55 protein-coding genes, 1 tRNA gene, 1 pseudogene and 2 riboswitches (2 of these 59 only partly in view) are annotated in these 56,930 nt (G+C 71.9%); of the genes and pseudogenes, 24 read left to right on the forward strand and 33 right to left on the reverse strand.

Going from position 1 to position 56,930, the window contains the following annotated elements; all coding sequences use genetic code 11:
- The 4 genes in view from HDA43_RS36345 to HDA43_RS08035 are tightly spaced (each overlapping or abutting the next) and all read right to left on the reverse strand, a layout consistent with a single transcriptional unit that may run on beyond the window.
- On the reverse strand, positions 1–300 hold the 5' end (the start) of the coding sequence (locus tag HDA43_RS36345; protein ID WP_312873098.1) for a polyamine ABC transporter ATP-binding protein. It extends 1,170 nt beyond the left edge of the window; only the first 300 of its 1,470 coding nucleotides appear in the window; its start codon is at positions 298–300; its stop codon lies off the left edge, out of view.
- Positions 300–1,073 (reverse strand): ABC transporter permease, encoded by a 774-nt coding sequence (locus HDA43_RS08025; protein ID WP_179819108.1) that lies wholly within the window; start codon positions 1,071–1,073, stop codon positions 300–302. The genes HDA43_RS36345 and HDA43_RS08025 overlap by 1 nt, the downstream gene beginning before the upstream one ends.
- Positions 1,066–1,947, reverse strand: a complete 882-nt coding sequence (locus HDA43_RS08030) for an ABC transporter permease (protein ID WP_179819109.1) — start codon at positions 1,945–1,947, stop codon at positions 1,066–1,068. Before HDA43_RS08030 ends, HDA43_RS08025 begins: the two co-directional genes overlap by 8 nt.
- Positions 1,944–3,074: a polyamine ABC transporter substrate-binding protein gene (locus HDA43_RS08035; protein ID WP_312873099.1), complete on the reverse strand. Its 1,131-nt coding sequence runs from the start codon at positions 3,072–3,074 to the stop codon at positions 1,944–1,946. The genes HDA43_RS08030 and HDA43_RS08035 overlap by 4 nt, the downstream gene beginning before the upstream one ends.
- 130 nt (positions 3,075–3,204) lie before the next feature.
- Here HDA43_RS08035 and HDA43_RS08040 point away from each other — a divergent pair, with 130 nt between their 5' ends.
- A complete protein-coding gene (locus HDA43_RS08040; protein WP_179817688.1) occupies positions 3,205–4,353 on the forward strand; it encodes a phosphotransferase in 1,149 nt (382 codons plus the stop codon).
- Positions 4,354–4,896: 543 nt separating this feature from the next.
- Positions 4,897–5,850 carry an SIS domain-containing protein gene (locus HDA43_RS08045; RefSeq protein WP_179819111.1) on the forward strand — a complete coding sequence of 318 codons (954 nt, stop codon included), beginning with the start codon at positions 4,897–4,899 and terminating at the stop codon, positions 5,848–5,850.
- A gap of 115 nt (positions 5,851–5,965) precedes the next feature.
- Here HDA43_RS08045 and HDA43_RS08050 read toward each other — a convergent pair whose 3' ends face one another.
- The 7 genes from HDA43_RS08050 to HDA43_RS08080 form a co-directional block, all read right to left on the reverse strand.
- Positions 5,966–6,523, reverse strand: a complete 558-nt coding sequence (locus tag HDA43_RS08050; RefSeq protein ID WP_179822957.1) for a GTP-binding protein — start codon at positions 6,521–6,523, stop codon at positions 5,966–5,968.
- Positions 6,524–6,533: 10 nt separating this feature from the next.
- Positions 6,534–6,896 carry a DUF742 domain-containing protein gene (locus HDA43_RS08055; protein ID WP_179819112.1) on the reverse strand — a complete coding sequence of 121 codons (363 nt, stop codon included), beginning with the start codon at positions 6,894–6,896 and terminating at the stop codon, positions 6,534–6,536.
- A 27-nt stretch (positions 6,897–6,923) separates the two neighbouring features.
- Positions 6,924–7,346 (reverse strand): roadblock/LC7 domain-containing protein, encoded by a 423-nt coding sequence (locus HDA43_RS08060; RefSeq protein WP_179819113.1) that lies wholly within the window; start codon positions 7,344–7,346, stop codon positions 6,924–6,926.
- Positions 7,343–10,291, reverse strand: coding sequence for a sensor histidine kinase (locus HDA43_RS08065; RefSeq protein ID WP_179819114.1), 2,949 nt, complete (start codon positions 10,289–10,291; stop codon positions 7,343–7,345). The genes HDA43_RS08060 and HDA43_RS08065 overlap by 4 nt, the downstream gene beginning before the upstream one ends.
- A 129-nt stretch (positions 10,292–10,420) precedes the next feature.
- Entirely contained in the window at positions 10,421–12,745 is a 2,325-nt protein-coding gene (locus HDA43_RS08070) for a [protein-PII] uridylyltransferase (RefSeq protein WP_179819115.1), read from the reverse strand.
- A 3-nt stretch (positions 12,746–12,748) separates the two neighbouring features.
- A complete protein-coding gene (locus tag HDA43_RS08075; protein ID WP_179819116.1) occupies positions 12,749–13,087 on the reverse strand; it encodes a P-II family nitrogen regulator in 339 nt (112 codons plus the stop codon).
- Positions 13,084–14,397 (reverse strand): ammonium transporter, encoded by a 1,314-nt coding sequence (locus HDA43_RS08080; RefSeq protein ID WP_179819117.1) that lies wholly within the window; start codon positions 14,395–14,397, stop codon positions 13,084–13,086. Before HDA43_RS08080 ends, HDA43_RS08075 begins: the two co-directional genes overlap by 4 nt.
- 260 nt (positions 14,398–14,657) lie before the next feature.
- On the opposite strand from HDA43_RS08080, the gene HDA43_RS08085 reads away from it, so the two are divergent.
- Entirely contained in the window at positions 14,658–15,590 is a 933-nt protein-coding gene (locus HDA43_RS08085; protein WP_179819118.1) for an ABC transporter substrate-binding protein, read from the forward strand.
- Positions 15,591–16,019: 429 nt separating this feature from the next.
- Here HDA43_RS08085 and HDA43_RS08090 read toward each other — a convergent pair whose 3' ends face one another.
- From HDA43_RS08090 to HDA43_RS08105, 4 genes are all read right to left on the reverse strand, one after another.
- Entirely contained in the window at positions 16,020–16,442 is a 423-nt protein-coding gene (locus tag HDA43_RS08090) for an SgcJ/EcaC family oxidoreductase (protein ID WP_179819119.1), read from the reverse strand.
- A 106-nt stretch (positions 16,443–16,548) separates the two neighbouring features.
- Positions 16,549–16,785 (reverse strand): hypothetical protein, encoded by a 237-nt coding sequence (locus HDA43_RS08095; RefSeq protein ID WP_179819120.1) that lies wholly within the window; start codon positions 16,783–16,785, stop codon positions 16,549–16,551.
- Positions 16,782–17,012, reverse strand: a complete 231-nt coding sequence (locus HDA43_RS08100; RefSeq protein ID WP_179819121.1) for a hypothetical protein — start codon at positions 17,010–17,012, stop codon at positions 16,782–16,784. The genes HDA43_RS08095 and HDA43_RS08100 overlap by 4 nt, the downstream gene beginning before the upstream one ends.
- A 90-nt stretch (positions 17,013–17,102) precedes the next feature.
- Entirely contained in the window at positions 17,103–17,918 is an 816-nt protein-coding gene (locus HDA43_RS08105) for an alpha/beta fold hydrolase (RefSeq protein WP_218911651.1), read from the reverse strand.
- 170 nt (positions 17,919–18,088) lie between these two features.
- Here HDA43_RS08105 and HDA43_RS08110 point away from each other — a divergent pair, with 170 nt between their 5' ends.
- From HDA43_RS08110 to HDA43_RS08120, 3 genes are all read left to right on the forward strand, one after another.
- Positions 18,089–18,715 carry a PadR family transcriptional regulator gene (locus tag HDA43_RS08110; protein WP_179819123.1) on the forward strand — a complete coding sequence of 209 codons (627 nt, stop codon included), beginning with the start codon at positions 18,089–18,091 and terminating at the stop codon, positions 18,713–18,715.
- Positions 18,716–18,865: 150 nt separating this feature from the next.
- The gene (locus tag HDA43_RS08115) at positions 18,866–19,291 is read left to right on the forward strand and encodes an SgcJ/EcaC family oxidoreductase (protein ID WP_179819124.1); all 426 of its coding nucleotides are present in this window, start codon (positions 18,866–18,868) and stop codon (positions 19,289–19,291) included.
- Positions 19,292–19,317: 26 nt separating this feature from the next.
- Positions 19,318–19,728, forward strand: coding sequence for a hypothetical protein (locus HDA43_RS08120; protein ID WP_179819125.1), 411 nt, complete (start codon positions 19,318–19,320; stop codon positions 19,726–19,728).
- Positions 19,729–19,778: 50 nt separating this feature from the next.
- Here the strand turns inward: HDA43_RS08120 and HDA43_RS08125 are convergent, their stop codons facing one another.
- On the reverse strand, positions 19,779–20,390 hold the full coding sequence (locus HDA43_RS08125) for a TetR/AcrR family transcriptional regulator (RefSeq protein WP_179819126.1): 612 nt from the start codon (positions 20,388–20,390) through the stop codon (positions 19,779–19,781).
- Between the two features lie 141 nt (positions 20,391–20,531).
- Here HDA43_RS08125 and HDA43_RS08130 point away from each other — a divergent pair, with 141 nt between their 5' ends.
- Positions 20,532–21,710, forward strand: coding sequence for a cytochrome P450 (locus HDA43_RS08130; protein WP_179819127.1), 1,179 nt, complete (start codon positions 20,532–20,534; stop codon positions 21,708–21,710).
- A 608-nt stretch (positions 21,711–22,318) separates the two neighbouring features.
- Here the strand turns inward: HDA43_RS08130 and HDA43_RS08135 are convergent.
- The 6 genes from HDA43_RS08135 to HDA43_RS08160 form a co-directional block, all read right to left on the reverse strand.
- A complete protein-coding gene (locus HDA43_RS08135) occupies positions 22,319–23,257 on the reverse strand; it encodes a sigma-70 family RNA polymerase sigma factor (RefSeq protein ID WP_179819128.1) in 939 nt (312 codons plus the stop codon).
- A gap of 232 nt (positions 23,258–23,489) precedes the next feature.
- Complete coding sequence (gene hutI, locus HDA43_RS08140; RefSeq protein ID WP_179819129.1) at positions 23,490–24,662, reverse strand: imidazolonepropionase; 1,173 nt, start codon at positions 24,660–24,662, stop codon at positions 23,490–23,492.
- 110 nt (positions 24,663–24,772) lie between these two features.
- Positions 24,773–26,131, reverse strand: a complete 1,359-nt coding sequence (locus HDA43_RS08145; protein ID WP_179819130.1) for a formimidoylglutamate deiminase — start codon at positions 26,129–26,131, stop codon at positions 24,773–24,775.
- Positions 26,119–27,282: an allantoate amidohydrolase gene (locus HDA43_RS08150; protein ID WP_179822959.1), complete on the reverse strand. Its 1,164-nt coding sequence runs from the start codon at positions 27,280–27,282 to the stop codon at positions 26,119–26,121. The genes HDA43_RS08145 and HDA43_RS08150 overlap by 13 nt, the downstream gene beginning before the upstream one ends.
- Positions 27,283–27,383: 101 nt before the next feature.
- Complete coding sequence (locus HDA43_RS08155; protein ID WP_179819131.1) at positions 27,384–28,070, reverse strand: SDR family oxidoreductase; 687 nt, start codon at positions 28,068–28,070, stop codon at positions 27,384–27,386.
- A 112-nt stretch (positions 28,071–28,182) separates the two neighbouring features.
- Positions 28,183–28,512, reverse strand: a complete 330-nt coding sequence (locus HDA43_RS08160) for a hypothetical protein (RefSeq protein ID WP_179819132.1) — start codon at positions 28,510–28,512, stop codon at positions 28,183–28,185.
- Positions 28,513–28,550: 38 nt separating this feature from the next.
- On the opposite strand from HDA43_RS08160, the gene HDA43_RS08165 reads away from it, so the two are divergent.
- From HDA43_RS08165 to HDA43_RS08175, 3 genes are all read left to right on the forward strand, one after another.
- Positions 28,551–29,081 carry a PadR family transcriptional regulator gene (locus HDA43_RS08165; protein ID WP_179819133.1) on the forward strand — a complete coding sequence of 177 codons (531 nt, stop codon included), beginning with the start codon at positions 28,551–28,553 and terminating at the stop codon, positions 29,079–29,081.
- 201 nt (positions 29,082–29,282) lie between these two features.
- Positions 29,283–30,242: an efflux ABC transporter ATPase subunit, DrrA-related gene (locus tag HDA43_RS08170; protein WP_179819134.1), complete on the forward strand. Its 960-nt coding sequence runs from the start codon at positions 29,283–29,285 to the stop codon at positions 30,240–30,242.
- 35 nt (positions 30,243–30,277) lie between these two features.
- Complete coding sequence (locus tag HDA43_RS08175; RefSeq protein ID WP_179819135.1) at positions 30,278–31,027, forward strand: ABC transporter permease; 750 nt, start codon at positions 30,278–30,280, stop codon at positions 31,025–31,027.
- A 54-nt stretch (positions 31,028–31,081) separates the two neighbouring features.
- On the opposite strand, the gene HDA43_RS08180 is transcribed toward HDA43_RS08175, so the two are convergent.
- Together HDA43_RS08180 and hutU are read right to left on the reverse strand one after the other, a co-directional pair.
- Positions 31,082–31,897: a MurR/RpiR family transcriptional regulator gene (locus tag HDA43_RS08180; protein WP_312873103.1), complete on the reverse strand. Its 816-nt coding sequence runs from the start codon at positions 31,895–31,897 to the stop codon at positions 31,082–31,084.
- Between the two features lie 141 nt (positions 31,898–32,038).
- Positions 32,039–33,694 (reverse strand): urocanate hydratase, encoded by a 1,656-nt coding sequence (hutU, locus tag HDA43_RS08185; RefSeq protein ID WP_179819137.1) that lies wholly within the window; start codon positions 33,692–33,694, stop codon positions 32,039–32,041.
- A 460-nt stretch (positions 33,695–34,154) separates the two neighbouring features.
- Between hutU and HDA43_RS08190 the strand changes: the two genes are divergently transcribed.
- Positions 34,155–34,472 carry a hypothetical protein gene (locus HDA43_RS08190; RefSeq protein WP_179819138.1) on the forward strand — a complete coding sequence of 106 codons (318 nt, stop codon included), beginning with the start codon at positions 34,155–34,157 and terminating at the stop codon, positions 34,470–34,472.
- Between the two features lie 210 nt (positions 34,473–34,682).
- Here HDA43_RS08190 and HDA43_RS08195 read toward each other — a convergent pair whose 3' ends face one another.
- The 4 genes from HDA43_RS08195 to HDA43_RS08210 all read right to left on the reverse strand — a co-directional run bounded on the left by HDA43_RS08195 (position 34,683) and on the right by HDA43_RS08210 (position 36,876).
- On the reverse strand, positions 34,683–34,883 hold the full coding sequence (locus HDA43_RS08195; RefSeq protein ID WP_179819139.1) for a CsbD family protein: 201 nt from the start codon (positions 34,881–34,883) through the stop codon (positions 34,683–34,685).
- Between the two features lie 98 nt (positions 34,884–34,981).
- Entirely contained in the window at positions 34,982–35,689 is a 708-nt protein-coding gene (locus tag HDA43_RS08200) for a nucleotidyl transferase AbiEii/AbiGii toxin family protein (protein WP_312873104.1), read from the reverse strand.
- A 25-nt stretch (positions 35,690–35,714) separates the two neighbouring features.
- The gene (locus HDA43_RS08205) at positions 35,715–36,029 is read right to left on the reverse strand and encodes a hypothetical protein (RefSeq protein ID WP_179819140.1); all 315 of its coding nucleotides are present in this window, start codon (positions 36,027–36,029) and stop codon (positions 35,715–35,717) included.
- 7 nt (positions 36,030–36,036) lie between these two features.
- Positions 36,037–36,876 (reverse strand): hypothetical protein, encoded by an 840-nt coding sequence (locus HDA43_RS08210; protein WP_246423927.1) that lies wholly within the window; start codon positions 36,874–36,876, stop codon positions 36,037–36,039.
- Positions 36,877–37,008: 132 nt separating this feature from the next.
- A riboswitch (glycine riboswitch) is annotated at positions 37,009–37,107 on the forward strand.
- A riboswitch (glycine riboswitch) is annotated at positions 37,108–37,202 on the forward strand.
- A gap of 33 nt (positions 37,203–37,235) precedes the next feature.
- On the opposite strand from HDA43_RS08210, the gene gcvT reads away from it, so the two are divergent.
- From gcvT to HDA43_RS08230, 4 genes are all read left to right on the forward strand, one after another.
- Positions 37,236–38,327: a glycine cleavage system aminomethyltransferase GcvT gene (gene gcvT / locus HDA43_RS08215; protein ID WP_179819141.1), complete on the forward strand. Its 1,092-nt coding sequence runs from the start codon at positions 37,236–37,238 to the stop codon at positions 38,325–38,327.
- A complete protein-coding gene (gcvH, locus tag HDA43_RS08220) occupies positions 38,324–38,713 on the forward strand; it encodes a glycine cleavage system protein GcvH (RefSeq protein ID WP_179819142.1) in 390 nt (129 codons plus the stop codon). The genes gcvT and gcvH overlap by 4 nt, the downstream gene beginning before the upstream one ends.
- 77 nt (positions 38,714–38,790) lie before the next feature.
- Complete coding sequence (locus HDA43_RS08225; RefSeq protein WP_179819143.1) at positions 38,791–40,167, forward strand: L-serine ammonia-lyase; 1,377 nt, start codon at positions 38,791–38,793, stop codon at positions 40,165–40,167.
- Positions 40,168–40,504: 337 nt separating this feature from the next.
- Positions 40,505–42,424, forward strand: a complete 1,920-nt coding sequence (locus HDA43_RS08230) for a glycosyltransferase 87 family protein (protein WP_179819144.1) — start codon at positions 40,505–40,507, stop codon at positions 42,422–42,424.
- 227 nt (positions 42,425–42,651) lie between these two features.
- On the opposite strand, the gene HDA43_RS08235 is transcribed toward HDA43_RS08230, so the two are convergent.
- Positions 42,652–43,269, reverse strand: coding sequence for a DUF6286 domain-containing protein (locus HDA43_RS08235; protein WP_179819145.1), 618 nt, complete (start codon positions 43,267–43,269; stop codon positions 42,652–42,654).
- A gap of 148 nt (positions 43,270–43,417) precedes the next feature.
- On the opposite strand from HDA43_RS08235, the gene HDA43_RS08240 reads away from it, so the two are divergent.
- Positions 43,418–44,611 carry an amino acid deaminase/aldolase gene (locus tag HDA43_RS08240; RefSeq protein ID WP_179819146.1) on the forward strand — a complete coding sequence of 398 codons (1,194 nt, stop codon included), beginning with the start codon at positions 43,418–43,420 and terminating at the stop codon, positions 44,609–44,611.
- Positions 44,612–44,779: 168 nt separating this feature from the next.
- Here HDA43_RS08240 and HDA43_RS08245 read toward each other — a convergent pair whose 3' ends face one another.
- Positions 44,780–45,118 carry a DUF3618 domain-containing protein gene (locus HDA43_RS08245; protein ID WP_179819147.1) on the reverse strand — a complete coding sequence of 113 codons (339 nt, stop codon included), beginning with the start codon at positions 45,116–45,118 and terminating at the stop codon, positions 44,780–44,782.
- 111 nt (positions 45,119–45,229) lie between these two features.
- On the opposite strand from HDA43_RS08245, the gene bcp reads away from it, so the two are divergent.
- Entirely contained in the window at positions 45,230–45,697 is a 468-nt protein-coding gene (bcp, locus tag HDA43_RS08250) for a thioredoxin-dependent thiol peroxidase (protein ID WP_179819148.1), read from the forward strand.
- Positions 45,698–45,708: 11 nt separating this feature from the next.
- On the opposite strand, the gene HDA43_RS08255 is transcribed toward bcp, so the two are convergent.
- Positions 45,709–45,945, reverse strand: a complete 237-nt coding sequence (locus HDA43_RS08255; RefSeq protein ID WP_179819149.1) for a hypothetical protein — start codon at positions 45,943–45,945, stop codon at positions 45,709–45,711.
- A gap of 109 nt (positions 45,946–46,054) precedes the next feature.
- Here HDA43_RS08255 and HDA43_RS36640 point away from each other — a divergent pair.
- The 7 genes and pseudogenes from HDA43_RS36640 to HDA43_RS08290 form a co-directional block, all read left to right on the forward strand.
- Positions 46,055–46,183, forward strand: a pseudogene (locus HDA43_RS36640) (HNH endonuclease); the annotation flags it as partial.
- A gap of 46 nt (positions 46,184–46,229) precedes the next feature.
- Positions 46,230–46,302 (forward strand) — tRNA-Leu (locus HDA43_RS08265).
- A 610-nt stretch (positions 46,303–46,912) separates the two neighbouring features.
- A complete protein-coding gene (locus HDA43_RS08270; protein WP_312873105.1) occupies positions 46,913–49,270 on the forward strand; it encodes a M4 family metallopeptidase in 2,358 nt (785 codons plus the stop codon).
- A 379-nt stretch (positions 49,271–49,649) separates the two neighbouring features.
- Entirely contained in the window at positions 49,650–50,840 is a 1,191-nt protein-coding gene (locus HDA43_RS08275; RefSeq protein ID WP_312873107.1) for a sensor histidine kinase, read from the forward strand.
- 20 nt (positions 50,841–50,860) lie between these two features.
- Positions 50,861–51,526 (forward strand): response regulator, encoded by a 666-nt coding sequence (locus HDA43_RS08280; protein ID WP_312873108.1) that lies wholly within the window; start codon positions 50,861–50,863, stop codon positions 51,524–51,526.
- Positions 51,527–51,784: 258 nt separating this feature from the next.
- Positions 51,785–52,558, forward strand: a complete 774-nt coding sequence (locus tag HDA43_RS08285; protein WP_179819151.1) for an ABC transporter ATP-binding protein — start codon at positions 51,785–51,787, stop codon at positions 52,556–52,558.
- Positions 52,559–52,561: 3 nt separating this feature from the next.
- A complete protein-coding gene (locus HDA43_RS08290; protein ID WP_179819152.1) occupies positions 52,562–55,081 on the forward strand; it encodes an ABC transporter permease in 2,520 nt (839 codons plus the stop codon).
- Positions 55,082–55,184: 103 nt separating this feature from the next.
- On the opposite strand, the gene HDA43_RS08295 is transcribed toward HDA43_RS08290, so the two are convergent.
- Both HDA43_RS08295 and HDA43_RS08300 read right to left on the reverse strand, forming a co-directional pair.
- Positions 55,185–56,630: an ATP-binding protein gene (locus HDA43_RS08295; RefSeq protein ID WP_179819153.1), complete on the reverse strand. Its 1,446-nt coding sequence runs from the start codon at positions 56,628–56,630 to the stop codon at positions 55,185–55,187.
- An 80-nt stretch (positions 56,631–56,710) separates the two neighbouring features.
- On the reverse strand, positions 56,711–56,930 hold the 3' portion of the coding sequence (locus HDA43_RS08300; protein ID WP_179819154.1) for a PepSY domain-containing protein. It continues 50 nt past the right edge of the window; 220 of the gene's 270 nt are visible here — the last part of the coding sequence; its start codon lies off the right edge, out of view; its stop codon occupies positions 56,711–56,713.

Below are 56,930 nucleotides of genomic sequence, written 5' to 3' on the forward strand. Positions count from 1 at the left end.
CCGCTCCAGGCCGTAGGCGACGTTCTTCGCCACGGTCATGTGCGGGAACAGCGCGTACGACTGGAACATGAGGTTGATCGGGCGGCGGTGCGCGGGCAGCGAGAGCAGGTCGGCGCCGTCGAGGGTGACGGCGCCGGAGTCGGGGCTCTCGAACCCGGCGAGGATCCGCAGCAGCGTGGTCTTGCCGCAGCCGCTGGGGCCGAGCAGCGCGAAGAACTCACCCTGCCGGATGTCCAGGGAGACCTCCGACAGAGCCGTGACCTCGCCGAACCGGCGGCTGACACCTGTGATCTGCAGCATTACGACAGAGACTCCGTCAGTCGGGTCATCCGCTGGGCCACGATCACCACGGTGAAGCTCACCGCCAGCAGCAGGGTCGCCAGCGCGTTGATCTCCGGGGTGACCCCGAAGCGGACCATTGAGTAGATGACGATGGGCAGGGTCGGCGTGGTCGGCGCCGCGGTGAAGAACGCGATGACGAACTCGTCGACGGACAGCGTGAACGCCAGCAGCGCGCCCGCGGCCACACCGGGCGCGAGCTGCGGCAGCGTGACGCGGAAGAACGTGGCCAGCGGCGTGGCGCCGAGGTCCCGGGACGCCTCCTCCAGGGAGGTGTCGGCGTGGGTGAGCCGGGTGCGGACCACCGCGGTGACGAACGCCATGCCGAACACGGCGTGGGCCAGCAGCACCGAGTGCAGCCCGAGCGTCATCTTGACCGCGGCGTAGAACACCAGCAGGCCGATGCCCAGCACGAGGTCGGGCAGCACGGCCGGCAGCACACCCAGCGCGTCCAGCACCCGCGACCTGGTGTGGCGGGCCAGGCCCACCGCGAGCAGGGTGCCGAGGACGGTGGACAGCACCGTGGACCCGGCGGCCACGACGAGCGTGTTGACCAGGCCCTCGCGGATGGTCGCGTTGCCGGCGAGCTCGCCGTACCACTTCAGGCTGAACCCGGCGAAGACGTAGGGCGACTTCCCGGCGTTGAACGACATGGCGACGAGCACCACGATCGGCGTGTAGAGGAAGACGTAGGTCACCCAGAAGGGCACGTACAACAGGCGCGGTCTACGCACGACGGGAACTCCAGGCCTGCAGCAGCAGCAGGACGATCAGTACGGCGAGCAGCGCCAGCGACAGCGTGGCGCCGAACGGCCAGTCGCGCGCGTTGAGGAACTGGTCGCGGATCAGGTTGCCGACCATGATCGATCGCCCGCCGCCGAGCAGTTCGGGGATGACGAAGTTGCCGAAGCTCGGCACGAAGACGAACAGGCAGCCGGTGACGATGCCCGGAAGAGTCAGCGGCAACGTCACCGACACGAACGTGCGGGCCGGCCGGGCACCGAGGTTGGCCGACGCCTCGCGCAGCTGCGGGTCGAGCTTCTCGATCGCGGCGTACAGCGGGAGCACCATCAGCGGCAGGTAGGAGTAGACCAGGCCGGTGACGATGGTGCCCTCGTTGTACAGCAGCTCCAGCGGCTTGTCGACCAGGCCGAGCTTCACCAGCGTGGAGTTGACCAGGCCGGGGCCGCTCAGTAGAACGATCCAGGCGTAGATGCGGACCAGGAAGTTGGTCCAGAAGGGCAGCACGATCGCCACCAGCGCGATCGTCTTCCACTTCCGCGGCAGCTGCGCGATCAGGTAGGCCGTGGGGTAGCCGACGAGCAGGGCGACCAGCGTGGCGAGCCCGGCCAGTTTCAGCGAGCCGACGACCACGTCGAGGTAGAGCGGCTCGAGCAGGCGGGTGAAGTTCTCCCCGGTCGCCTCGTAGACGACACCGCCGAACCGTCCCCGGCGGAACAGCGTGTAGCTGAGCACCATCCCCAACGGGATCAGCAGGAAGACGATCAGGTAGGTGAGGCCGGGGCCGAGGAAGGCCAGTCGTCCGATCACACGCGACCGGTGCGACCGCGAGCCCGCGGCCGCGCCGGAGACGGTGGAAGATGTCACTTCGCTGCCTTGACCTCGGTCTGGAGGCGGCTGAACTTGGTCGAGTCCTCGCCCAGGTCGATGATCGACTCACCCTGCAGGAGCTGGGCGGGGGTCATCTGCAGCGGGGTGTTGTCGGCCTTGAGCTTGGCGTCCACCTGGTCCATGGCGGCCTTGTTGGGCACCTTGTACAGGATGTTCTCCGCGGCCCAGCCGTGGATCTCCGGGCTGAGGATGTAGTTGATCAGCGCGTGGGCGGCCTCCTTGTTCTTGGAGGACTTCAGGATCACCATGGTGTCCACCCAGAGGTCGCTGCCCTCCTTGGGCACCACGAACTTGATGTTCTTCTCGGTGGTGGGGCACCAGCCGTCCCACGCCTCGACCATCACGGCCTCGCCCGACTTGAGCTTGTCGCCGAAGGTGGTGTCGTCGTAGCCGAGCAGGTGTGGCTTGGCCGCCAGCAGCTTCTCCTTGACCTTGGCCAGTTCCTCGTCGCTGCGGGTGTTGACCGAGTAGCCGAGCGCCTTGACGGCGGGCAGGGCCAGCCAGCGCTCGGTGGTCATCATCGTGACCTTCTTCTCGGCGTCGGCGGGCGGGTTGAGGATGTCGTTCCAGCTCGCCGGCGGCGTCTTCACCAGGTCGGAGCGGTAGCAGATGCCGGTGGTGCCCCAGGTGTAGGGGACGGAGAAGACGTTGCCCTTGTCGTAGGCCAGTTCCTTGGCCTCGGGGTAGAGGTTGGCGAGGTTGGGGATGAGCTCGGGGTGGAGCGGCTCCAGCAGCCCGGCCTCGTTGAGCGCCTGGGCGTACTGGCCGGAGACGAACGCCACGTCGATGCCGGTGTCGGCGCCCGAGGTCAGCTTGGCCATGGCGACCTCGTTGGTGTCGTGCAGCGTCACCTTGAGGTCGAACTTGAGCTTCTCCTTGACCTTCTCGGGAAGCTCCTTGGGCGTGTAGTCGGCCCACACGGTGACGGTGACGCTTTGTTTCGTCAGGTCGGCGTTCGGGTTGAGCTGTGCGGCCGCGGCGGTGGCGCCGGAGTCCGCGGCGGTGGTATCTCCGGAGCCTCCGCCGCAGGCGGATACGGCGAGGGCCAGGCCGGTGACCAGCACGGCGGCGGGAAGGGAACGAGGGGACCGAGCACGGAACACGGCCGCTACTCCTTCGGAATTCAGGTTAAGTGGGGCAGCCCGGCCGTAACGGACACGGCAGACCAAAGCAGGAGTGTTGCAGGCAAGAATATCTTGAGCAAGACTTTGCCCGACAACGTCACAGGGAAGTTTGATCAGTTTGTTAAATCCACGTTCAGTCTGGGAGCGTCTCAACGACGCGCCGCGGGCTGGTGACGGGCGAAGCAGCGAACTCATCAGGGCTCTGAACTGCAAGATTCCAGCCCCGTTCGCTGTCAGACGCTTCCATCCGCTTCCCTCGGCGGGCCTCGATGACTTTTCTACAGATATTCAACTGGCATCGGTTCCCGAGCCGTCTCCGGCGGCCGAGCGCGGCTTCGACGTCGACCAGACCAACCACTCCGTGATCGTCTCCGAGAGCGTCGTGGTCAAGTGGCTCACCCCGCCCGCGCCGCTCCCCGCGCCGACACCCGATGTTTTCGCCCACCTAACCGCAGTAGGGTTCACCGCCACGGCTATGCCCTACGCGGCGGTGTCCCGGCATGACGACGAGGGTGAGGTGCTACTCGCCCTCGTCACCGCATACCTGCCCGGCGCCTCGGATGGCTGGGAGTGGTGCGTGGACGAGGCGGTGGCCGACAACGCTGGCTTCGCCACCGAGCTCGGCATCTTGACAGCGGACCTGCATGCCGCGATGGCCACCCCGTCAGAGACCTTCCCCGACCCAGTACAGTACGTCCCGGCACACCCAGAGCCACACGCCCGCGCCCTGAGGGCTCTGCGGGAGGCGCTCGCGCTCATCGATGGCGAAGACGGCGCCTGGCTAATGGCCCGCGCGCAGGACTTCTTGGCCGCGCTCGACCCGCTCGCCCGGATCAGCAACGTCCCGCTGATCCGCATCCACGGCGACCTGCACGTGGGCCAAATCTTGCGCTGGCGGAACGGCTACGCCGTCATCGACTTCGACGGCAATCCCACGGTCACCGACGCTAGCCCTTTCCAGCCCGCGGCTCGTGATCTCGCCCAGTTGACCACTAGCCTCGAACACGTCAGCCAGGTCGCCATACAGCGTTACGACATCAATCCTTCAACTGCAGAGGAATGGACGAGCACCGCCCGAGACAGGTTAAAGTCGGCATACTATGCCCGCCTAGGAGAGCATGGTCAGTCCACCTTGCTGGATTCCTCCTTGCTGCGCCCCTTTGAAATCGAGCAAGAGCTCCGAGAGCTCATCTACTCCGCCCGCCACCTTCCACGCTGGCGCTATGCGCCGATGGGCGTCCTAAGAAGTTGGTTCTAACATAAAAAGCCGGGGCCATGCGACCAAACATAGCTGTGGTCGCATGGCCCCGGCGCAGCTCGAGAGCTAGCTCACATTCCGCTGCCGAACTCCATCCTTGCAGCTAGAAGCTTTCCTGCCCCACCGCAATTTACCGAAGAAACATCGTTCGCATAAGCCACCCAGTTTCCATATCTTGTGTATGTTCCACCCAGGTCACAGTCGCCCACTACTCGCATTCGCTCTTTGCCGCTGTAACCCGTGCAATAGGCCTCTGCCGACCCAAACGCCCCAAGCCATTTCGTCAACTTACAACCGCTGGCGGCATACGAAGTAGACACGGAACCAGCGACCAGAGCAGTACTAAGCGAAACAGTAAGTGATGCTACAGCCAGGACTTTCTTGAGCATGAATTTCTCCCCTCCGCCTTTCGTGGCACGAACTCCAATTAGGATGCCATTCTCTCCAGGTGCAGTCAAGATCTCATTTTGCTAGACCCGAGAAGGAAAAATTCCTTCATTCCCATTTTTAATATATAGTAAACCTGGCAATTAAGGAGAGAACGTGAACCCCGAGCTGTACCTCGCCGACCTGGAGGCCAAGCCCGCCGCGCTGACCGGGCTGGCGGACGCCCTGGAGGCCGGCGACCCGTTCGGCGCCCTGCCGCCCGCCGTACGGCGGGTCCTCTTCCTCGGCATGGGCAGCTCCCGCTACGCCGCCGGGGTCGCCGCGGCTCGCCTGCGGGCGGCGGGGATCGACGCGGTCGCCGAGTACGCCTCCGCCGCCACCTCCTACCCGCCGGACCCCGGCACGCTCGTCGTGGCGATCTCCGCGACCGGCGGCAGCCGGGAGACCCTCGACGCGGTCGCCCGCCACCGGGGCCGGTCGTTCGTCCTGGCGATGACCAACCGGGACGGCTCGCCCGTCGCCGAGGGCGCCGACCTGACGGTCCCCATGGTCGCCGGTGAGGAGCGCGGCGGGGTGGCCTGCCGCACCTTCCAGCACACGATCGCACTGCTGCTGGCTCTGCACGGCCGCCTGACCGGCTCGGGCCCGGACGTGCCGGCCCTGCTGCGCCGCGCCGCCGAGGCCGCCGCCGACCTGCTGGATCGGCGCGGGGAGTGGCTGGAGCGGGCCGCGGAACTGCTCGACGGCCCGCACGGGGTCTACACGATCGCCCCCGCCGAGCGGCTGTCGTCCGCCGAGCAGTCGGCGCTGATGTTCCGCGAGGGCCCGCGCCGGGCGGCCGACGCCTGCGAGACGGGCGACTGGGCCCACGTGGACGTCTACCTGACCAAGACCCTCGACTACCGGGCGATCCTGTTCCCCGGCTCCGCCTACGACGAGCAGGCCATGGACTGGATCCGGCAGCGGGGCTCCACCGTGCTCACCGTCGGCGGCGAACTGCCCGGCGCCCGGGACGCCGTCCGATACCGGCACGACGACGACCCCGGCGTCGCCCTGCTCACCGAGACGCTGGTGGCCGAGCTGGTCGCCGCCCGGTGGTGGATCGGCTGAGGACCGCCCGCGCGGGCCCGCGGGACGCACCCGCGGGCCGGCGGGGCACCGGCCGCCCACGCCGTACGGACGGCCCACGCCGTACGACGTGTCCGGCTCCGGCCGCGGGAGCCGGTCAGGCCGACATGCCGTGGCCCGCGCGGACCCGCAGAACGTGCTCGACCAGCGTGATGAGCGTGCGCTTGACGGAGTCGCGCGAGCGCGCGTCGATGGTCACCACCGGGACGTACGGCGCCAGCGCCAGCGCCTCGCGCACCTGCTCCTGGGAGTGGGGGAACTGCCCGTCCCAGCCGTTGATGGCCACGACGAAGGGCAGCCCGGCCTCCTCGAAGTAGTCGATCGCGGGGAACCCGTCGGCCAGCCTGCGGGTGTCGACCAGCACGACCGCGCCGATGGCGCCCTTGACGAGGTCGTCCCACATGAACCAGAACCGGTGCTGACCCGGCGTGCCGAACAGGTACAGGATCAGGTCCTGGGCCAGCGACACCCGGCCGAAGTCCATCGCCACCGTGGTGGTGGTCTTGTTCGGGGTCAGCCCCAGATCGTCGATGCCGGCGCTGGCGTCGGTCATCACCGCCTCCGTGGTCAGCGGAAGGATCTCCGAGACCGACCCCACGAACGTGGTCTTCCCGACGCCGAACCCACCGGCGACGACGATCTTCGTCGAGGTCAGGCCGCCGGAGTTAGAGCCTGCGAAGTCCACTGAGCACCCTTTCGAGCATGTCGAGATCCGGCTGCCCCTTCTCCAGCTGCGGCTGGTGCAGGCGGACGAGGCCCTCGTCCGCCATGTCCGCGACGAGCACCCGGGCCACGCCCAGGGGGACCCGCAGCAGGGCGGAGATCTCGGCGACCGACCGGAAGGACCGGCACAGCCTCATGATGGCGTCCTGCTCGGGAGTGAGCAGGGCGAGTTCCTCGTCCGTGACGAACGAGGACGAGACCAGCGTCTCCAGCGCCAAGTGGTAGCGGGGCTCGGCGCGGCCGCCGGTCATCGCGTACGGACGGAACAGGGGCTCCTCGTCCCCGGTCCCGTCGTTACCGATCATGGCCCTCTCCCGTGACGCGCGCGTTCATCAACGCCCCCGGGTGGACTGCAGCTCGGCCCGCAGGGCGGGGGTGAGCACCTGGCCGGCCCGGTCGACGAGCAGGGTCATCTGGTAGGCCACCAGGCCCATGTCGCACTCGGCGGCGGCCAGCACCGCCAGGCAGGAGCCGTCGCTGATCGCCATGACCAGCAGCAGGCCGCGCTCCATCTCGACCACCGTCTGGGTGACGGATCCGCCGTCGAAGACGCGGGACGCGCCCACGGTGAGGCTGAGCAGCCCGGCCGCCACGGCGGAGAGCTGGTCGGCGCGGTCATCGGGGAACCCCTCGGAGCTGGCGAGCCGCAGTCCGTCGGCCGAGACGCACACCGCGTGCGCGACACCGGGGGTGCCGCGGACGAACTCGGTGATCAGCCAGTCGAACCTGCGTGCCTCATGGCTCAGGGTCGTCACGAACCCTCCTCCTTATCCGCCGTCTTTCCGGCGGTGTCCTCGTACAGTTCGGCGCGACCGCGCCGGATCCCCTGCTGGAAGCTCGACAGACGGCTGCGGACCCGCTCGGCCGAGATCGGCGCCATCGGAGCGGCCGGTGCGGGCGTGCTCGTCGCGGCGCCCGGCACCAGGTTGGCCTTGGGCGTCCGCTTGGGCAGGCCGGACGCGGTCGTCCCCCCGAGGGCCGGCTCGCTCGCGGCCCTGGCCGCCTGCCACCCGGCGTCGGCGGGACTGTGCCAGCTCCCGTCGGCGGCGACCGGCTCGGCGGCGACCGGCTCGGCGGCGGGCATCCCGGCCGGGGGCGTGGGCCCCGCGGTCAGGGGGTCGTACGGCGCGGGCCGGCCGGCCGGGGCTGCCCCGGCGGCCGGGTGCGGCTCCGGGGCGTCCGGCCTGCGGAACCAGGCGGACTCGACGGAGGCGAAGATCGGCAGGTACTCCTCCTGCTCGGGTTCGAGCGGGGAGACCTCCACGACCGGCATCGGGGTGTTCACCGGCTCCTCATAGGACGCCTGCCCCCAGGAGGGGGACGGCTGGTCCCACGAGGGGCTCGGCTGGTCGAAGGAGGGGTTCGGCTGGTCCCAGGAGGACGCCTGTCCCCAGGGCGCGTCGTCCGTCGGCGCCTGGGCGGCGGCCTGGGGCCGCCGCCGCGGCAGCGGATACTCGCCGGTCACCGCCGGGTTCCGCGGCGGAGCGGACCGCCCGGACGGCGGACGGTCGAGGGAGGACTGCCCGAACGACGACTGCCCGAACGACGGCTGCCCGAACGACGACTGGCCGAAGGACGACTGGCCGAACGACGACTGGGAGACCGGCGACTGCCCGAACGACGGCTGCGAGACCGGCGGCTGGGAGACCGGCGACTGGCCGAAGGGGGACTGGTCGAACGGGGAGTGCCGCCCGGTCCGCGACTCACCGCCCCACGAGGGGGTCTGGGCGGGCTGGACCTGCTGGACGATGAGCTCCGGCGGGAAGAGCACCATGGCGATCAGGCCGCCGCCGTCCTGCGGCCGGAGCTGGACGCGGATGCCGTGCCGCAGGGCCAGCCGGCCGACCACGAACAGGCCCATCCGCCGCGACACCGAGACGTCCACCACCGGCGGGTCGGCCAGGCGGCGGTTGGTCTCGACCAGTTCCTCGTTGGTCATGCCGATGCCCGCGTCGCTGACCGCGAGCAGCGCGGCGCCGCCCTCGACCATGCTGCTGGACACCACGACCTGACTGGCCCGGGGGGAGAACTGGATGGCGTTCTCCACCAGCTCGGCGACCAGGTGGACGATGTCGTTGGCGGCGATCCCGGCCACCGAGATCGTCCGGTGCACCTTGACCTGCACCCGCTCGTAGTCCTCGACCTCCGACAGGGAGGCGCGCACGACGTCGACGAGCTTGGCCGGCTGGCTGCGCCGGCGGGCCGGCTCGTGGCCCGCGAGGACCAGGAGGTTCTCGGAGTTGCGGCGCATGCGGGTGGCCAGGTGGTCGAGCTTGAACAGGTCGCCCAGGCGCCCGCCGTCCTCCTCGCCCTTCTCCAGGCCGTCGATCAGCGAGATCTGCCGCTCCACCAGGGTCTGGGTGCGGCGCGAGAGGTTGACGAACATCGCGCTGATGTTGGAGCGCAGCTCCGACTCCTCCGCGGCCAGCCGTACGGCCTGGCGGTGGACCTCGTCGAAGGCCTTGGCGACCTCTCCGATCTCGTCCTTGGAGTCGACGGGGATGGGCTCCACCTCGGGGACCTGGCTGTCGCCGGAGACCCGCAGGTTGCGCACCACCTCGGGCAGCCGGTGTCCGGCGACGTCCAGGGCCTCGGCCCGCAGGCGGCGCAGCGGCTGGACCATCGACCGGGCGATGAGGACGGTGAGGCCGATGACCAGCGCCAGCAGGAGCAGGATGAGCGCGGAGGTGATGATCGCGTTGCGCTGCTCGGTGTCCTCCAGGTCGCGGGCGCGGGTGACCACGTCCCCGGCGACCTTGGACTCGACCTTGGCGATCTTGTCGATGACCGCGGCGTTGTCGGAGAACCACTGCTTGACGTCGTCGAAGTCGGTCAGCAGCCGGCCCTGGTGGCGCGGGTCGCTGGCCAGCACGATCGCCCTGGCCTTGGTCAGCTCGGCCCGGTGGACCCGCTCGTCGATCAGGGCGTTGGACAGGAGCTGGGCGTTGGCCGGGGTGGCCTCGACGGTGAAGTCCGCCTCGTACTCCTGCATGCGCGAGCGGGAGGCGATGAACTTCTCCAGCTCCTGGGCGTTGACCATCCAGGGCGCGTAGTAGCCGGACAGCAGCCGGGCGCGCTGCCTGGAGACCTCCTCCTTGGCGTAGGCCAGCGCGCTGAGCGCGCGCGTGTTGCCCACGATCTCGGGGTCGTCGCTGACCGCCGTGAGCTCCTCGTGGAGCTGCAGCAGCGGGGAGACCATGGTGCTGTACCGTTCCACCCGTATCGTCCCGGAGAGCCCGCGCAACTCCTTCAGCCCGGACAGCTGGTAGCGCACGTCCCTGGCGGCGTCGGCGGCCCGCCGGCCGTAGGAGTCGTCGATGTTGCCCAGGTCGGCCAGGACCTTTCCGACCTTGCCGTCCACGACCTCCATCTGCGCCTCGGCGCTCGACTTCAGCCCCTTGTTGCCGGGCTGGAACGAGGACCAGGCGAGCCGGTCGCGCTCCAGGCCGAGGGCCTGCGCGAGGTCGCGGATCCGGTTGCCGTACTCGGCGGCCGCGGCCGCCCGCTGGTAGCCGGCCACGCTCTCGACGGAGGCGTACACCCGGGTTCCGGCGAGCAGGACGCCCACCACGGTGGGCACCAGGATCAGGGCCGTAAGGCGTGACCGCACGCGCCAGTTGCGCAGGCTGAACCTCCCGCCGGCCCGCTTACCGCGGTCACGCGCCGAAGGACGGCCGCTGTCGGTTGTCGCCGTCGTCACGCTTTCGACACCTCTCACCTCACCGACGTACGTGGTCACAATGAGACCACAAGGTCACGGGACGCAACCGGCATAGCCGACAAACCGGGCTTAATCGTTACGAAGGTGACAAAAAACGGTCAGCTACGGTTACCGCAGCGCGGCGAGCACCTGGTCCCGCACCTGTGCTCGCTGAACCGCGTCGGTCAGTGGGCGTCCGGCCCTGTCGACGACGTAGAAGACGTCCACCGCCTCCGCGCCGAGAGTCTCCACACGCGCAGCGCGTACGTCAAGACCGCAATCTCCGAAAGCCCTGCCGATTCGCCACAATAACCCTGGGCGATCGTGGGCGCGCACTTCGATCACCGTGGCGGTGGCGGACGCGTCGTCCAGCAGCGTGACCCGGGGCGGAGCCACCGGAACCCGGGACGGCCGCATCGACCTGGCCCTCCTGGCCAGACGCTCCTCGATGTCGAGCCGCCCCGCCAGCACCAGCCGCAGATCGGCCTCCAGGGTCGCCGGGTCGGGCGGCGAGCCGTACTCGGGGACGACCGAGAACTCGATGACGGCCGTGCCGCCCGCCGAGGCCGCGGAGGCGGCGCGCACCACCATCCGGTGGGCGGCGAGCACCCCGGCCGCCCGCCACAGCAGCCCGGCACTGTGGCGGACGGCCGGAGCCACCACGGTGACCGCTCCCCCGCCGACCCGCACGGCGCAGCCGCCGTGCCGGGCCAGGGACGCCCGGTCCGCCGACAGCGTGGGCGCCGGGGGCGGCTGCGCGCCGGACAGCACCGAGCGCGTCCGGCGCACGAGGTCGGCCACCAGCGACGCCTTCCAGGCGTTCCAGGCGGCCGGGCCGGTGGCGGCGCCGTCGGCCACGGCGAGCGCGGCCAGCAGTTCCAGGACCTCCCGCGAGCCGACCGCCTCGGCCACCCGGGAGATCGTCACCGGGTCGTCCAGGTCGCGGCGGGTCGCGGTCTCCGGCAGCAGCAGATGGTGACGGACCACCCGCTCCAGGACGGCGACGTCGGCGGGCGGCAGGCCGATGCGGGTCCCGATGTCGCGGGCCACCACCGCGCCGGTGGCGGAGTGGTCTCCGGGCCAGCCCTTGCCGACGTCGTGCAGGAGGGCGGCGATGAGCAGCAGGTCGGGACGGGAGACGTCCCGGGTGTGCGCGGCCGCCGCGGCCGCGGTCTCGATGAGGTGCCGGTCCACGGTGTAGCGGTGCACCGGGTTGCGCTGCGGGCGGTGCCGTACCCGTTCCCAGTCCGGGAGGAGCCGGACCAGCACCCCCGCCTGGTCCAGCTCCTCCCAGACCGGGACCGCCGCGCGGCCCGCGCCGAGCAGCGCCACCAGCGCGTCGCGCGCCGCGGCCGGCCACGGGACCGGCATCGGCGGCGACTGGGCCGCCAGCGCGGTGACCGCGGCGGGGGCCAGCGGCAGCCCCGCCTGCGCCGCCGCGGCGGCGGCGCGGAGCACGAGCACGGGGTCGGTGCGGGGGCTCACCCCGCGGGCGAGCGCCACCTCGCCGCCGTGCTCGACGACGCCGTCGGCCAGCGGGCGGCGGCCCCGCGGGACGGGACCGCCGAGCAGCCGGTCGGCGGCGCGCCAGGTGGCGTCGAAGGCGTGCGCCACCGTCCGGCCCGCCTCGGCCAGCCGGCGCATCAGCGCCTCGGCGTCGAGCAGGCCCAGCGCCCCGGCCACCGCGTCCTGCTCCTGGAGCACCAGCCGGTCGGCCCCACGGGCGGTGACCAGGTGCAGGGCGTGCCGCACGTCGAGCAGCAGCTCGTACGCCTCGCGGGACCGGGGCCCCGGCGCCGGGGCCACCCAGGCGGCGGCCACGGCCTGCATCGCCTGCACGTCGCGGAGACCGCCGCGGGCGTCCCTCAGATCGGGTTCCAGGAGGAACGCCAGCTCCCCGCACGCCTCGGCCCGCCCCTCGGCGGCCTCCCGCAGCTCGCCCAGCCGCCGCCGGGCGTCGGCCCGCCAGCCGGCGAGCACGGTCCCGCGCGCCGCCCGGGTCAGCTCCGGGTCGCCGGCCACGTGCCGGGCCTGGATGAGGCCCAGCGCGGCCCTGAGGTCGTCCCGGGCGACGGCGGCGGCCTCCTCCACCGTGCGCACCGAGTGGTCCAGGCCCGCCCCCGCGTCCCAGATCGGGTACCAGAGGCGGTCGGCGACCCTCGCGACGTCCCGCCGGCCGTCGTGCAGCAGGACCAGGTCCAGGTCGCTGCCCGGGGCGAGTTCGCCGCGGCCCAGGCTGCCCACCGCGACCAGCGCGACGCCCTCGGGGACTCCACCGCCCGGCGCCCCGCGCGAGACCCCTCGCGGGGGGTCGCGCCGGGCGCCGCGCGCGACGCCTCCGAGGGCGCCGTGCGGCGTGCCGCAGGCCGACCGGAGCAGGTCCGCGAGCCAGCGGTCGATGTCCGCCGCCCGGTCCCTGCGGACCGCGGCGTAGGAGCGGGCGTCACCCCTCACGGGTCAGAGCGCCTCGGGGCCGCGCTCGCCGGTGCGCACCCGCACGACGGCGTCCACCGGGACCGACCAGACCTTGCCGTCGCCGATCTTCCCGGTCTGCGCGGCCTTGACGATCACGTCGATGACGTCCTCGGCGTCGTCCTCCTCGGCGAGCACCTCCAGTCGGACCTTGGGCACCAGGTCCACCTGGTACTCGGCGCCCCGGTAGACCTCGGTGTGGCCGCGCTGCCGGCCGTACCCGCTGGCCTCGCTGACCGTCATGCCCTGGACGCCGAACTGTTCGAGGGCGGCCTTCACGTCGTCGAGCTTGAAGGGCTTGATCACCGCGGTGATGAGTCTCATGCGTCCACCTTCCTGGACACCGGGGCGGTGGCCGGGCCGTTGGGGGAGGCCACGCCGGAGGAGTGGATGGTGCCGAGGTCGTACCCGGTCTCGGCGTGGGTGGTGATGTCGACGCCCGCGACCTCCTGCTCCCGCGTGACGCGGAAGCCCATCGTCCTGTCGATGACCTTGGCGAGGATCCACGAGACGACGAAGGAGTACAGGCCGACCGCGACCGGGCCCAGCACCTGGACACCGAGCTGGGAGATCGGCCCGCCCAGGAGGACGCCCTTCTCCTGGCCGTCGGCGAACGGGTAGGCCGCGACGAAACCGAGCGCCACGGCGCCGATGACACCGCCGACCAGGTGCACGCCGACCACGTCCAGGGAGTCGTCGTAGCCGAGCCTGTACTTCAGGCCGACCGCGTAGGCGCAGACCGCCCCGGCGATCGCGCCGATGACGAACGCCGCCCAGGGGTCGACGAACCCGCAGGCCGGGGTGATGGCGACCAGGCCCGCGACGGCGCCGGAGGCGATGCCCAGGCTGGTGGAGTGGCCGTCGCGGAGCTTCTCGGCCACGATCCAGGCGCCGGCGGCGGCCGCGGTGGCGATCTGGGTGTTGATGAACGCCAGACCGGTGGTGCCGTCCACGGCGAGCTCGGAGCCGGCGTTGAAGCCGAACCAGCCGAACCACAGCAGTCCGGCGCCGAGCAGGACGAGCGTGAGGTTGTGCGGCCGCATCGGATCCCTGCCCCAGCCGACCCGCTTGCCGATCACGAGCACCACCGCCAGGGCCGCGGCTCCGGCGTTGATGTGGACGACCGTGCCACCGGCGAAGTCCTCGATGCCGAGGTTGCTCAGCCAGCCGCCGCCCCACACCCAGTGGGCCACGGGGAAGTAGACGACGCTCACCCAGACGGCCGCGAAGACGACCCAGGCGCCGAACTTGACGCGGTCGGCGAGCCCACCGCTGATCAGGGCCACCGTGATGATCGCGAAGGTCATCTGGAACATGGAGAAGACGAGGCTCGGCATGCCGGTGCCGTCGTCCTTGGTGGCGGTGTCCGCCAGGCCGGACAGCCCGAGGTTGTCGAGACCGCCGACGATCATGTTGACGGCGCCGGAACCGGCCTCGTCGAAGGCCAGCGAGTGGCCGTAGAGGACCCAGGTGATCGTCGCGACGACGATGCTGACCCACGACATCATCATCATGTTGAGAACACTCTTGGCCCTGGTCATGCCCCCGTAGAAGAACGCGAGGCCCGGAGTCATCAGCAGCACCAGGGCGGCGGCTGTGAGCATCCAGGCAGTGGTGCCGCTATCGATCTTCATTCGACGCGACCCTCCCTTACACATGGCGTATGGCCGTCTCAGGTCGCAGTGAACGCTTCTGGGCTTCGTCGACCGGCCGCGCACTGACGTTGGCCCACAGCCTGGTGGCGCACCGTTTCAGTCCTCGTGCACGGGTGTTTCGGGCCCGTGAAACCCTGGCGCGCGGTGTTTCGGCCGCGTTTCGGGCAGGCAGGTTCTTGACCCGGCGATGACCGCATCTATATTTAGGCTTGCCTTACCTTATGAATCAAGGGGAACCCATGACCTTCCGCCTGGTCAGAGCCGCCGCCGCGGTTCTGCTCTCGACCGTCGCCCTCGCCGCCTGCGGCACCTCCGACGGCGGGGATCAGACCGCCGAGGGTCCCACCCGGACGATCAAGCACGCGATGGGCGAGACGAAGGTGCCCGAGACGCCCCGGCGGGTCGTCGTGCTCGACACCGACAAGCTGGACAGCATGGTCTCCCTCGGCCTCTCCCCGGTCGGCGCGGCCCAGGCGGCCCAGAACCAGGCGTGGCCGAAGTATCTCGGCTCGGCGCTGGACGCCACCAAGCCGGTCGGCACCCTCCAGGCTCCCAACCTGGAGGCCATCGCCGCGCTCAAGCCGGACCTGATCCTCGGCTCGAAGTTCCGCCAGGAGCAGTTCTACGACAAGCTCAACCGGATCGCGCCGACCGTGTTCACGGAGAAGGTCGGGACCACCTGGAAGGAGAACTTCCTCCTCGACGCCGAGTCCGTGGGCAAGAAGGCGCAGGCCGAGAAGCTCCTCGCCGACTACCAGTCGCGGGCGCGCTCGCTGGGCGGCTCCGAGGCGGTCAAGGTGAGCATCATCCGCTTCATGCCCGGCAAGATCCGGATGTATGGTCCCGAGTCGTTCAGCGGCATCGTGGTCGGCGACGCGGGCTTCGGCCGTCCCGAGCCCCAGCAGCTGAACGGCGCGGCGGACCGGCGCTTCGGCGAGCTGAGCCAGGAGAACCTCCCCCAGGCCGACGGCGACGTCCTCTTCTACACCGCCTATGGCGACCAGGCCGCCCAGGACCAGGCCGCCGTCACCGCGGGCCCGCTCTGGAAGAACCTGCCGGTGGTCAAGGACGACCGGGCGCACAACGTGGACGACGAGACCTGGATGACGGGGATCGGGGTCACCGCGGCCGGGAAGATCCTCGACGACCTGGAGAAGTACGCCAAGCCCTGATCCCGTACGGCGCGGCGGTCCTTGAACGGCGCTTCAACCCGAGACGGCCTTGAGCCCGAAACGGGGTTGGGCGGGTCGGTGGTCGCCGGGTGGTCGTCTGTGCGCGCCGCGGTGGGTGGGTGTTCCGGCCGGCGTTGTGGTTGCCGTCTGGTGGTCTCCGGCCTCCGGCTTGGCCTCGGGCGCGGTGCTTTCTGGCGTTTTGAAGCCGGCCGGAACACCCACCCACCTCCGCGCCATGACTTGCCCGGCCGTACGGCCCGCCCGCCGTAGTCGCTTCCTTTCCGCCCGGCCCATGGTTCCCGCCGCCGCTGAAGCGGTCCTGCTTCCCCGTTCGAGGCGGGCCGCCGTAGCCTTGCGGCCACCCCGACGGGGCGCAGGGCCGGGCGCCGTAGGCGAGCGGCCCCGTGAACCGGTGATATGCGGGGCGGGTCAGGCGGGAACGGCGGTGTTCTGGCCGGCCACGATCTTCCAGCCGTCCGGCTCCTTGGAGATCACGTAGAGCGTCGCACCCCGGGCACCCTCGACGGGTTCGCCCGCACGGTCCGTGGGCGTCTGCGCCACGTTCACCGCGATCACATCCGGGGCGATCTCCAGCAGCTTGACGACGTCGTACCGCGCGTAGGACTCACCCAGGAAACCCTTCATCGCCGGAACGCTGAACTCGACGATCGCCTCACGGTCGTCCAGGCGCTTGCCCATGGCGTTGGACCAGGACGTCCGCACGGCGAACTGCTCGCTCAACGCGATCGGGTCCTTGGTGTTGAACGCCTCCTCCAGCGCCTTGACCACACCGGTCACCGCCGCCCGGGTCTCCCGCGAGATCTCTCCCACCACGAGAACGTCATCGGTCATGGCCATACCTCTTTCATCAGGGAATCCCGTACGGAGAGCAGGATCATCGGCACCCATACAACAACCTCGACCTACCTTGAGGTCAACAAGGAGAGCGGTTCTCCGGCTACCAGAACCTCACCTCGGGGTAGCCGTCCGACGGTCCGTCCAGCAACGGCCGGCGCTTGCCCTTCAGGTGCAGGTCGAGGAAGGCGCCGACGTAAGCGCGGGTGATCGCTATGGAGCGCTCGCCGTCGATGGGGAAGGCCGGCAGTCCCAGCTGCGGCTGGAGCACCGCGTAGTCGACGAAGCTCATGTGCTCGGCGCCGGTGACGGTCAGCCAGCGCTTCCAGTCACCGGTCACGTGGGGCCAGAACAGGTCCCAGGACCCCTTCTCCCCGTCGCCGGCCGGTTCCAGCGCCTGTCCTTCTCCAGCGCGTCCAGCACGAACGCCGTGTCGGCGGCCCTGACCCGGGCGACCTTCTCCCCCGGTTCCGGGGTCTGTCCGCCCCTGCCCGCCTCGAACGTGACGGTCCTGCCGTCCGGGAACGTGGTGGCCACCGACTCATAGGTGTGCTCGATGCCCGCCACCAGATAGCCCCTGCCGGCGAACTCGTTCTCGGCGCCAGGCGATGCGGATCGGGCGGCCTGCGGCAAAGGACCGGCGACCGGGGAGAGGAGTCAGTGGGGCGAGGCGGCGGCGGAGAGGAAGTCGAGGAGAAGCGCGTTGACCCTGTCCGGGGCCTCCAGTTGCATCCAGTGGCCCACGCCGTCGATCCGCTCGTAGCGCCACGGCCCGGTGACGTGCTCCTGGGTGAGGAGCATCGCTCTTTCCGTGAGGAACCGGTCACCGCTGCTCCACACGCCCATGGTGGGCACCGGCGGCAGCTTGGCGGCCCCGCCGGACGGCAGGCGGCGGAGCCCCGTACGGTAGATCGCCAGCGAGGAGGTGAGCGCGCGGGGGTCTCGCATGCGCGCGATGACGTCCTCCACGTCGGGGTGCCCGCCCATCCACCGCCGCATGGTCGCGAAGTCGTCGCGGCTGAGCCACCACTCGGCCACACCCGGGAACTGGAACAGCAGCATGTACCAGGACCGTCTCCACTGCACGGGGCCCGCCGCCGCCAGCGTGGCGGGGTGGCCGACGGACATGCAGGTGAGGCTGAGTGCCCTCTGCGGCGCCGCGACGGCGGTCAGCTGCACGAGAGGCGACCCCCAGTCGTGGCCCACGAGATGGGCCCGCTCCACATCGAGGCGATCCATGATCCCGAGCAGGTCCCCCACGTAACGGGAGAGGTGGTAGTTCTCCAGCCCCTCCGGTTTGGCCGACGCGCCGAAACCCCGCAGGTCGGGGGCGATCGTGCGGTATCCGGCGGCGTTCAGCGCGGCCACCTGGTGCCGCCAGCAGGCGTGGGTGTCCGGGTAGCCGTGCAGCAGCACGACGTCCGGCCCCTCCCCGCTGACCTGGACTTCCAGCTCCACACCATTGACGTCCATGCGCATCACATGCCTCCGCAGGGGCTCCCGGGACCTGAATGTCCACGGTCGCACCTTTCCCCGCGTCGCGGAACCTACCGCGCGGCGGACCGCCTCGATTCCGTCTGGACCCGCCTGCCGTCATAGTGCAATATGCAATATAGGGAGTTGCATATCGAGGGTGGGTGGGGATGGCGGCGCGGCGGAGAGACGAGCGGGATCTGGTCGGGCTGACCGTGCTCGCGCTGCTGTCCGTACGGCCCAGCCATCCCTACGAGCTGCACCGCCTCATCGTCGAGACGCACAAGGACTACGTCACCGGCCTGCCCCGCAGCCTCTACCACGCGGTGGACCGGCTGGCGGCGGAGGAGCTGATCGCGCCCGCCGGGACGACGCGGGAGGGCCGCCGGCCCGAGCGCACGGTGTACGAGATCACCCCGGAGGGCGGGGCCGAGCTGCGCAGCCGGCTCCGGCGGCTCCTGGAGGAGGTCGGGTCCGACAGCGGCGCGTTCCTGGCGGCGATCTCCCTCATGGGCTGCCTGTCACCCGGGGACGCCGGCCGGTGCCTGCGGACCCGGGCCGCCACCCTCGAAGGCATGGTCGTGGCCGCCGACGCCCACATCGGCGGGCTGGCGGCCTCCGGGCTGCCCGCGATCCTGACGCTGGAGGTGGAGTGCGACCGGGCGCTGCGCGCCGCCGAACTCGACTGGGTGCGCGGGGTGGTCGCGCGCCTGGAGTCGGGCGAACTCGACTGGCCCGGCTCCGTCAGGAGCACCCTGATGGACGGCCTCCTCGCCGAGGAGTCGCCCCGGGAATGAGAGGCCGCCGGCCGGGTGCGCCAACACCCGGCCGGCGGATGAACCCGAACCGGATCCGCGAAGCGGCCGTCCAGGACTCGCAGTCTCCAAGGATAGGCCGCCTCGCGGGCCGGCCCAGAGCCCGTACGGGCCCGATCCGAGGAGAAGCACATGACCGAGGTCTCCCTGGCGACGCGCGAGATAGGCGCGGCGCTGGACCGGATGACGAACGCCTGGAACGACGGCGACGCCGCCGCCTACGCCGGGCAGTTCACCGAGGACGCCGACTACGTCACGTTCTTCGGCCTGCACATGACGGGCCGCCAGGCCATCGAGGACTCCCACCGCGCGCTCTTCGAGGGACCGCTGAAGGGGTCGAGACTGACCGGGGTGGCGTCCCCCTCGATCCGCTTCCTGCGGCCCGACGTCGCGGTCGTGGTCGCCGGTGGCGGTTCGTCCCTCGACGGGGTGCCCGACCCCGGGCGCGACTCCGTCATCACCCTGACCGCCGTACGGGAACCGGACGCCTGGCGGTTCGCCGCCTTCCAGAACACCCGGCGGACGAACCCGGGAGCACCGGGCGGGCAGGGCCGGTGAGGTCTCCGGTCTGTGAGGTGGCGGGGGTGGTCGAGGCCCCCGTCGCCGAGGTGGCCGGTCTGCTGCTCGCCGTACGGCCCGGCCCGGTCGGCCCGGACAACCTGTGGCTGCTGGACGGCTCGCACGCGGGGAGTCTGTCCGGCGGCCCGGAGCGGTTCACGCTCCACGCCCCCGGCCACACGATGACGGTCGAGGTGAGCCGGAACGCCCTCGCGCTGCAGGGCAACTGGTGGTACCGCGGCGAATACCTCCTCCGGCTCCATCCCCGGGGAACCCGACTCGTCCACCGCGTCCTCAACGTGGCACGGCGGAGCCGCTGGGCCGTGCCCATGGCCAACCGCTTCTTCGTGGGATTCGAGGACGGCACCCGGAAGGCGGTCGGCGACCTGCTCCGCAGGACGGGTGACCGCCTTGGTCGCCCCGCATATCCGGAATGAACCCGCAGGAGGCCCGGGTACCCGCCCGGGCCTCCGCGGGCGAGAACGGCTCAGGGAGTGCGCAGGCTCCGTAGAGCGAGGTCGAAGCCGCGGCGCATGGACGCCCAGAACCGCTCCTCCGGCTCGCCCAGGTCCATGCTGGCGAGCGCGGCCCCCTGGACGGCGCCTATCACGGAGCCGACCACCGCGGCGGCGCCGACCGGGTCGAGCTCGTCGGGATAGACCTTCACCAGGGTCTCGGCGATCTCCTTCTGCAGCTCGAACGACATGTACAGCGCCTTCGCCCGGAGAGCGGGCACGGTCATGACCAGGCGGGTGTAGGTCTTCATCAGCTCGGGGTCCTCCGCCTCGACACCCTCGGCCCGGTAGTCGGCCAGCAGCTTCTCGTACATCCGGGTCAGCAGGTCGGGGAGGCTCTCCCCCGGGCGACGGCCGGCGATCACCGCCAGCAGGACCGCGTTGCGCTCCCGCGTGCCGGTGAACAGCACGTCCTCCTTGCTGGGGAAGTGGTTGAAGAACGTCTTCGTGGCCACGTCGGCGGCGGCCGCGATCTCGGCGACGGTCGTCTGCTCGTATCCCCGCTCGCCGAACAGCCTGATCGCCGTCTCCGCGATCAGCCGCCTGGTCTGCCGCTTCTTGCGCTCACGCCGTGACTCGTCCACGCGCTCACCTTATATGAGAAGCATTATTACTCTCATTGCATTCTTGCACTTTGTGTAGTTTCATGAGGACGCGGGGCCGGAGTACGGAGGCCCCGAATGGACGGCGTGGGCGACCCCTGGCGCCCGGTGAGGACGGCGAAGATGCCGACAGAGCCCCTGACGTTCCCGATGACCGCCTCCGGTCCTTTCGACCCGGCCCGGGAGATCCTGGCGATGCGCGGTGAGCGGCCGATCGCCCGGGTCCGCTACCCGGACGGCAGGCTCGGCTGGGTGGTCACCCGGTACCCGACCATCCGCGCGGTGCTCGCCGACCACCGGTTCAGCGCCCGGCAGGAACTGCGCGGCAGCCCGTTCAGCGCCGCGGAGATCCCGCCCGCCCTGCCCGGCATGTTCATCGGGATGGACGACCCGGACCACGCCCGCTACCGGCGCCTGCTCACCGGGCAGTTCACCGTACGCCGGATGCGACGGCTCGCCGCCCGCGTCGAACGGATCGCCGAGGAACAGCTCGACCGGATGGAGGCGGCCGGCCCCCCGGCCGACCTGGTACGGGAGTACGCCGCGCCGGTTCCCGCGCTGGTGATCTGCGAGCTGCTGGGCGTGCCGTACGACTACCGCGAGCGGTTCCAGGCGGACGTCACGGAGATGATCCGCCAGAATGCCACCCAGGAGGACCGGCAGCGGGCGATGACCGACGTCGGCGGCCACCTCGGCGAGCTGGTACGGCGCAAGCGGGCCGAACCCGCCGACGACATACTCGGCGGGCTCGTCACGAACGGCGGGCTGACCGACGAGGAGCTGACCAACATCGCGTTCATGCTGCTGGGCGCGGGGTTCGACACCACGACGAACGTCCTGGGGCTCGGTGCCTTCGCGCTGCTGCTGAACCCCGGGCGGATCCCGGCGCTCACCGACCCGGAGACCGCCGACGGCGCCGTGGAGGAGCTCCTGCGCTACCTCCCGGTCGTCCCGGGGACGATCCGCGCCGCCCTGGAGGACGTCGAGGTCGAAGACGTCCTCGTCCGGGCGGGCGAGAGCGTCATGGTCTCGCTGCCCGGCGGCAACCGCGACCCCGAGCGCTTCCCCGACCCCGACACCCTCGACCTGACCAGGCCCGCCACCGGCCACCTCGCCTTCGGGCACGGCGTCCACCAGTGCCTCGGCCAGCAGCTCGCGCGGGTCGAGATCCGGGCCGGTTTCTCCGCGCTGTTCCGGCGCTTCCCGGACCTGAGGCTGGCCGTACCGCCGGAGAAGGTCCCCCTGCGCGACGACATGATCATCTACGGAGTCCACGAACTCCCCGTCACCTGGGGGAGATGACGGGGAGCATCCACGGCGCCCGGCCCTCCGCTCCTGCCCACCACCACGGCGGGGAAAGGCGCCTGTGACGAGGACCATCGAAAGCCGAAGCGGCGGGGACCGTGGGCGGTCCGAAAGGGAGCGGCTACGGCGCCCGGCCCTGCGCTCTCCCCTGCCAGGGTGGCCGCAAGGCTGCGGCGACCCGCCCTGAGCCGGGAGCAAGGGTGGCTTCAGCGTCGGCGGGAACCATGGGCCGAGCGGAAAGGGAGAAGCTACGGCGAGCAGGCCGTACGAATCGGTCAGTCATGGCGCGGAGGTGGGTGGGTGTTCCGGCCGGCTTCAAAACGCCAGAAACCACCGCGCCCGAGGCCAGGCCGAAGGCCGGAAACACCAGAGCCCGGCCACAACGCCGGCCGGAACACCCACCCACCGCAGCGCGCACCGACCCGACAACCACCGACCCGCTCAAACCACGGGAAAAGCCCCAGCCTGAGCGGCCCGGAACACCCACCCACCGCAGCGCGAACAAACGACCACCCCGGCAACCACCGACCCACCCAAGCCCGAGGAAACGCCCCGCATCGAAAAGGCCCGGTTCCGAAAGGAACCGGGCCTGGTGGAAAACAACGTCAAGCCGCCGTGGCCATCTTCCGCAGGCGGGCCAGGGCGTCGCGCTCGATGCGACGGGCGCGGTCGCGGCCGATGCCGTAGCGCTCGCCGACCTCGGTGAGGGTGTGCTCGCGGCCGTCCATCAGGCCGTACCGCCAGCGGAGCATCTCCCGGGTCTGCCCCTCCAGGCCGGTCAGCCACTGCTCCAGGCGCTCGCGCTCCAGGATGTCCATGGCCTGCTGCTCGGGGTCGGCCCACGTCTCGTCGGCGATCATGTCGCCCAGCTCGGTCTCGTCCTCGTCACCCACGCCGAGCTGCAGGGAAACCGGCTCGGAGGCCCAGCGGCGCAGCTCGCGGACGCGCTCGATCGGCAGTTCCAGCACGCTGGCCAGGTCGGCGTCGGTCGGCTCCTGGTCGAACTCGGCCAGCATGTCGCGCCGGACCCTCATCAGCCGGGTCATCTGCTCGCCCGCGTGGGTGGGCAGCCGTACCGGGCGGGCCTGCTCGTGGATGGCGCGTCCCACCGACTGGCGGATCCACCACGTGGCGTATGTGGAGAACTTGTAACCCCGGCGGTAGTCGAATTTCTCGACCGCCCGCACCAGGCCCAGGTTTCCTTCCTGCACCAAATCGATCAGCGGCATTCCCCGGCCGGAGTATTTGCGCGCGACCGCCACCACAAGACGTAGATTGGCCTGGATGAATTCGTCCTTGGCCCGCTGCCCGGAAACGGCGATCCGTTCCAGCTCCTCGTCGGCCGCGTCCCCGATCCGCGGTTCCGACAGCCCGCTGTCCAGCAACTGCTCCGCGAAGAGGCCCGCCTCGATGCGCTTGGCGAGCTCCACCTCCTCCTCCGCGGTGAGCAGGGGGACCCGCCCAATCTCAGCCAGGTAGGTTCCGAGCAGATCCCGGTCCGAGACCTGCTGCTCCTGCGTCCGATTCCCCGTCGGCCTTGCCATCCGATGGCACCTCGCTCCGCCTGCTTATGGCATGCCCACGCGTTCGCTCAACGCCCCGCGTGCGCGGACATACCGCTTGTCTGATCAACGCTCGGACCGGAGCAAAGATTCCCTAAAGAAGTACGCCAGGAGAATGGTTTTGGATTTCCTCCTCAAGGAGGAGGCCGTCCCCGAGAAGGACGTCCGCGCGCGTGGTGTCACAAGCCCCGTCGCTGCCCCCTTCCCACGGGTCTCAAACCAGGCGACGCCCCTCTTTCCAGACCTGTGCCACGAGGGGCACCCCGGGCCGGTAGGCGAGGTGGACGTAGGACGGGGCGTCCAGGATCACCAGGTCACCGGTGGCTCCCACCCGCAGGACGCCGACGTCGTCGCGGCGCAGGGCCCTGGCTCCGCCGTACGTGGCGGCCCGGACCGCCTCCAGCGGCGTCATCCGCATCTCCCGTACGGCCAGCGCGACGCAGAACGGCATGGAGGAGGTGAAGGAGGAGCCGGGGTTGCAGTCGGTGGCCAGGGCGACGGTCACCCCGGCTTCCAGCAGCCGCCGGGCGTCCGGGTACGGCGAGCGGGTGGAGAACTCCGCACCCGGCAGCAGGGTGGCGACGACCCCCGCCGAGGCCAGGGCGTCGACGTCCGCATCCGTCAGGTGGGTGCAGTGGTCGGCCGAGGCGGCGCCCACCTCGGCGGCGAGCCGCGCGCCGGGGCCCTCGCCGAGCTGGTTGGCGTGGACGCGCGGCAGCAGCCCGGACTTCGTCCCGGCCAGCAGGATCTCCCGGCTCTGGTCGGCGTCGAACGCGCCGCGCTCGCAGAACACGTCCACCCATCTGGCGTACGGCGCGCAGGCCGCGAGCATCTCCCCGGTGACGACGCGGACGTAGTCGTCGGCGGACGGGGCCTCCGGCGGCACGACGTGGGCGCCCAGGAAGGTGGTCTCGGCGGTGAACCGCCGGGCGATCTCCAGGGACCGGCGTTCGTCGCCGACCGTGAGGCCGTAGCCGCTCTTGATCTCGACGGTGGTGGTCCCCTGGGTGAGCATCTCGGTGACCAGGGCGGCCGTCCGCTCGGTCAGCGCGGCGTCCGTGGCCGCGCGGGTCGCCGCGACCGTGGTGCGGATTCCCCCGGCGGTGTAGCGCTCGCCCGACATGCGGGCGGCGAACTCGGCGGTGCGGTCCCCGGCGAAGACGAGGTGGGCGTGGCTGTCGACGAAGCCGGGGATGACGCAGCGCCCGCCGGCGTCCACGCGCTCGTCCGCGGCGGGCGCCTCGCCGGAGGTTCCGATCCACGCCACCCGGCCGTCCTCGACGACCAGCGCGGCGTCCGTGATCTCCTCCCGCTCCGGGTCGCCGGTGTAGAGCAGCCCGATCCGATGGAAAAGCGTGCTCCGCCTCTCCCCCTCCGCACGGCTCACCCGTTCGCTCCCCTCCGCACCGCCCAACCGTTCCGCTCCATCGGCCGCACCGGCCGCACCGCTCACCCACTCCGCTCCACCGGCCGTACCCGCCGCACCGCGCACGCCGCTCACGCCCCCTCCCCGCGGACCGCCGCGATCGCCTCGCCGAGCATCGCGCCGACGTCGCCCAGGACGTGCCGGCCGTCCTCGACGATGCGGCGGCCGCCCGACACCACCGAGTGCACGTCCGCGGCCGACGCGGCGAAGACCACGGTCTCCGCCAGGTCGCGGGCGGACGCGCCCGCCGTACGGACCGAGTCGAGCCGGACCGACACCAGGTCGGCCCACGCGCCCGGCACGAGCATGCCCGCGTCGGCGAAGCCGAGCGAGGAGTGGCCGTCGGCGGTGGCGGCGCACAGCAGCTCGGCGGCCGTCCAGTGGCCGCGCTGCTCGCTGATCAGCCGCTCGTTCAGCTCCACGGCACGCGCCTCCTCGAACAGGTCGATGACGGCGTGGCTGTCGGAGCCGAGGGTGATCGGCGATCCCGCGTCGCGCAGTTTCCGGGCGGGGCCGACGCCGTCGGCCAGGTCGCGTTCGGTGGTGGGGCACATGCAGACGTGGCTGCCGGACTGGCCGAGCAGCGCGATGTCCACGTCGGACAGGTGGGTGGCGTGCACGGCGGTCGAGCGGGGCCCGAGGATGTCGTGCTCGCACAGGACCTCGACCGGGGTGGCGGTGTAGGTCTCCACGCAGGCGGAGTTCTCGCCGCGCTGCTCGGAGACGTGGGCGTGGGCCGGGACCGCGTGGTGCGCCGAGAACCTGCCGATCACCGGCATCTGCTCGGCGGGGACGGCGCGCACCGAGTGGACGGCCACGCCGATCTCCACGTCCTTCTCACCGCGGTAGGCGGCGAGCAGGGCCTCGGCTCGTATCGCCCACCGCTCGGCGTCGCCGTCGCCGAACCGCTGCTGGACGCCGGTCAGCGGGGTGCCGATGCCGCCGGTCAGGTAGCAGGTGTCCAGCAGCGCGATGCGCAGTCCCGCCTCCCGCGCCGCCTGCACGAGGGCGTGCCCCATGACGTTGGGGTCGTCGTACGGCCTGCCGCCGGGCCCGTGGTGCAGGTAGTGGAACTCCCCGACGCAGGTGATCCCGGCCAGCGCCATCTCGGCGTACACCGCCCTGGCCAGGGCGAGGTAGGAGTCGGGGTCGAGCGTCGCGGCCAGGGTGTACATCTGCTCGCGCCAGGTCCAGAAGCTGCCCTTCTCCCGCTGGGTCACCCCGCGCAGGGCGCGGTGGAAGGCGTGGGAGTGGGCGTTGGCCAGGCCGGGGAGGGTCAGCCCGGCGAGGCGGACGGCTCCGGCGGGCGGCTCGGCCACGCCGGGGACGACATCGGAGATCATCGAGTCGGTGACGGTGACGAGCACGCCCTTCACTGCCTCTCCCGGGGGCAGCCAGGCCAGCTCGCACCAGTAGTTCAGCTCCGGCACAGGTCCTCCAGCGCGTCGGCGAGGGCGGCGACCCCCGCGTGGCAGTCGGACGTCTCGGCGTGTTCGTCCGGGGAGTGTGAGATTCCCGTTGGGTTGCGCACGAACACCATGGCGCTGGGAACGCCCGCGGCGGCGAGGATCCCGGCGTCGTGCCCGGCGCCGGTCGGCAGCGCCGGGGCGCCGCCGAGGACCGCGGCGAGGCGGTCGCGCAGGTCCGCGTCGAAGTCGACGACGGGCGTCCAGGACTCGGCGCTCACCTCGGCGCCGGAGGAGTCGGCCAGTTCGGCGACCAGCGCCCGGACGGCGTCCTCCCGGCCGCCGCGGGCGTCGAGCCAGGCGCTGACCAGGCCGGGGACGGCGTTGGCGTTGTTGGGCGAGACGCGCACCTTGCCGAAGGTGGCGAGCACCCCGGCGCGTTCGGCGGCCTCGCGGGCGCGCAGGACGGTGCGGGCGAAGGGCAGCATGGGGTCGTCGCGGTCGTCCAGGCGGGTGGTGCCGGCGTGGTTGGCCTGTCCGCGGAAGTCGAAGCGCCAGCGGCCGTGCGGCCAGATGGCCGAGGCCACGCCGACCGGGGCTCCGGCGTCGACCAGGCCGCGGCCCTGCTCGACGTGCAGCTCCAGGAAGACCCCGATGTGCCGGAGCGTCTCGTCGTCCCGGCCGAGGGCGCCGGGGTCGCGTCCGGCCCGGCGCAGCACCTCGGCGAGCGAGTCGCCCTCGTCGTCGGTCAGGCCGCGGGCGCGGTCCGGGCCGAGGACGCCGGTGAGCAGCCGGGACCCCACGCAGGGGACGCCGAACCTGGCGCCCTCCTCGTCGGTGAAGCAGGCGACGCCCAGCGGACGGGCGGGCTCGGCGCCCCTGGCGCGCAACGCGTCGAGGGCGGCGAAGGCGGAGACGACGCCGAGGGGGCCGTCGAAGGCGCCGCCCTGCCGTACCGAGTCCAGGTGGCTGCCGGTGACGACGCCGGGACGGCCGGACGGGTCGCCCCACCAGGCCCAGAGGTTGCCGTTGCGGTCCTCCCGCAGGTCGAGGCCGCGCCGTTCCGCCTCCTGGCGGAACCACTCGCGCAGTTCCCGGTCGGCGGGCGACCACGCGTCGCGGAGGTACCCGCCGGTCCGGCCGTCACGTCCGAGGTGCTCGATGGCACCCCACATCTCGTCGAACACCACTCCATTATGTGAATGAAGTCATTCATTTGCGAGCCCTCCACCCTCCGTCCTCAGCCTTTGGCATTCGGCGGGCGGCCCGCGGGACGTCAGGCGACGGGGCGGACCGCCGGGCGGAGGGTGATGTCGGTGAGGTGCGCGTCCGGCGAGGCGGTCACCGCCGCCAGCACCGCCCGGGCCACCGACTCCGGCGTCAGGTACCGCTCCGGCTCGTAGGCCCCGTTCTCCTGGGCCCGCACCCCGCGCTGCATGTCGGTGTCGATCCGCCCGGGATAGACGGTGGTCACCCGCAGGGCGGGCTCCTCCTGCCGGAGCACGTCGGCGAAGGCGCGCAGCGCGAACTTGCTGGCGGCGTAGGACCCCCAGGTGGGGTTGGCGTGCAGCCCGGACCCCGAGTTGATCGCCACCACCTGGCCGCGGGCGGCGCGCAGCGCGGGCAGCAGCAGCCGGGTCAGCTCGGCCACCGCGACGACGTTGACCTCCATCGTGCGGCGCCACACCTCGGCGGGCGTCTCCTCGATCCGGCCCAGGGTCACCACGCCCGCGCTGTGCACCAGCACGTCGAGCCGGTCGATCCCGGCGACGTCCGCCTCGGTGACGGCGGTGAGCTCCACCGGCCAGGGCCGCGCGCCGGGCAGCTCGGCGCACAGCTTGCCGAGCGCCTCGGCGTCGCGGCCGCCGAGCAGCAGATCGTGGGTGGGGGCGAGGGCGCGGGCGACGGCGGCCCCGACTCCCCGGGAGGCTCCTGTGACCAGTGCGGTCGGTCGTGCGGACATGCGGGCCACGTTACTCCGGGCCCGCCGGCCCGCCGTCACCCCCTCCCGGCCCTGAGCAGCCCGGTTTCGCGACGCCGCCCGGGCCGGCGCCCGTCCGCCCGCAACGGTGCGGCTACCGGTACGGGCGGAAGGTCGCGGGGCCGGGCCGTTCCAGGGTCAGTGCGTACCCGCCGTGCGGATAGCGGTGGTCGTCCGGACGGACCCGGACCTCCCCGGCGGCGGCCTCCAGGATCACGCACCGGTACCACTCGCCGTCCCGCAGGAACTCCCAGTGCCCCATGAGCACCTCCAGCCCGGACCGCCGCACCTCCTCGGCCGCCCGGTCCTCGGGTCCGGGTTCGCCGAGCGGGTAACCGAACACGGTCAGCGGCTCCCAGCCGTCGCCGGCCCGCCGCAGGTAGCCCAGGAGGGCGCCGTCGTCGTCGCGTCTGATCTCTCTCACGGTTGACACCTTATACAAACTTGAATACAAATTTGCATATGTCCTCCACCCGCGTTCTCCTGCTCGGCGTGCTGCTCGACGGCCCGCTCCACGGCTACGAGGTACGGCGCCGCCTCGAAATCATGGGCACCCACCACTGGGCCAACGTGGCCTACGGCTCGATCTACCACGGCCTGGCCAAGATGGCCGACGAGGGCCTGCTGGAGCGGGTGGAGGAGGGCAGGGGCGGCAAGACCGTCTACGCGATCACCGAGGACGGCCGGTCGGAGTTCAATCGCCTGCTGCTGTCGAACTGGTGGGAGATCAAGCCGATCGTCGACCCGTTCCAGGTGGCGCTCACCTTCATGGACCGGCTGTCACCGGCCGAGCTGACCTCGGCGCTGGAGGCCAGGGCCGCCCAGCTCCGGTTCTCCGTCGAGATGGTCCGGCGGGCGATGGGCGGCAAGCAGGCCTACGGCGCCCCCCCGCACATCGACGAGTGCCTGCGGCTGAACGTCCTCCAGCTCCAGGCCCAGCTCACCTGGGTGGAGGAGGCCGTCGAGAAGGTCCGGAACGGCGAGCTGCCGTGAAAACCGGTTGAGGCTCCTCCCACTGGAGGGTTCACTCTCTTCTTCGGACGCGCCGTGAAACATCCGGGTGCGTCTTCCGGATACGCCTTCCGAACCTTCCGGGCACATCCCCCGGAACGGGGTGTCCGGGCGCCCCCTGAACGCCCTTGCCGGGAAACCCCCGGTACTCCGCACGACCCCCCATCCCCCGAACGGAGAATCATGATCATTGAGGCGCAGGGACTGCGCAAGACCTTCACCGCCCGGCGCGGGCGCGGTAAGGCCGAGGAGGTCGAGGCCGTCCGGGGCATCGACCTGAGCGTCGGCGAAGGTGAGATCTTCGCCGCGCTCGGCCCCAACGGCGCGGGCAAGACCACCACCGTCCGGATGCTCGCCACCTTCACCGTCCCCACCGCCGGGACCGCTCGGGTCGCCGGGTACGACGTGGTCACCGACGCCGCCAAGGTCCGCGAGCGGATCGGCTACGTCAGCCAGGCCGGCGGCGTGGACGACAACGCCCCCGGCCTGGAGAGCCTGGTGCTGGCCGCCCGCCTCGCGGGGGCCTCCCGCAGGGACGCGCTGGCCCGCGCCGGTGAGCTGCTGGAGACCTTCAGCCTGACCGAGGTCGCGAACCGCCCGGCGCGGACGCTCTCCGGCGGGCAGAAGCGCCGCTTCGCCCTGGCCATCGGCCTGGTGAACCGGCCGCCGCTGGTCTTCCTGGACGAGCCCACCACCGGCCTGGACCCGCAGAACCGCGCCAACCTCTGGGAGGAGATCCGCGCCCTGCGCGACGCGGGCACCAGCGTGCTGCTGACCACCCACTACCTCGACGAGGCCGACGCCCTGTGCGACCGGCTGGTCATCATCGACCACGGCCTGATCGTCGCCGAGGGCACCCCCGGCGGGCTGAAGAAGGAGATCGCGGGCGACGTCGTCACGCTGCGGACCGATGACCCGGCCGCGGCCCGGGAACTGCTGGCCGCGCAGCCGTACATCGCCGAGACGCGCCTGGAGGGGGAGGTCCTGCGCGCCTACCTCGACGACGGCGAGCACAGCCTGCCCGCCCTGCTGCGCGCCCTGGAGTCCGGGGGCGTGTCGATCGGCTCCATCTCCCTCGACCGGGCCACGCTCGACGACGTCTTCCTCAAGCACACCGGCCGCTCCCTGCGCGACGCCGCCTGACGCCCGCCGCCCCCGACCGAAGAAGGAACCCCCCGATGCTCCGGCACACCATGCTCTTCCTGGGCTACGAACTCGGCAACCTCCGCCGCAACCCCGCCTGGCCGCTGCTCGGCATCATGCAGCCCGTCCTCTACCTCCTGCTGTTCGCCCCGCTGCTGACCAAACTGACCCCGGGCGGGACGCTCTCCGAGGCGCTGGTCGTGTTCACCCCCGCCGCGCTGGTGATGATCGCCCTGTTCGGCTCGATGTTCACCGGGTTCGGCATGATCAACGAGACCCGGAACGGGGTGCTGGAACGGCTGGCGGTCAGCCAGGCGTGGCGGCCCTCGATCGTCCTCGGCCGGGTCGCCAAGGACATGATCATGCTGGTCCTGCAGTCGCTCCTGGTCCTCGGCGTGGCCTCACTGATGGGCCTGCGGATCTCCCTGTCCGCGATGGGCCTCATGCTGCTGCTCATGGCCGTCACCGGCCTGTTCGCCGCGAACCTGTCGTACGGCCTGGCGCTGTCGATCCGCGACGAGAACGGCATGTCGCAGATCGTGCAGTTCTTCCTGCTGCCGCTGATGCTGCTGTCGGGCCTGATGCTGCCGATCTCCCTCGGCCCCGACTGGATGCAGGCGGTCGCGAAGTTCAACCCGCTGTACTACGCGGTCGAGGCGGGCCGGGCGCTGTTCGCCGGGGACTTCTCAAGCGGCACGATCCCGACGGCCTTCGCGCTGTTCCTGGTCCTGGGCGTGCTCACCCTGACCTGGTCGGTCCGCTCACTGCGGAAGCTGGCCGGCTGACCCGCGCCGCCCGCTCCCCTTCTCCGCCGGGCGGCGGGGGCGGGCCGGCGCCGTCTACTCGACGAAGACCCCGCCCTGGTCGGTCATCCGCTCGTACTCCTCCAGGCGGGCCTGGGTGCGCAGCGGCGCCGCGTCGGCCATGGCCTCCACCAGCACCATGGCCAGGGCGAGCGGCGCCGCGTGCGAGTCGAACACCAGCCGCTCGCCGACCGGCGCGTCCAGCAGGACGTCGGCCTCGAACGGCACGTCGCGCCGGTCGGTGATCACCGCGGTCCGCAGGCCCAGCTCGCGGGCCCGCCCCAGGGCGGCGACCGCCTCGGCGGGGTAGCGGGGCAGGACCACCGCGACCAGCCAGCCCGCCCCGGCGCGGCGCGCGGCGTGCAGACCGTCGGCCAGCTCGGAGCCGCCGTGGACCATCAGGCGGACGTCCGGGTGGATGCGGCGGGCGAAGTAGGCGAACGTGGTGGCCAGCCCGCTGGAGACGCGCAGCCCCAGCACCGGCAGCGGCTCGCACGCGGCGAGCGCGGCGCCCAGCTCGGCGACGGACGACGGGTCGGCCAGGCCCTCGCGCACGCTGCGCAGGTTGCCGATCTCGACGTCGATGGCGGTCTGCAGGTCGTTGGCGCGCGGCGGGACCTGGTCGCCCACCACGAGGGGCCGCAGCGCCTGCCGCAGCTCGGGGTAGCCGGCGAAGCCGAGCCCGACGGCGAACCTGGTCACCGACGGCTGACTCACCCCGACCCGGTCGGCCAGCTCCACGCTGGACAGGAAGATCGCCTCATCCAGGTGGTCGCCGAGATAGCGGGCGATCCGCCGCTGCACGGGCGACAGCCGCCGGCCCTCAAGAAGTCGATCGAGTCCGTCCCCCACGTCCCCTCCAACCGCCGGGCCGCGCGCGGGCATTCCCGCATCCACCGCGCGTCCGCCGCGTATCCGCCCGAGCCGGGCCCGTCCGCGCTTCGTCCGGTGGCGGGCCCGGCCGGTACGGTCCGGCGCGGGCCCGCGGGCCGGTCAGGACTCGCGCATCGGGACGCGGACGCCGCGCTCCTCCGCCACCGCGGCCGCCTCGTCGTAGCCGGCGTCGACGTGCCGCATCACGCCGGTCCCCGGGTCGTTGGTCAGGACCCGGTTCAGCTTCTCCGCGCCGAGCCGGGTGCCGTCGGCGACGGTGACCTGACCGGCGTGGATCGACCGGCCGATGCCGACGCCGCCGCCGTGGTGGATGGAGACCCACGCGGCGCCGGAGGCGACGTTGAGCATGGCGTTCAGCAGCGGCCAGTCGGCGATCGCGTCGGAGCCGTCGGCCATGCCCTCGGTCTCCCGGTACGGCGACGCCACCGACCCGCAGTCGAGGTGATCGCGGCCGATCACCAGCGGGGCCTCGATCTCGCCCGAGGCGACCATGTCGTTGAACCGCTCCCCGGCCAGGTGGCGCTCGCCGTACCCGAGCCAGCAGATCCGGGCGGGCAGCCCCTGGAAGTGGACCTTCTCCTCGGCCATCCTGATCCAGCGGGCCAGCGGCTCGTTGTCGGGGAACAGATCCAGGATCGCCCGGTCGGTCCGGGCGATGTCGGCGGGGTTGCCCGACAGCGCCGCCCAGCGGAACGGGCCCTTGCCCTCGCAGAACAGCGGCCGGATGTAGGCGGGCACGAAGCCGGGGAAGTCGAAGGCCCGCTCGAAGCCGCCCAGCTTCGCCTCACCCCGGATGGAGTTGCCGTAGTCGAAGACCTCGGCGCCGGCGTCCTGGAAGCCGACCATGGCCTCGACGTGCCGGGCCATGGACTCGCGGGCCCTGCGGGTGAAGCCCGCCGGGTCCTTGTCCCGCTCGGCGGTCATGTCCTCGAAGGCCATGCCGGACGGCAGGTACATCAGCGGGTCGTGCGCCGACGTCTGGTCGGTGACGATGTCGATCTCGGCGCCGCGGCGCAGCAGCTCGGGGAAGGCGTCGGCGGCGTTGGCCTCGACACCGATGCTGAGCGGCTCGCGCCGGTCGCGGGCGGCGTAGGCCAGGCGCAGCGCCTCGTCGAGGTCGGCGGCGCGGACGTCCAGGTAGCGGTGCTCGATGCGGCGGTCGATGGACCGGGGGTCGCAGTCGACACAGATCACCACGCCGCCGTTCATGGTCACGGCCAGCGGCTGGGCGCCGCCCATGCCGCCGAGTCCGGCCGTCAGCGTGATCGTCCCGGCGAGCGAGCCGCCGAACCGCTTGGCGGCGACGGCGGCGAAGGTCTCGTAGGTGCCCTGCAGGATGCCCTGGGTGCCGATGTAGATCCAGGAGCCGGCCGTCATCTGCCCGTACATGGTCAGGCCCGCGGCCTCCAGGCGGCGGAACTCCTCCCAGTTCGCCCAGTCGGGCACCAGGTTGGAGTTGGCGATGAGGACCCGCGGCGCCCACTCGTGGGTGCGGAACACCCCGACCGGACGGCCGGACTGCACGAGCAGCGTCTCGTCGCCCTCCAGCGTGGTCAGGGTACGGACGATCGCGTCGAAGGAACGCCAGTCGCGCGCGGCCCGGCCCGAACCGCCGTAGACGACGAGCTGCTCGGGATGCTCGGCCACCTCCGGGTCCAGGTTGTTCTGGATCATACGGAGTGCCGCCTCCTGCGGCCATCCCCTGGCGGTGAGCGTGGTGCCGCGCGGGGCGCGCACGGTCCGGCTGCCGGTCATGACCGAGCCTCCTCATCATCATGAATGAATGCATTCATATTTGTCACCCGGAGGCCACGGGTCAACCCGGGCCGGAAGGAGGCCCGACGCGGAAGGCCCCGACGCGAGAGGGCCGGCGCGGGAGGCCCGACGCGAGAGGGCGCCCCGGCCGCCGCCGGGACGCCCTCCGTTTCCGGCCGTCCTCCGCCCCCGCCATGACCCTCGTCCCGCACGGACTGGGCGAAGGGGGATGAGCCGGGAGCGCCCACTGGACGCTCCGATGCGAAGAAGAGGCTCCGCACAGGCCAGGTGCCCGGTTTCCGGAGCGGCGAATCAGCGGAGGGCGGGGTCTTCCGAAGTATCTCGCCACCCGCTACACAGATTTTTCGCAATCCCCTCCGAAGGCTTGAGGCGGTCACCTGGGGGGATGGTGACGGTCAGGGGATCTGCCGAATGCCGGAAGCGCCAGGAGGGGATCGGCATGACGGACGCGGACGACGCGAACCTGCCCGGCGGTTCGGATCTGACGGGGGTGTCGGGCGACGCGGCGGACATCGGCCCGTCCGTCGACGCGGACCTGACCACGGAGCAGGCGGCGGTCTTCCGGGCCGTCTCGGAGCTGGAGAGCTCCGTCGGGCCGGGGCACGTGGCGGAGATCGCGCGGGCGGCGGGGCTGGACCCCGGGCGCGTCGAGGAGGTGCTGGAGGAGCTGATCGGCGGGCCCGGCCTGGTCGTCGCCGCCACCGACCCCTGGCACCCCGAGCTCGGGCCCCGCTACCAGGTGCAGAGCCCGGACTAGCCGCGCCACCGGACACGGCGCCCGGACCGGCCGCCCGCTCACGGGAAGTCCCCTTGCGCGGGAGCCCGTCCGCGGAGAGGACGGCGCCGCCGCGGAGAGGACGACCGCGGAGGGAACGGCCGCGCCGGGCACCGGCGCCCCACGGCCCGGAGGGGGAGCACGAGCCGCGGAGCGCCGGCGCCCGGCGCGGCCGGGCGGAGGGTACGGACGTCAGCCGCGACGGGCGGCGCCGTACTCCCTGCGCATCTCGGCCACGGTGTCCAGGATCTCGTCCTGGGTCTTGAGAAGCCTGGCCTCGGCCTCCTCGGTCCGCCCCTCGGCGGCGAGCCGCCGGTCGCCGATCCGGCCGCCCAGCTTCCGCTTGGCCCTTGCCTTCATCTCACGCAGATTGAGCTTCTCGACGAGACCCACGATCCACACTCCTTCGGCAGGCAGGCCGTTCAGCTTCCCGCCGAGCGGCCGGATATGCCTCGCGCGGGGCCGGATGTGCCCGCGCGGGAAGGACACGGTCAGCCGACCTCGGGGAGGTCGTCGTGTTCGGCGCCGTACTCGGCGTCGCCGTCCTCCGGGCGGCGGAGTTTGATGTCCTCCACCCAGGCGGCGCAGTACCGGCGGATCCCGGCGATCTCCTCCGCCGTCAGGCCGTACGCCTCGAAGTCCTCGTCAGCGATCAGCTCGACGAACTCCAGGCGCATCACCAGCTCGGCGGGCGAGAACTCCTCGTTGTGCAGGCGGGCGAGGTGCTCCAGCTCGCGGAAGCCGTACAGGTGGGAGACCGAGACGACGTCGATGACGTCGCGGGCGAGGCTGCGCTCGTGCAGGGCGCGCATCTTCAGCCCGACCGCGTCGTCCAGGGAGACCACGGACACGTCGCCGACGACCACGGGCCCGCGCTGCAGCGCCTCCCTGAGCAGGTCGAACTCGCAGCTCTGCTCGGTCACCGGGTCGCTCGCCACCAGCCGCGCCATCCGGGGCCCGGACTCCACCACGGTGGCGTCCAGCCCGGCGTCCCGGAACGCCTCGGCGACGGCGTCGGCCACGTCGGGCAGCGGCGTCTCGGCGGCGGTGGCGAAGTCGAGGTCGTTGCTCGGGCGCTCGGTGAGGCCGTGGGCGTTCATGGCGTAGCCGCCGGCCAGCACGAGGCCGAACCGGTCGCAGACCGGCAGGACGGCCCGGAGCATCCGCTCCTGCAACGGGGGCAGTCGTATCGCGTCCACCCGGCTCGCTCCCCTCCGCTCGCGCTCATCCCAACGCGGAGATCTTGCCCTCCCAGGCCCTGCGGTAACTCGGCCCGAGCCCGCGGCGCAGCAGGGGCCAGTCGGCGAGGAGGATCCCGGCGTTGAGGTACGTCTCGGCGTCCTCGCGCCCTCCGCCGGTGATGATCGTCCGGTACAGGCTCATCCGCAGCAGCCGGTTGCCCAGGTCGAACTCGGTCAGGCCCGACCAGGCCAGGTGGACGGGCAGGCTGACCACCCCGGTGGCGGGGCCGCGCAGGTCGGCGAGGGAGTCGGGCACCCGGTGCGCCACGCCCTCCCAGCGGGAGGGAAGCCCGCTCACGGCCGGCTCATTCCCGGCCCGCGATGTGCTCGTGGCGGCCCCGGCCCGCGGCGTGCTCCTGGCGGTCCTGGAGCCTGGCCAGGCGGCGGGTGGAGGGCAGGTCGTGCCGGCCGGAGACGAACTCCTGGAAGGCGATCTTCGCGCGGATGACCGGGTGCCGCCAGCGCCTCTCCCGGTGCACCGCCCTGGCCATCTTCCGGGGCCGGGGCCGCCGGGAGCCGGGCGCCATGAACCAGTGCGCCCACGGCGAGCCCGGGCGGGCCAGCCGCACCGCCCCCACGATCAGCAGCGGCGGCAGGAACAGACCGGCCAAACCGGTCCAGATCTTCCCCTTGAGGAGGGTGACCACGGCCAGCACGAGGTTCGCCACGATCGCGCCGGCGGTGAGCCACGCCCCGCGCGGCGTGCCGTCGGAGTCCTCCCAGCCCAGCGGGCGCAGGCCGGTGAGGAGCAGACCGGTTATCGCGATCGCGGTGAACACCGCGTCCACCGACGCCCGTCCCTCCTCCTCCCAGTAGACGTCGCGGAGGTGCAGGATCAACGCGAACTCGTCCAGGATCAGGGCGGCCCCCACGCCGAAGACGGCGGCGGTCACGGCGTACCAGCCCTGGGAGATGCCCGAGACGACCAGCCCCGCCACCCCGCCCAGCAGGGTCAGCACCACACCGAACACCACGTGGTGGATGTGCATGTCGCCGACGCTGACGTCGCCGAACCAGCCGATCTTCGCCCGGATCAGCCGGACGTTGATCCGGGTCAGCACGAACGCCACGATCAGCGCGACGAAGAAGCAGAACAGCGGCAGCCGTCCCGTGTCCAGGATCCTCTCGCGGAAGAAGTCGTCCATCGATTCATCAGACTATGCAAGGAATCTCCACGGTACGGCTGCCCCGCCGTACGGCCGGACGAAGGCGCACGTTTCCCCCGGCAAGGGATTTCGCTCGGCGGGCACGGCCGGTTAGGCTGGCCACGGCACCGATGAACCCGTGCGGGAGAGCGTCCTGACATCCAGGCCAGGACCCCTGAAGGAGCAAGCCCTCCCCGCGAACCTCTCAAGGCAAAGGACCGTGCGGGTAGGTGATCTCTGGAAAGCAGGCCACGTGGCCTCGCCGAAGGTGAAAGTCCGGCAAAAACCGGGCGAAGCTCTCAGGCATCAATGACAGAGGGGGAGGATGCTCTCATCCGTCCCCTGCCTGAGGTGCGAACATGTCCCGACCCACGCCGCTGCGCGGCGTCCACGAGGCTCTCGGCGCCACCCTGACCGACTTCGCGGGCTGGCTGATGCCGCTGCGCTACGGCAGCGAGTCCGCCGAGCACAACGCGGTCCGCCAGGCGGCGGGCCTGTTCGACCTCTCCCACATGGGCGAGATCTTCGTGACCGGCCCGCAGGCCGGTGAGGCCCTCGACTACGCGCTGGTCGGCCACCTGTCGGCGCTGGAGCCGGGCCGCGCCCGCTACACCATGATCGTCGACCCGGACGGCGGCGTGCTGGACGACCTGATCGTCTACCGCCTGACCGCCGACGAGTTCATGGTCGTCGCCAACGCGTCCAACTACCCCCGGGTCGCCGCCGAGCTGACCGGCCGGGCCAAGGACTTCGACGCCGCGGTGGACGACCGCTCCGAGCAGTACGCGCTGGTCGCGGTGCAGGGCCCGAACTCGCGCGCCATCCTCGGCGGGCTCACCGACGCCGACCTCGACGGCCTGAAGTACTACGCCGGCCTGCCCGCGACCGTCGCCGGGATCCAGGTCCTCATCGCCCGCACCGGCTACACCGGCGAGGACGGCTTCGAGCTGTTCGCCGCCGCCGGTGACGCCGAGCCGCTGTGGGCGGCGCTGACCGAGGCGGGCGGCCCGCACGGCCTGGTCCCGGCGGGCCTGTCCGCCCGCGACACGCTCCGCCTGGAGGCGGGCATGCCGCTGTACGGCAACGAGCTGACCGCCGAGCTGACCCCGTTCGACGCCGGGCTCGGCCGTGTGGTGAGGTTTGACAAACCGGGCGACTTCGTCGGCCGGGCCGCCCTGGAGCCTCTCAGGGACGTCCCGCCCGCGCGCCGCCTGGTCGGACTGATCGCGACCGGCCGCAGGGTGCCCCGCCACGGCTACCCGGTGGTCGTCGCCGACGACGGCGCCGTCGTCGGCGAGGTGACCAGCGGAGCCCCGTCCCAGACCCTCGGCCGGCCCATCGCCATGGCCTACGTGGACAGTGACCGCTCCGAGGGTCTGGCCGTGAGCATCCGGGGTACCCATGAAGCGGTCGAGGTCGTCGACCTGCCTTTCTACAGGAGGAAAAAGTGAGCAGCATTCCCGGTGACCTGCAGTACACCAAGGAGCACGAGTGGGTCGCGGGCATCGACGACGGCCTGACCCTCACCGTGGGCGTCACGGCCTACGCCGCCGAGGCCCTCGGTGACGTGGTCTACGTGCAGGTCCCTGAGGTCGGTTCCACCGTCGCCGCGGGCGACGCGGTCGGCGAGGTCGAGTCGACCAAGTCGGTGAGCGACATCTTCGCCCCGGTGGGCGGCGAGATCACCGAGATCAACGAGTCGGTCGTGGACGACCCGTCGCTGGTCAACAGCGACCCCTACGGCGAAGGCTGGCTCTTCCGCATCCGCATGGAGGGCGAGCCCGAGGACCTCCTGTCCGCCGAGGAGTACGGCGTGCTCACCTCCGGTGAGTCCTGACCTCCTCTCACCAGAGCCGTGACCACGCGGGCCGCGGGGCGCGCGTGGTCACGGCGACGCAAGCAAGGACCAGATCAATGGCGATCAGCGTCTTCGATCTCTTCAAGATCGGTATCGGCCCGTCCAGTTCGCACACCGGCGGCCCGATGGCCGCGGCGCACAGGTTCGCCCGCGGCCTCGCCCAGGACGGGCTGCTGGAGAAGACCGCGCGGGTCGAGGCGATCCTGTACGGCTCGCTCGGGCTGACCGGCAAGGGCCACGGCAGCGACAAGGCCGTCCTGCTCGGCCTGTCGGGCGAGAAGCCCGAACTGGTGGACGTCGACACCGTCGACGAACGGCTGGCCGCCATGCGCGAGAGCGGGACCGTCCGGCTGTACGGCTCGCACGAGATCCCCTTCGTGGTCGGTGAGGACCTCGTCTTCGAGCGGAAGATCTCGCTGCCGCACCACCCCAACGGCATGCGCTTCACCGCCTTCTCCGAGGCGGGCGACACGCTCCGCGAGAAGGTCTACTACTCGGTGGGCGGCGGGTTCGTGGTGGACGAGAACGCCACCGGCGCCGACCGGATCAAGCCGGACGACACCGCGGTGCCGTACCCCTTCACGACCGGCGCCGAGCTGCTGGCGCACTGCGCCGAGACCGGCCTGTCGATCTCCGGGCTGATGATGGAGAACGAGAAGGCGTTCGGCCGCTCCGCGCAGGAGATCCGCGACGGCCTGCTGAACCTGTGGCGGGTCATGGGCGAGTGCGTGCGGCGCGGCATCGACAAGGAGGGCGTGCTGCCCGGCGGGCTGAAGGTCCGCCGCCGGGCCCACCAGCTCCACCGGCGGCTCAGTGGCGAGTCGCCCGAGCGGGACCCGCTGCAGGCGATGGACTGGGTCTCGCTGTACGCGCTGGCGGTGAACGAGGAGAACGCGGCCGGCGGCCGGATCGTCACCGCCCCGACGAACGGCGCCGCGGGCATCATCCCGGCCGTGCTCACCTACTACCATCGGTTCACGCCGACGCCCGGCGAGGACGGCGTGGTGCGCTTCCTGCTCACCGCCGGGGCGATCGGCGTGCTGTTCAAGGAGAACGCCTCCATCTCCGGCGCCGAGGTCGGCTGCCAGGGCGAGGTCGGCTCGGCCTGCTCGATGGCCGCGGCCGGGCTCACCGAGGCGCTGGGCGGCACCCCGGAGCAGGTGGAGAACGCCGCCGAGATCGGCATCGAGCACAACCTCGGCCTGACCTGCGATCCGATCGGCGGGCTGGTGCAGATCCCGTGCATCGAGCGCAACGCGGTGGCCTCGATCAAGGCGATCACCGCCGCCCGGATCGCGCTGCGCGGCGACGGCCGGCACTTCGTCTCGCTGGACAAGGCGATCAAGACGATGCGCGACACCGGCCGGGACATGCTCGACAAGTACAAGGAGACCAGCCGCGGCGGGCTCGCGGTGAACGTCATCGAGTGCTGACCCGCCACCGGCCCGGCAGGGGTCTCCCCCGCCGGGCCCGGTCCGGTCGCCGGTACGGCACGGCGGACGGGCCTCCACGCCGGATTCGATCCGGCGGCCGGGGCGGCACGGCGGACGGATCTCCCCCCCCCCCCCCCCCCCCGCCGGATTCGGCCCGGGTTCCCCGCCCTCCGGAGCGGCCGCCGCGCGGGAACGTCTCCGGTGCGAGACCACCGAATCGGCATAAAAGCCACCTTCTCGCACCTGATCTTCGTCGCGCGGCCTATGCTGGTTGGCTCGTCGCGGAGGTCCCGGCCGCAGGGGCCTCCCGCCCCAGACGAACCCGGGAGGTCGGAAGGTGTCAGCGGGAGTACGTCCGGACCGCCGTTCCCCGCGCATCCTCCGCCTCCTCGGCGCCCACCGGATATTCCTGGCCGCGCTGCTGGCCGGGGGCGCGCTGCGGGCCCTGGCCGTGCTCGGCTACCGCCCGGCCCTGTGGTTCTGGGCCGACTCCTTCGTCTACCTCAACGGCGGCCTCGACCCGCGGCCCATGGAGTCGCGGCCCGCGGGATACTCGCTGTTCCTGTGGCTGCTGCACCCGCTGTCCAGCGTGCCGGCCGTCGTCGTGGTCCAGCACCTGCTGGGCCTGGCCACGGCGGCCTGCGTCTACCTCGTGCTGCGCCGTCAGGGCGGCCTGCCCGGCTGGGGCGCCACGCTCGCCGCCCTGCCGGTCCTGCTGGACGTCCACCAGGTCCAGCTCGAACACCTCGTCATGGCCGACTCCCTGATGGAGTTCCTCGCGGTGCTGGCCGTCACGCTGCTGATGCGGCGGGAGCGGCCGGGCGTCCGGGCCGGTCTGCTCGCCGGGCTGCTGCTGGCCGCGGCGACCGCCACCCGGACGATCGGCCTGCCGCTGACCGCCGTCGTCCTCGTCTGCCTGGTGATCCGCCGGGCCGGCTGGCGGGCGGTCACCGCCACCGCCGTGGCCGCCGCGCTGGGCCTCGGCGCCTACGCCGCCTGGTTCCGCTCCGAGTACGGCACCTACGGGATGACCCGGGGCAACGCCTTCCTGTACGCGCGCACGCTCACCTTCGCCGACTGCGCGAAGATCAGGCCGGCCGGCCCGGAGGCCGCCCTGTGCCCCGACGAACCGGTCGGCGAGCGCAAGGCCCCGCCGGTCTACATCTGGGACGGTTCCTCCCCGCTGAACAAGGTCAAGGGGAGCTGGGCCGAGCGCGACCGGCTCGCCGGCGACTTCGCCGCCCAGGCCATCAGGGCACAGCCCCTCGACTTCCTGCGCACCGGTCTGGCCGACGTGGTCCACATCTTCGACTGGAACCGCCGCGTCTACCCCACCCCCGGCCCGCAGAGCGCCTACGTCTTCCCGGAGACGGCCAGGCCCTTCCCCAAGGGGACCGCCTCCCAGGGCCGGACGGCCGAGGAGATCACCGTCGCCTACCAGGGCGCCTCCGGCCGGCCCGTGCTGGCCGAGCCGTACGCCGGGCTGCTCCGCGACTACCAGCTGTACGGCTACCTGCGCGGCCCGTTCATCGCCGTGATCGCGCTGATCGGCCTGGCCGGCGTCCTGGCGCGCGTCCGGCGGCTCGGCGGCGTCGTGCTGCTGCCGTGGGCGGCCGGCGCGACGCTGCTGGCGCTGCCGCCGTTCATCGCGGCCTTCGACCACCGGTACGTGGTGCCCGCGCTGCCGTTCGCCTGCCTGGCGGCCGGGCTGGCCTTCTCCCGGGCCTCCCGGGAGGCCCGGGACGCGTCCGGCCCGGCGGTCCCGACGGCCGGGTTGAGCGACCTGCTCGTGCATCCGCTCCCGCCCGCGGCGGCGGGGTCGCCCATGACGGCCGGCGCCTTCCCCGGCGCCTTCCCCGGCGCCTTCCCGGATGCGGGTGACCGGGACCCGTGGGCGGACCGGCCGGCGGCGCCCGCCGCACCGGCCGGGTCCCGGGCCGGAGGGTCAGCGCCGTCCGACGTGCAGCCGGACGACCGCCCCGAGATCGTCGTCGCCGACCGTCCGGCGCACCTTGCCGACCGCGTCGCGGTTCAGCCGCGCGACGAGCTTCGCGAGATCCGACGACGGCCCGCAGGTCACCGAGATCCGCAGCCGGTCGCATTTGACCCACCGGACGCGGATCCGGCTGAGCCCTTCGATTTCTTTAAGCGCAACCCCCAGCATGGCGGTCGCGCTGCCGCTCCGGCTCCCCCATCGTCCCAGCCCCACGGCCCGGATCAGCCAGCGGATCGACAGCAGCGCCAGCGCCGTCAGTAGCAGCGCGGCCACCCACCCCGCCCACGGGTGCTCGGCCGCGTGGGCGGGCAGCCCGCGGGGCAGCAGGCGCTCCCCACGCGGCCAGGGGAGCCTGCCCTCCCCGCGCAGGAAGCCGTAGAGGCCAGCCGCGGCCAGCGCCAGCCCGACGACGGCGAGCCCGACGCGGTTTCCCCGGTACGGCCTCATCCGCGATCCCCGTCCATCCGTCTCCCCCGTCCACCGGCCATCTAGAGCCTCCGCCTGCGGAGCCGTACCACGATCTCCCCCTCGGAGATCGCGCCCAGGCCCGCCAGCCGGTCGCCCACCACCGTGCCGACCTGGCGGAGCAGGGGGCCGGTCCGCTCGGCGCCGCTGATGACCGTGATCTCGATGTCCCGCGCGCCGAGGCGCACCCGCGCGCCGGTCACCTCGTCCACCGACTCGGCCGCCGCCCGGAGCGTACGGCGCAGCGCGCTCCTGGTCAGGCCGATGTACAGCCGCGGGTCGGAGGTCTCCAGCGGCACCAGCCGGGTGCGTCCCGGCAGCAGCGCGAGGGTGAGCAGCGCGGCGCCGGCCACGATCGCGCCCAGCGAGACGAGGATCACGGCGGGGTCCGACCAGGCGGCGGCGCCGGGCCCGACGGCGATCCTCCGGTACGGCACCCGCCCCAGCGGGTGGTCCGTCACCATCCCGACCGTCACCCCGGCGGCGGCCGACAGCGCGGTGGACGTCATCAGGGCGACCACCACGCCGGCCGGGCTCCTGGCCGGGCGGAACAGCCGTACCGCCCGGCGGCGGGCGGCGTGCTGCTGCTCCTCGGCCGTCGTCCCCCCGACTCCCGCGGTCTCCTGAAGGCTACTCGTCACGCCCCCAGGCTTAACCGGCCGGAGGCCCTCGCGCGGGCCGCGACCTGCCATTTTCATGATCTTGGGATCGCCCTGGCGGGAGACTTTACCGCCGCCCACCGAACATGAATACTACTCATGTTCGGTGTCGCCGGGTTATCCTGCGGTCATGGACGACCGTCAGCGCTACGACCGGGCCACCGCGCACCTGGACCCCCCGTTCGCCGTCCTCGACCTGGCGGCCATGCGCTCCAACGCGGAGAGCATGGTCCGGCGGGCCGGCGGCAAGCCGATCAGGGTCGCCAGCAAGTCGATCCGCTCCCGCCCCGTCCTCGAACGGATCCTCGCCATGGACGGCTTCGCCGGCATCATGGCCTTCACCCTGCCCGAGGCCCTCTGGCTCGTCTCCACCGGGCTGCGTGACGTGCTCGTGGCCTACCCCACCGCCGACCGCGCCGCGCTCGCCGAACTGGCCGCCGACGGCCGTGCGGCCCGGGAGATCACGATCATGGTCGACCACCCCGACCACCTGGACCTCGTCGAGTCGGCCGTGGCCGGCGTCCGCGACCGCCACGAGATCCGGGTCTGCCTGGACATCGACGCGGGGTTCGTCGCGCTCGGCGGCCGGCTCCGGGTCGGCGCCCGCCGCTCCGCCGTGCGCGAGGCCGACCAGGCCGCCGACCTGGCGGCCGACATCGCCAAGCGGACCGGCTTCCGCCTCGTCGGGCTGATGGCCTACGAGGCCCAGATCGCCGGAGTCGGCGACGCCGCGCCGGGCAGCCCCGCCCGCACCCGGGCGATCCGGTGGATGCAGGCCAGGTCGCGGCGCGAGCTCGTCTCCCGCCGGGGCCGCATCGTCCACGCCGTCCGCCAGGTCGCCGACCTGGAGTTCGTCAACGGCGGCGGCACCGGCAGCATCGAGAAGACCGCCCGCGAGAAGGCCGTCACCGAGATCGCCGCCGGATCCGGCTTCTTCCATCCCCGCCTGTTCGACTTCTACCGCGGCTTCACCGGCCGGCCCGCCGCGCTGTTCGCCCTCCCGGTCGTCCGCCGCCCCGCCCCCGGCGTCGTCACCGTCCTCGGCGGCGGCTACCACGCCTCCGGCGCCCCCGGCCCGGACCGCCTCCCCCAGCCGTATCTCCCCTGCGGGCTGCGCTACGACCCCGACGAGGGCGCCGGGGAGGTCCAGACGCCCCTCCTCGGCCAGGCGGCCGAGGACCTGCGCGTCGGCGACCGCGTCTGGTTCCGCCACGCCAAGGCCGGCGAGCTGTCCGAACGCTTCGCGCGCCTGTACCTCGTCGACGGCGAGAAGATCGTGGAGGAGGCGCCCACCTACCGCGGTGAGGGCCGGACCTTCCTCTGAGACCGGACCCGCGGCCTTCGCGGCGCGGTCCGCGAGCCTTCGCGGACCGCGCCGTGAGCCTTCCGCGCGGCCCGGACGGCGAGCCCGTGGAGCGCCGACCGGCCGCGCCCCCGGGCCTGGCCGGGTCAGCGGGCCGGGTCGCCGACGCCGGCCGTACGGCCCGCCGGGTCAGCGGCGGCGGCGCCGCCAGAGCAGGACCGCCGCGCTGACCGCGAGCACCGCCCCCACACCCACCAGGATCGGCCCGAGCTCCGGCTGCTCCCCGGCCCAGAGGTCCTCCGGCTCCTCCCCCGGCCGCACCGGCCGCGGGTTGAGCCCGACCGCCTCACCGACCCGCTCGCCCACCGAGACCAGGAACCTCCTGGCGTCCGACTCGGCCTTGGCGACCGTCCGGCGCGCGACGTTCTTCGGGCTCACCCGGTCGGCGATGGCATCCACCGTCTGGGCCAACTCGGCACGGGTCCGCGCGATCCGCCGTTCCAGCTCCATGGGATCGGTGTCCGCCATGGCTCTCCTCTCATCGCCCTTGACATCGATCAGTCTGTCAGGTCCGTCCCCCCGACGACACTTCGGGCCGACCGGTAAGTTGACCCGGGAACGATTCCACGGAGGGACACAATGAAACTCGAGCCCGGCGACGCCGCCCCGGACTTCGCCCTTCCCGCCGCCGACGGCACGACCGTCTCCCTGGAGGGGCTGCGCGGCAGGCGGGTGATCCTGTACTTCTATCCCGCCGCGATGACCCCGGGCTGCACCAAGCAGGCCTGCGACTTCCGCGACAGCCTCGACTCGCTGGCCGCCGCCGGCTTCGCCGTACTCGGTGTGTCGAAGGACTCCCCCGCCAGGCTGACGAAGTTCGCCGAGCGCGACGCGCTGACCTTCCCGCTGCTGTCGGACCCGCAACTGGAGGTCCACAAGGCGTACGGCGCGCACGGCGAGAAGACGATGTACGGCAGGACCACCGTCGGGGTGCTGCGCTCCACCTTCGTCATCGACGCCGACGGCAAAATCGAAAAGGCCCTCTACAACGTGAAGGCGACCGGCCACGTGGCCCGTCTCCGCCGCGAGCTGGGCGTCGACCAGTAGCTCTTCCCCTTTTACAGCCATTCGAGCGCACCCCGGGGATTGTCGGTCGCACCGCCCGTCCTCGGGGCGTGCCCATCAAATATGAATACGCCCCCGAAATGCCGGCCGAGGCGGCGGCGGAATCCCTCGGCGTCACCGAGGTCCCCCGCCGCCTGGGCATGACCGTCGCCGGAGGCGACCACGCCCACATCAGCCGTCGGCCGAAACGCTTCGGGATCGTCACGTCCCATTTCCTCGGCCAGGCTCACCACGGGGAGGTTGCTCGTCCCGGCGTCTGTCACCGGGCCGGATTCTCCGCGCGCTCCCACCCGGCTCCCACCGGATCAGGCCCCCGTGCCGCGCCGGGCGCCGCGGGAAGTGGGCGCGCCCTACCGGTGCGAGGGCTGTAAGATCGGGGGAGCCTGGCCGGGCCGGGCCCTGACCCCGCACGTCGGCCACATCAACGGCGACCGGCTCGACAACAGAATAAAAAACTTGCGATTTCTCTGCCCGAACCGCCATTCTCAGACAGAGAATCTCGCAGGAAAAAGCAGGGGCCGTAGCCCAACGGTAGAGGCGGCAGTCTTAGGAACTGTACAGAGCGGGTTCGAATCCCGTCGGCCCCACAAAGAATCGAAAGCGATTCGACGGTCCTCAGGCCCGTGAACCCCGCCGTGACCGTCTCGCCGCAGGACGCGTTCTTCATCGAGCACCCCCGGAGGGAGAAGGGCGCGAGGTCGCGGTCCGCGGTCATCCGTGAGGCGCCGCGACCGCCGCGTGAGGCGCCCCTCGGGGAGGAGCGCGCCGCCGCCTTCCCGAACGTCTCCCTGCGCTCCGCCCGCCGCGCCGTACCGCGCCGGGTCGGCAATGGGCCCCATCCGTACCCGCCGAAACCCGGCCGTGAACGACGGGTGGGGCCGTGAACAGGATCTCCACGCGGTGATCACTCTCGTCACCAAATCGTGAAAATTCATCTTTTGACCGAAATATTGACGGCGATCTCACGGCAGGGTCAAATCCTCTCAGCCCCAGTGCTACCGACGAGTCCCTCCCCTCCGCCGTTCACCTCGCCAGGCGCGCAGCGTGCGTGGACGCGCTCCGGGACTCGCCACCACGCACCACGGCGGACCACGGACACCCCTCCGAAAAGATCCCGTGGCCGCCGCTCAGCAAAGGAGCACCCGCGTGAAACGCTCTGTCGCGTTTGCGCTCGTTGCCTCGGCGTCAAGCCTCGCCGTGGCACTGTCCGCCCCGTCCGCCGGAGCCGTCGGGCTGACCGCCCAGGCTCCGCCGGCCGCCTCCCCCGACACTCCCGCCCAGGCCGCCGACCGCCTGGTGGAGTCCGAACCGGCGATCCTGCGGGCCTCTCCCAAGGACCGCTTCCTGCGCCACAGCGCTCTCGCCACCAAGGACGGGCTCAACTACGTCGCCTACGAGCGCACCTACGCCGGCCTGCCGGTCTACGGCGGCGACTTCGTCGTCGTGACGAACGCCACCGGCGGCGTGCTGAGCACGTCGGTCGCCCAGACCGAGCCGCTGAGCGTCTCGACCACCCCGAAGATCGACGCGGCGAAGGCCGCCGAGATCGCCCGGACGCAGATCAGCGACCCCGCCGAGGTCGCCGCGCCGAAGCTGTCGGTGATGGCCCAGGGGCGGGGCCGGCTGGCCTACGAGGTCCTGGTGACCGGCGCCGACCGCGGCCGCGAGAGCAAGATGCGCGTCTTCGTCGACGCGGTGACCGGTGAGGTCGCCGAGAAGTCGGACGTGGTCAGGGACGGCTCGGGGGCGAGTTACTACAACGGCCCGGTCACCATCGGCACCTCCGGCTCCGGCACGTCGTACTCCATGACCGACCCGGCCCGCCCGGGTATCCGCTGCGGCGGTCAGGGCGGCACCGCCTACACCGGGACGGACGACAGCTGGGGCAACGGCTCGGGCACCGACCTGGAGACCGCGTGCGTGGACGCCATGTACGCGGTGAGCCAGGAATGGGACATGCTCAAGAGCTGGCTGGGCCGCAACGGCATCGACGGCAACGGCAGCGGCTTCCCCGCGCGGGTCGGCCTGAGCGACGTCAACGCCTACTGGAACGGCAGCTACACCAACTTCGGCCGCTCCCAGGACGGGCAGCGTCAGGCGACGCCGATCGACGTGGTGGCCCACGAGTTCGGGCACGCGATCTTCCAGACCACGCCGGGCGGTTCGAGCGGCAGCAACGAGAAGGGCGGGCTCAACGAGTCCACCGGTGACGTCTTCGGCGCGCTGACGGAGTTCTACGCCAACGAGCCGAGCCAGTACGACCCGCCGGACCTCAGCGTGGGTGAGGAGGTCAACCTGGTCGGCGACGGCCCGATCCGCTACATGCACAAGCCGTCCCTCCTCGGCGACCCCGACTGCTACTCCTCCTCGGTGCCGAACATGGAGGTGCACGCCGCGGCGGGCGTGCAGAACCACTGGTTCTACCTGCTCTCGATGGGCACCAACCCGACCAACGGCCAGCCGGTCAGCCCGACCTGCAACAACACGACGGTCACCGGGGTCGGCATCCAGAAGGCCGGCCAGATCTTCATGGGCGCGCTGAACCGCAAGACCACGACGTGGACCCACCAGCTCGTCCGCAAGGCGACCCTGGAGGCGGCGATCCAGCTGTTCCCGGGTTCCTGCACCGAGTTCAACGCGACCAAGGCCGCGTGGAACGCCGTCAGCGTCCCGGCCGCCTCGGGCGAGCCCACCTCGTGCGGTTCGACGAGCAACGACTTCTCGATGACGCTGAACCCGGCCTCGGCCAGCGTGCAGGCCGGCCAGCAGGCGACCTCGACGGTCGGCACGCAGACCACCTCGGGCAGCGCGCAGAGCGTGACGTTCTCGGCCTCCGGCCTGCCGTCGGGGGCGACCGCGTCCTTCAGCCCGGCGTCGGTGACCTCGGGCGCCTCCTCCACCATGACGATCTCGGTCCCGGCGGGCACGGCCGCGGGCACCTACAACGTGATCGTCACCGGTGACGGCGCCAGTGTGGACCACACGGCCACGTTCAACCTCACGGTCGGCACGACGGGCAACGTCGTCTTCAACGACACCTTCGAGACCGACCTGGGCTGGACGGTGAACGCGAGCGGCACCGACACCGCCACCACCGGGAAGTGGGAGCGCGGTGACCCGGCGGCGACCTCCTCGGGCGTGACGCTGCAGCTCGGCACCACCGTCAGCGGGTCCAACGACCTGGTCACCGGCCGTCTGGCGGGCATCGCGGCGGGCGACTACGACGTGGACGGCGGCCTGACGAGCGTCCGTTCGCCGGAGATCGCGCTGCCGTCCGGGACGCTGACGCTGACGTTCTCCTGGTACCTGGCGCACCTGAACAACGCCACCAGCAGCGACTACTTCCGGGTCCGCGTGGTGAGCGGCAGCTCGAACACCGTGGTGTTCCAGCAGCTCGGCGCGGCCTCCGACCGGGCCGGGGCCTGGCAGACGGCGACGGTGAACCTGTCGTCCTACGCCGGTCAGACGGTCCGCCTGCTGGTGGAGACCGCCGACGCCTCGACGGCGAGCCTCATCGAGGCCGGCGTCGACGACGTGAAGATCACCAAGTCCTGATCCGGCGGCTCCGGCGTGGCGGCCCGGCCGTCACGTGAACGTCGCGGCCCCGGTCCCCTCCCCAGGGGCCGGGGCCGCTTCGCACTATCCCCATCGTCACCGGCCGGCGTGTTCTCCCGAGTCGCCGGCCCGGCGGGCGGATGTCTCCCGAGTCGCCGGGCCGCGCGGTGCGTCCTCACCATCGCGCGGCCCGGCGTTGTTGTGATCCGCCATCACAAACGGTCTCCCTTTACTCACCCCGGAGGGTGCTCCCAGCCACCATGATGCCCAAGAAGCGGTAAAGCACACGTAAGCCGTACAAAATGTGCTACCTGGGTCGTACACCGTGCTCCCCCCTGAGGGGGAAGGGGACCGATCCACCCGTACGTATCGTGGGGATGTGTTCGGCAGACTGCACTCCTGGGGCCGGCGGCACCCGGCGGTCGTGGACCTCCTGTGGCTGACGCCGTTCCTGCTGATCTCGTTCGCCAACCTTGAGCTGCTCCGCTCCGGGGACGCCCACCTGATCGGCCGGGACCTCGGGCCCTGGGGGTTCCTCGCACTCGCGGTGGCGCTGGTGGCGCCGATGTTCTGGATGCGCCGCCACCCGCTGGCGGTGTTCACGGCCGTCTCGCTGGTCAGCTTCGCCCAGTGGCTCGCCGAGGTGCAGCCACAGTTCTTCAACCTCTCCGTGCTCATCGCCATGTACGGCGTGGCGTCGCACTGCACGCCGCGCTGGGCGGTCGGCGCGCTTCTCACCTCCGAGCTGGGCATCTTCCTCTCCCTCATCCAGTCCCCCGGCGACCCCGACGGCAGATCCTTCGCCAGCTCCTCGGTGTTCGTCGTGGCGATCTGGATCACCGGCATCTACACCAGCACCCGCCGCCGCTACCTGGAGGGCCTGGAGGAACGGGCCGAGCGGGCCGAGCGCGAGCGCGACCAGCAGGCCCGGCTGGCCACCGCCGCCGAGCGGGCCCGGATCGCCCGCGAGCTCCACGACGTGGTCGCGCACAACGTCAGCGTGATGATCGTCCAAGCCGACGGGGCGGGCTACGCGCTGGGCGGCGGAAACCCCGACACGGCCCGCGAGGCGATGAGGACGATCTCCGCCACCGGCCGCCGGGCCCTGGCCGAGATGCGCAGGATGGTCGGCGTGCTGCGGGCCGACGACACCGCCGAGGAGTACACCCCGCAGCCCGGCCTGTCCCAGCTCGACGACCTGGTGACGCGGGTCCGCTCCTCCGGCCTGCCGGTGGACCTGCGCGTCACCGGGATCCGGCAGGCCCTCCCCGAGGGGGAGGAGCTGACGGTGTACCGGATCGTCCAGGAGGCGCTGACCAATACCCTCAAGCACGGCGGTCCCGGCACGCGGGCCACGGTCGAGATGGAGTACGGCGTGCGCGAGCTGCTGCTGCGGGTGACCGACGACGGCCGCGGCGCCGCTGCCCCCCGCAGCCCGGACGGCCACGGCCTGGTCGGCATGCGAGAGCGGGCCGCCGTGTTCGGCGGGAGCGTCGACGCCTGCCCCCGGCCCGGCGGCGGGTTCCAGGTGACGGCGCGGCTACCGGTGGGCGAGCCCGCGGCCGGTTGAGCGAGAGGGGTGCGCGGGACGTGATCCGCGTGATGCTGGTGGACGATCAGGAGCTGCTGCGGACGGGGTTCCGCATGGTGCTCGGGGCGCAGCCCGACATCGAGGTCGTCGCGGAGGCGGGCGACGGCGCCGCGGCGGTCCGGGCCGCGCGGACGGCCGGGGCGGACGTCGTGCTGATGGACGTGCGGATGCCCGTCATGGACGGGGTGGAGGCGACCCGGCTGATCCGCGCGGAGCCGGACGGGCCGCGGGTGCTGATCCTCACCACCTTCGACCTGGACGAGTACGCGTTCGCCGCGCTGAAGGCCGGCGCGTCCGGGTTCCTGCTCAAGGACGTGCCGCCCGCCGACCTCGTCAGCGCGATCCGGTCGGTGCACAGCGGCGACGCGGTGGTGGCGCCGAGCACGACGCGGCGGCTGCTGGAGCGCTTCGCCGTACACCTCCCGTCGCCGGGTACGGCGGAGCCCGCGGCGCTGGACGGGCTCACCGCGCGGGAGCGCGAGGTGCTGGTGCTGGTGGCGCGGGGGTTGTCGAACACCGAGATCGCCGCCCGGCTGGTCCTGGCCGAGGCGACGGTCAAGACGCACCTGGGCCGGATCCTGGCCAAACTGGGCCTGCGGGACCGGGCGCAGGTGGTGGTGTACGCCTACGAGAGCGGCCTGGTCACCCCGAACTCGGCGGGTTAGCCGCCCCGCCGGCCCCGGCTCTCTCCCTCCCGGCTCCCGCCGAGCCCGCTCGGGGTCCGGGCCCGGGAGCCCTCGCCCGGGACGGGCCGGGCCGGGTCGGCCGAATGGCCGATGCCGGGCTACCCCTCCGGTGGGAACCGCCGCTCCGCGCGGGCCCTTCGGCGGAGGACAAGTCCGTCCCGCAGTCCGATGGCGGGCGTTTCCCCTGGCAATAGCGTTTTCCCGTCATCAATGGCTGTTGTCGCAAGGAGAGTTGACGTGACCCTCACCGGTGGAGAGGTCGGCGCGCGAGGCGCGCGGGAGAAGGCGGCGCCCGCCGTGGTCGCGAAGGGGCTGACGAAGAGCTACGGCCGGGGGGACACGACCGTGCACGCGCTGCGCGGGGTGGACGTCTCCTTCGCGACCGGCGCCTTCACCGCGATCATGGGGCCGTCCGGGTCCGGGAAGTCCACGCTGATGCACTGCCTGGCGGGCCTCGACACGGTCAGCGGCGGGCAGGTGCACATCGGCGACGTCGAGCTGACCGGGCTGGGCGACAAGCGGCTCACCCTGCTGCGCCGCGAGCGGATCGGCTTCATCTTCCAGGCGTTCAACCTGCTGCCGACGCTGACCGCCGAGCAGAACATCCGGCTCCCGCTGGACATCGCCGGCCGCCAGGCCGACCAGGACCTGTTCGACCGCGTGGTGGAGACCGTGGGCCTGCGCGACCGGCTCGGGCACCGGCCGACGGAGCTGTCCGGCGGCCAGCAGCAGCGGGTGGCCGTGGCCAGGGCGCTGATCAGCAAGCCGCAGGTCATCTTCGCCGACGAGCCGACCGGCAACCTCGACTCCCGCAGCGGCGCCGAGGTGCTGTCCTTCCTGCGCACGTCGGTGCGCGAGCTCGGCCAGACGATCGTGATGGTCACCCATGACCCGGTGGCGGCCTCCTACGCCGACCGCGTGGTGTTCCTCCGTGACGGCCTGCTGGTCAGCGAGATCCACCGGCCGACCCCGCAGAGCGTGCTGGACACGCTGATGAAGCTGGAGGCCTGAGGGATGGTCAAGGCGACACTCGCCGGGCTGCTGGCGCACCGGCTGCGCCTGCTGCTCACCTCGCTGGCGATCGCGCTGGGCGTGGGCTTCATCGCGGGCACCTTCGTGCTCACCGACACCATCGACGCGGGCTTCAGCCGGCGGTTCGCCGCGGCGGCCGACAAGGTCGACGTCGCCGTGCTGCCCGCCCCGGGCACGGACCGGCAGGTGCCGCCCCACATTCCGGCGGCGGCGCTGGAGAAGGTCCGCGCGGCCAGAGGGGTCGCCGACGCCCAGGGGCTCGTGCGGGGCACCTCCGCCCTGATCGGCAAGGACGGCAAGGCCGCCGGCGACTACCCCACCTCCGGCCTCTCCGTCGTCGAGGGCCCGCTGAACCGCACCGAGATCACCAGCGGCGCGGCGCCGAAGACCGACGCGCAGGCCGTACTCGACGAGAACACCGCGAAGACCCGCGGTTTCAAGGTCGGGGACCGGATCACGGTGCTCGACTCGCGCGAGGCCAGGCACGAGTTCACCCTGGTCGGCCTGTTCGACGTCGGCCTCGACCAGGAGCTCGGCTACACCGGCGCGGTCGGATACACCACCGCCATGGCGCAGCGGATGACCGGGCAGCGCGTCTTCACCGAGATCGACGTCGTGGCCGCCGAGGGCGTCTCCCAGGAGCAGGCCCGCACGGCGGTCGCCGCCGCCCTGGGGCCGGGCTACCAGGTCGTGACCGGGGAGAAGTTCGCCGACGACCTGGCGAAGCGGAACGGCGCGGACACCGGGATACTCAAGACGGGCCTGCTGCTGTTCGGCTTGGTGGCGATGTTCGTGGCCGCCCTGGTCATCTACAACACCTTCACCATCCTCGTCGCCCAGCGGACCAGGGAGATGGCGCTGCTGCGCTGCATCGGCGCCACCCGCGGGCAGGTCTTCGGCTCCGTCCTGCTGGAGTCGACGGTCGTCGGCCTGCTCTCCTCGGCCCTCGGGCTGCTGCTCGGCTACGGCCTGAGCCTGGGGGCGCTCACCGCGCTGACCTCGCTCGGCGCGCCGCTGCCCACCGGCGTGGCCCCCACCCTGACACCGCGCACGATCGGGCTGGCCGTGGCCCTGGGCGTCATCGTCACCGTGGGCGCGGCGCTGCTGCCGGCCCGGACGGCGACGCGGGTCGCGCCGATCGCGGCGCTGCGCTCGCAGATCGAGGAGCGCACCTTCCGGACCGGCGTCGTCCGGATGGTCCTGGCGGCGCTGTTCCTGCTCGCCGGCGCGGGCGTCACCGCGGCCGGGGTCGCCATGGACCCCGGCGAGACCGCGCTCTTCGTCGTCATGGCCGGCGGCACGGTCTTCTTCCTGGGGGTGCTGGTCTTCGGCCCGGTGCTCGTCAGGCCGCTCGGCGCGCTGGTCGGCTGGCTGCCCGCGAAGCTCGCCGGGGTGCCCGGCAGGCTCGCGATGGACAACTCCGGCCGCAACCCCCGCCGGTCGGCCACCACGACCGTGGCGCTCACCGTGGGCGTGACGCTCATGACCCTCATCGCCGTCATCACCGGCACCGTACGGACGACCTTCACCGAGCGGCTCGACGAGCAGTTCCCGGTGGACTACCTGATCCAGCCGCAGGACCGCGACGCCACGCTCCCCCGCGCCCTGGGCCAGGGGCTGCGGAACAGCCCCGAGCTCGCCTCGGTCGTGGCGTTCCGCGAGAAGATCACCAAGGTCGGGGACCGCGGCGCCGAGTTCCGGGTGGGGACCTTCACCCCGGCGCCGGGCTTCCGGCCGGAGCTCGACAAGGGCTCGATCGCGCTGCTCACGCCCGGGACCGCGGTCATCGGCCGGCATGTCGCCACCGACCTGGGGCTGAAGGTCGGCGACCGGATCACCGTGCGGACCGCCAGGGCCGGCACGGTGAACCTGCGGGTCGCGGCCACCTTCAACCCCGAATCCGGGGTCCTGCCCCCGGTCACCGTGCCGGAGGGCGACTTCGACCGCTACTTCGGCGCGGTCGGCGACAGCCGGATGATGATCAACGCCCGGGACGGCGTCGGCGCCGACGTGGGACGCCGGATCGTCGAGGCGGCGGCGCAGCCGTACCCGACGGCGAAGGTCGCCAGCGCGGCCGAGGTCCGGGGCCAGTTCGAGGAATCACTCGACATGATGGTGATGATCATCACCGGCCTGCTGGGCCTGGCGGTGCTCATCTCCCTGCTGGGCATCGCGAACACGCTCTCGCTGTCGGTCCACGAGCGGACCCGGGAGTCGGCCCTGCTGCGGGCGCTCGGCCTGACCCGGCCCCAGCTGCGGCGGATGCTCTCGGTGGAGGCGCTGATCCTGGGGCTCATCGGCGCACTGGTCGGCGTGGCGCTCGGCGTCGGGTTCGGCTGGGCCGCGACGCGGACGATGGTCGACGACGTCGCCTTCCAGGTGCCGGTCACGCAGATCCTGGCGTTCGTGGCGCTGTCCGGCCTGGCCGGGATCGTCGCCGCCGTGCTGCCGGCCCGCCGGGCCGCCCGCGCCTCCATCGTCGGCTCCCTCGCCACCGGCTGACCGGCCGGCACGGCGGCCGGGCGCCCGCGGGGCGGCGCGCGTCGAGCGGAGAAGTACGCACACGGCCGGGTCGCCCGCGGGGGCGGCGCCCCGGCCGTTCCTCCTACTCCCCCGTGTAGAGCCGGTGGAGGTCCACCAACTGGATCCGGCCGTCACCGGAGGCGGCCGCCGTCCGGAGATCGTCGGTGAACCCCGCTCCGCTGAACATGATGAGCACCCCCGGGGCCCGCCCCCGGGCGGCCAGTACGGAGGCGATCTTCTCAAGCCTGTTCAGGTGGCCGAGACCGACGACGTCTCCCCATTTGATCTCACCGATGGCGAGCAGCCGGCCCTCGGGGTCGAACGCGGCGAGGTCGACTTCGTGCCCCGTGCGCGTGGCCTGGTCGTAGACGACCCCCGAGAGGATCCTCGCGGGAAAACCCCCGAAGGTGTCGTCGGCGGCCATGTTCGACGCCCAGACCCGGCACATCCGCTCGAACACCGGCCCGGCGACGTTGCTGAGGAACTTCGGCGCGGACGCCTTCCAGATACGTTCGGTACGGCCGGGCCGTACCTGCTCCAGCTGCGCCCAGTACGGGCGCATGATCACGTGATAGAAGCGGATCAGTGGCTCGGTGATGCGGTACTCCGACCTGTTGGACCGGAACGCGTCCGGTTCGGTGACGAGAAGACCCGCCTCTTCCAGAACCGTCAGATGGTGGGAGATGTCAGTGGCCTTGCGCTCGATACGGGTCGCTATACCGCCCCGGGTGGCGTTCCCTTCGGCCACGGCGGCGAGAACCGTGTGGTAGAGACCCGTGTCGCGGAGTGTCGGATCCTCCGCGAGGAGGGCGCGCACCTCACGGAAGAGAGGGCTCGCCGGATTGAGCACGTGCTCGACGACCCACGCGTCGAACTCGTCGAGGCTCGCCGGTGCTTCACCGCGGAGGTATTCGGTGCGGTAGGCGGGCGTGCCGCCGAGCACGAAGTACAGCGTGGCCGCGAGCCGATGGTCGGTGATGCCCCAGAACCCGGCGGCCGTCCGGAAATCGAAGGTCGGCACGACCAGTTCGAGGCCGGCCCTGCCGCGAAGCGGAGCGGCGCCGGTGAGCAGGCCCCCCATGAAGGAGATCGAGGACCCGCACAGCAGAATCCGCGCCCTGGAGGCCAGCCGCGCGGCGCGGCGCGGCGACAGCGCCTTCTGGATGACGGAGGGAAGGTCCTTGGCATCTCTGACCAGGTAGGGGAACTCGTCGAGGACCACGGGGACCGGACGGTCCGCTGCCAGGGCCAGCAGCCCGTCGATGGCCTGCGCCCAGTCGCCGAAGCGGACCGTCCCCGGTGCGCCGTTGTAGGCGGCCACCGCGTCACCGAGCTGCCGGAGCGCCTCCTGGCGCGGCACGGCCTCCGTCGCCGCGTAGTAGAAGCCGCCACTGGCCTCGCAGAGCGATTCCAGGAGGAAGGACTTGCCCTGCCGTCTACGCCCCGACACCACCCCCAGGGTGGCGCCCGGGCCGTCGTCACCGGCGAAGCGGGTGAGCTGCCGCCACTCCCAGTCGCGATCGAACATGTCCGGAGGCTTGGCCGGTCGCACGAACCCTCCATTTTTAGGAGCACGTTTATTAGTATCGTACTCCTAAAAACAGCGATCTACCGGAGACGGGGACCCGGCCACTGCTCGGCGACCGCCTCGGGGTGGAGCAGCGGCCGGAGGGCGAGCTCCCCGGTGTACTTGTCGATCACCACGCAACCGCCGCCGACGGTGTCGGGCAGCACGCCGGGGTCGTCGGGCTCGGGCTCCACGGCCCAGGCGACGTAGCCGCCGCCGAAGCCGTGGAGCCGGATCTCCACGGTGGAGCCGGGACGGCGG

Source organism: Streptosporangium sandarakinum (genome assembly GCF_013409935.1).
Classification (GTDB): Bacteria; Actinomycetota; Actinomycetes; order Streptosporangiales; family Streptosporangiaceae; genus Streptosporangium; species Streptosporangium nondiastaticum.

Coding starts and splice junctions, on each gene's coding strand:
- HDA43_RS08105 (WP_218911651.1), bottom strand. CDS start 17,918: ATGGACGTCAATGGTGTGGAGCTGGAAGTCCAGGTCAGCGGGGAGGGG.
- HDA43_RS08090 (WP_179819119.1), bottom strand. CDS start 16,442: ATGACCGATGACGTTCTCGTGGTGGGAGAGATCTCGCGGGAGACCCGG.
- bcp (WP_179819148.1), top strand. CDS start 45,230: ATGAAACTCGAGCCCGGCGACGCCGCCCCGGACTTCGCCCTTCCCGCC.
- HDA43_RS08075 (WP_179819116.1), bottom strand. CDS start 13,087: ATGAGACTCATCACCGCGGTGATCAAGCCCTTCAAGCTCGACGACGTG.
- HDA43_RS08245 (WP_179819147.1), bottom strand. CDS start 45,118: ATGGCGGACACCGATCCCATGGAGCTGGAACGGCGGATCGCGCGGACC.
- HDA43_RS08295 (WP_179819153.1), bottom strand. CDS start 56,630: ATGTTCGATCGCGACTGGGAGTGGCGGCAGCTCACCCGCTTCGCCGGT.
- HDA43_RS08080 (WP_179819117.1), bottom strand. CDS start 14,397: ATGAAGATCGATAGCGGCACCACTGCCTGGATGCTCACAGCCGCCGCC.
- HDA43_RS08165 (WP_179819133.1), top strand. CDS start 28,551: ATGTCCTCCACCCGCGTTCTCCTGCTCGGCGTGCTGCTCGACGGCCCG.
- gcvT (WP_179819141.1), top strand. CDS start 37,236: ATGTCCCGACCCACGCCGCTGCGCGGCGTCCACGAGGCTCTCGGCGCC.
- HDA43_RS08115 (WP_179819124.1), top strand. CDS start 18,866: ATGACCGAGGTCTCCCTGGCGACGCGCGAGATAGGCGCGGCGCTGGAC.
- HDA43_RS08110 (WP_179819123.1), top strand. CDS start 18,089: ATGGCGGCGCGGCGGAGAGACGAGCGGGATCTGGTCGGGCTGACCGTG.
- HDA43_RS08225 (WP_179819143.1), top strand. CDS start 38,791: ATGGCGATCAGCGTCTTCGATCTCTTCAAGATCGGTATCGGCCCGTCC.
- HDA43_RS08130 (WP_179819127.1), top strand. CDS start 20,532: ATGCCGACAGAGCCCCTGACGTTCCCGATGACCGCCTCCGGTCCTTTC.
- HDA43_RS08240 (WP_179819146.1), top strand. CDS start 43,418: ATGGACGACCGTCAGCGCTACGACCGGGCCACCGCGCACCTGGACCCC.
- HDA43_RS08290 (WP_179819152.1), top strand. CDS start 52,562: ATGGTCAAGGCGACACTCGCCGGGCTGCTGGCGCACCGGCTGCGCCTG.
- hutU (WP_179819137.1), bottom strand. CDS start 33,694: ATGACCGGCAGCCGGACCGTGCGCGCCCCGCGCGGCACCACGCTCACC.
- HDA43_RS08175 (WP_179819135.1), top strand. CDS start 30,278: ATGCTCCGGCACACCATGCTCTTCCTGGGCTACGAACTCGGCAACCTC.
- HDA43_RS08170 (WP_179819134.1), top strand. CDS start 29,283: ATGATCATTGAGGCGCAGGGACTGCGCAAGACCTTCACCGCCCGGCGC.
- HDA43_RS08210 (WP_246423927.1), bottom strand. CDS start 36,876: ATGGACGACTTCTTCCGCGAGAGGATCCTGGACACGGGACGGCTGCCG.
- HDA43_RS08085 (WP_179819118.1), top strand. CDS start 14,658: ATGACCTTCCGCCTGGTCAGAGCCGCCGCCGCGGTTCTGCTCTCGACC.
- HDA43_RS08155 (WP_179819131.1), bottom strand. CDS start 28,070: ATGTCCGCACGACCGACCGCACTGGTCACAGGAGCCTCCCGGGGAGTC.
- HDA43_RS08135 (WP_179819128.1), bottom strand. CDS start 23,257: ATGGCAAGGCCGACGGGGAATCGGACGCAGGAGCAGCAGGTCTCGGAC.
- HDA43_RS08190 (WP_179819138.1), top strand. CDS start 34,155: ATGACGGACGCGGACGACGCGAACCTGCCCGGCGGTTCGGATCTGACG.
- HDA43_RS08055 (WP_179819112.1), bottom strand. CDS start 6,896: ATGATCGGTAACGACGGGACCGGGGACGAGGAGCCCCTGTTCCGTCCG.
- HDA43_RS08150 (WP_179822959.1), bottom strand. CDS start 27,282: ATGTGGGGTGCCATCGAGCACCTCGGACGTGACGGCCGGACCGGCGGG.